The 57,671-nt window shown below is 38.5% G+C and carries 57 protein-coding genes, 3 pseudogenes, 1 riboswitch and 1 other annotated feature (1 of these 62 running past the window's edge); of the genes and pseudogenes, 29 read left to right on the plus strand and 31 right to left on the minus strand.

The window, feature by feature from the left end:
* Positions 1-346: 346 nt before the first annotated feature.
* The 4 genes from HMPREF2802_RS09350 to HMPREF2802_RS09365 all read right to left on the minus strand — a co-directional run bounded on the left by HMPREF2802_RS09350 (position 347) and on the right by HMPREF2802_RS09365 (position 5,003).
* Positions 347-1,675: a sodium-dependent transporter gene (locus HMPREF2802_RS09350; protein WP_070503955.1), complete on the minus strand. Its 1,329-nt coding sequence runs from the start codon at positions 1,673-1,675 to the stop codon at positions 347-349.
* A gap of 353 nt (positions 1,676-2,028) precedes the next feature.
* A complete protein-coding gene (locus HMPREF2802_RS09355) occupies positions 2,029-2,775 on the minus strand; it encodes an alpha/beta hydrolase (RefSeq protein WP_176744799.1) in 747 nt (248 codons plus the stop codon).
* A gap of 197 nt (positions 2,776-2,972) precedes the next feature.
* On the minus strand, positions 2,973-3,554 hold the full coding sequence (locus HMPREF2802_RS09360; RefSeq protein WP_002472340.1) for a PepSY domain-containing protein: 582 nt from the start codon (positions 3,552-3,554) through the stop codon (positions 2,973-2,975).
* Between the two features lie 222 nt (positions 3,555-3,776).
* Positions 3,777-5,003: a CynX/NimT family MFS transporter gene (locus HMPREF2802_RS09365; RefSeq protein ID WP_070503960.1), complete on the minus strand. Its 1,227-nt coding sequence runs from the start codon at positions 5,001-5,003 to the stop codon at positions 3,777-3,779.
* 280 nt (positions 5,004-5,283) lie between these two features.
* Between HMPREF2802_RS09365 and HMPREF2802_RS09370 the strand changes: the two genes are divergently transcribed.
* Together HMPREF2802_RS09370 and HMPREF2802_RS09375 are read left to right on the plus strand one after the other, a co-directional pair.
* Complete coding sequence (locus HMPREF2802_RS09370) at positions 5,284-6,717, plus strand: MDR family MFS transporter (RefSeq protein ID WP_070503963.1); 1,434 nt, start codon at positions 5,284-5,286, stop codon at positions 6,715-6,717.
* A 320-nt stretch (positions 6,718-7,037) separates the two neighbouring features.
* The gene (locus HMPREF2802_RS09375) at positions 7,038-7,526 is read left to right on the plus strand and encodes a DUF805 domain-containing protein (protein ID WP_070503966.1); all 489 of its coding nucleotides are present in this window, start codon (positions 7,038-7,040) and stop codon (positions 7,524-7,526) included.
* A gap of 139 nt (positions 7,527-7,665) precedes the next feature.
* On the opposite strand, the gene HMPREF2802_RS09380 is transcribed toward HMPREF2802_RS09375, so the two are convergent.
* The 8 genes and pseudogenes from HMPREF2802_RS09380 to HMPREF2802_RS09420 all read right to left on the minus strand — a co-directional run bounded on the left by HMPREF2802_RS09380 (position 7,666) and on the right by HMPREF2802_RS09420 (position 13,629).
* Positions 7,666-7,857: a CsbD family protein gene (locus HMPREF2802_RS09380; RefSeq protein WP_002472386.1), complete on the minus strand. Its 192-nt coding sequence runs from the start codon at positions 7,855-7,857 to the stop codon at positions 7,666-7,668.
* Positions 7,858-8,119: 262 nt separating this feature from the next.
* A complete protein-coding gene (locus tag HMPREF2802_RS09385) occupies positions 8,120-8,602 on the minus strand; it encodes a TspO/MBR family protein (protein ID WP_002472359.1) in 483 nt (160 codons plus the stop codon).
* A gap of 37 nt (positions 8,603-8,639) precedes the next feature.
* Positions 8,640-9,116, minus strand: a complete 477-nt coding sequence (locus HMPREF2802_RS09390; RefSeq protein ID WP_070503968.1) for a pyrimidine dimer DNA glycosylase/endonuclease V — start codon at positions 9,114-9,116, stop codon at positions 8,640-8,642.
* Between the two features lie 119 nt (positions 9,117-9,235).
* A complete protein-coding gene (panD, locus tag HMPREF2802_RS09395) occupies positions 9,236-9,619 on the minus strand; it encodes an aspartate 1-decarboxylase (protein ID WP_002472341.1) in 384 nt (127 codons plus the stop codon).
* 139 nt (positions 9,620-9,758) lie between these two features.
* Complete coding sequence (locus HMPREF2802_RS09400; RefSeq protein ID WP_070503971.1) at positions 9,759-10,502, minus strand: HAD-IIB family hydrolase; 744 nt, start codon at positions 10,500-10,502, stop codon at positions 9,759-9,761.
* A gap of 97 nt (positions 10,503-10,599) precedes the next feature.
* Positions 10,600-11,034, minus strand: a complete 435-nt coding sequence (locus tag HMPREF2802_RS09405) for a GNAT family N-acetyltransferase (RefSeq protein ID WP_070503974.1) — start codon at positions 11,032-11,034, stop codon at positions 10,600-10,602.
* Positions 11,035-12,046: 1,012 nt separating this feature from the next.
* Positions 12,047-12,217 (minus strand): VraH family peptide resistance protein, encoded by a 171-nt coding sequence (locus tag HMPREF2802_RS12030; RefSeq protein ID WP_141746391.1) that lies wholly within the window; start codon positions 12,215-12,217, stop codon positions 12,047-12,049.
* 38 nt (positions 12,218-12,255) lie between these two features.
* Positions 12,256-13,629 (minus strand): annotated as a pseudogene (locus HMPREF2802_RS09420) (MFS transporter).
* 108 nt (positions 13,630-13,737) lie between these two features.
* On the opposite strand from HMPREF2802_RS09420, the gene HMPREF2802_RS09425 reads away from it, so the two are divergent.
* Positions 13,738-14,418 (plus strand): ArsR/SmtB family transcription factor, encoded by a 681-nt coding sequence (locus HMPREF2802_RS09425; RefSeq protein ID WP_070503981.1) that lies wholly within the window; start codon positions 13,738-13,740, stop codon positions 14,416-14,418.
* Between the two features lie 300 nt (positions 14,419-14,718).
* Here HMPREF2802_RS09425 and HMPREF2802_RS11885 read toward each other — a convergent pair whose 3' ends face one another.
* The gene (locus tag HMPREF2802_RS11885; protein WP_141746392.1) at positions 14,719-14,916 is read right to left on the minus strand and encodes a helix-turn-helix domain-containing protein; all 198 of its coding nucleotides are present in this window, start codon (positions 14,914-14,916) and stop codon (positions 14,719-14,721) included.
* Between the two features lie 222 nt (positions 14,917-15,138).
* Here HMPREF2802_RS11885 and HMPREF2802_RS09430 point away from each other — a divergent pair.
* Positions 15,139-15,972, plus strand: a pseudogene (locus HMPREF2802_RS09430) (KilA-N domain-containing protein).
* A gap of 137 nt (positions 15,973-16,109) precedes the next feature.
* A pseudogene (locus HMPREF2802_RS09435) lies at positions 16,110-17,047 on the plus strand (IS30 family transposase).
* A gap of 83 nt (positions 17,048-17,130) precedes the next feature.
* On the opposite strand, the gene fosB reads toward HMPREF2802_RS09435, so the two are convergent.
* From fosB to xpt, 5 genes are all read right to left on the minus strand, one after another.
* Positions 17,131-17,550: a FosB/FosD family fosfomycin resistance bacillithiol transferase gene (gene fosB / locus HMPREF2802_RS09440; RefSeq protein WP_070503984.1), complete on the minus strand. Its 420-nt coding sequence runs from the start codon at positions 17,548-17,550 to the stop codon at positions 17,131-17,133.
* Between the two features lie 331 nt (positions 17,551-17,881).
* Entirely contained in the window at positions 17,882-19,423 is a 1,542-nt protein-coding gene (gene guaA / locus HMPREF2802_RS09445; protein ID WP_002472357.1) for a glutamine-hydrolyzing GMP synthase, read from the minus strand.
* A gap of 29 nt (positions 19,424-19,452) precedes the next feature.
* On the minus strand, positions 19,453-20,919 hold the full coding sequence (guaB, locus tag HMPREF2802_RS09450) for an IMP dehydrogenase (RefSeq protein WP_002472346.1): 1,467 nt from the start codon (positions 20,917-20,919) through the stop codon (positions 19,453-19,455).
* 34 nt (positions 20,920-20,953) lie between these two features.
* Positions 20,954-22,222, minus strand: a complete 1,269-nt coding sequence (gene pbuX, locus HMPREF2802_RS09455; RefSeq protein ID WP_002472374.1) for a xanthine permease PbuX — start codon at positions 22,220-22,222, stop codon at positions 20,954-20,956.
* Between the two features lie 3 nt (positions 22,223-22,225).
* The gene (xpt, locus tag HMPREF2802_RS09460) at positions 22,226-22,804 is read right to left on the minus strand and encodes a xanthine phosphoribosyltransferase (RefSeq protein ID WP_070503987.1); all 579 of its coding nucleotides are present in this window, start codon (positions 22,802-22,804) and stop codon (positions 22,226-22,228) included.
* Between the two features lie 216 nt (positions 22,805-23,020).
* Positions 23,021-23,123, minus strand: a riboswitch (purine riboswitch).
* A 545-nt stretch (positions 23,124-23,668) separates the two neighbouring features.
* Between xpt and HMPREF2802_RS09465 the strand changes: the two genes are divergently transcribed.
* The 6 genes from HMPREF2802_RS09465 (at position 23,669) to HMPREF2802_RS09490 (ending at position 29,347) form a co-directional block, all read left to right on the plus strand.
* Positions 23,669-24,094: a general stress protein gene (locus tag HMPREF2802_RS09465; protein WP_049410202.1), complete on the plus strand. Its 426-nt coding sequence runs from the start codon at positions 23,669-23,671 to the stop codon at positions 24,092-24,094.
* A 237-nt stretch (positions 24,095-24,331) separates the two neighbouring features.
* Positions 24,332-25,009: a hypothetical protein gene (locus HMPREF2802_RS09470; RefSeq protein WP_070503991.1), complete on the plus strand. Its 678-nt coding sequence runs from the start codon at positions 24,332-24,334 to the stop codon at positions 25,007-25,009.
* A gap of 133 nt (positions 25,010-25,142) precedes the next feature.
* On the plus strand, positions 25,143-25,751 hold the full coding sequence (locus HMPREF2802_RS09475) for a coiled-coil domain-containing protein (protein WP_049405354.1): 609 nt from the start codon (positions 25,143-25,145) through the stop codon (positions 25,749-25,751).
* A gap of 277 nt (positions 25,752-26,028) precedes the next feature.
* The gene (gene scdA / locus HMPREF2802_RS09480; protein ID WP_070503994.1) at positions 26,029-26,718 is read left to right on the plus strand and encodes an iron-sulfur cluster repair di-iron protein ScdA; all 690 of its coding nucleotides are present in this window, start codon (positions 26,029-26,031) and stop codon (positions 26,716-26,718) included.
* 16 nt (positions 26,719-26,734) lie between these two features.
* Complete coding sequence (locus tag HMPREF2802_RS09485; protein ID WP_070503997.1) at positions 26,735-27,490, plus strand: class I SAM-dependent methyltransferase; 756 nt, start codon at positions 26,735-26,737, stop codon at positions 27,488-27,490.
* Between the two features lie 462 nt (positions 27,491-27,952).
* Positions 27,953-29,347: an L-cystine transporter gene (locus HMPREF2802_RS09490; RefSeq protein ID WP_049405358.1), complete on the plus strand. Its 1,395-nt coding sequence runs from the start codon at positions 27,953-27,955 to the stop codon at positions 29,345-29,347.
* 73 nt (positions 29,348-29,420) lie between these two features.
* Here the strand turns inward: HMPREF2802_RS09490 and HMPREF2802_RS09495 are convergent, their stop codons facing one another.
* Entirely contained in the window at positions 29,421-30,005 is a 585-nt protein-coding gene (locus HMPREF2802_RS09495) for a hypothetical protein (RefSeq protein ID WP_070503999.1), read from the minus strand.
* Positions 30,006-30,189: 184 nt separating this feature from the next.
* Positions 30,190-30,930 (minus strand): NADPH-dependent oxidoreductase, encoded by a 741-nt coding sequence (locus HMPREF2802_RS09500; protein ID WP_070504002.1) that lies wholly within the window; start codon positions 30,928-30,930, stop codon positions 30,190-30,192.
* A gap of 223 nt (positions 30,931-31,153) precedes the next feature.
* On the opposite strand from HMPREF2802_RS09500, the gene HMPREF2802_RS09505 reads away from it, so the two are divergent.
* The 11 genes from HMPREF2802_RS09505 to HMPREF2802_RS09555 all read left to right on the plus strand — a co-directional run bounded on the left by HMPREF2802_RS09505 (position 31,154) and on the right by HMPREF2802_RS09555 (position 43,360).
* Entirely contained in the window at positions 31,154-31,930 is a 777-nt protein-coding gene (locus tag HMPREF2802_RS09505; RefSeq protein ID WP_070504005.1) for a 2-keto-4-pentenoate hydratase, read from the plus strand.
* Between the two features lie 218 nt (positions 31,931-32,148).
* Complete coding sequence (locus HMPREF2802_RS09510; protein ID WP_070504009.1) at positions 32,149-34,146, plus strand: catalase; 1,998 nt, start codon at positions 32,149-32,151, stop codon at positions 34,144-34,146.
* 114 nt (positions 34,147-34,260) lie between these two features.
* On the plus strand, positions 34,261-35,181 hold the full coding sequence (locus HMPREF2802_RS09515) for a LytR/AlgR family response regulator transcription factor (RefSeq protein WP_070504012.1): 921 nt from the start codon (positions 34,261-34,263) through the stop codon (positions 35,179-35,181).
* A gap of 97 nt (positions 35,182-35,278) precedes the next feature.
* Entirely contained in the window at positions 35,279-36,127 is an 849-nt protein-coding gene (locus HMPREF2802_RS09520; RefSeq protein ID WP_070504014.1) for an ABC transporter ATP-binding protein, read from the plus strand.
* Between the two features lie 16 nt (positions 36,128-36,143).
* The gene (locus tag HMPREF2802_RS09525) at positions 36,144-36,833 is read left to right on the plus strand and encodes an ABC transporter permease (protein WP_176744794.1); all 690 of its coding nucleotides are present in this window, start codon (positions 36,144-36,146) and stop codon (positions 36,831-36,833) included.
* Positions 36,834-37,367: 534 nt separating this feature from the next.
* The gene (ahpC, locus tag HMPREF2802_RS09530) at positions 37,368-37,937 is read left to right on the plus strand and encodes an alkyl hydroperoxide reductase subunit C (RefSeq protein WP_002472723.1); all 570 of its coding nucleotides are present in this window, start codon (positions 37,368-37,370) and stop codon (positions 37,935-37,937) included.
* 16 nt (positions 37,938-37,953) lie between these two features.
* A complete protein-coding gene (ahpF, locus tag HMPREF2802_RS09535) occupies positions 37,954-39,477 on the plus strand; it encodes an alkyl hydroperoxide reductase subunit F (RefSeq protein ID WP_070504020.1) in 1,524 nt (507 codons plus the stop codon).
* A 225-nt stretch (positions 39,478-39,702) separates the two neighbouring features.
* Entirely contained in the window at positions 39,703-41,364 is a 1,662-nt protein-coding gene (locus HMPREF2802_RS09540; RefSeq protein ID WP_070504023.1) for a hypothetical protein, read from the plus strand.
* 223 nt (positions 41,365-41,587) lie between these two features.
* Complete coding sequence (locus tag HMPREF2802_RS09545) at positions 41,588-42,205, plus strand: NDxxF motif lipoprotein (RefSeq protein WP_049410176.1); 618 nt, start codon at positions 41,588-41,590, stop codon at positions 42,203-42,205.
* A 258-nt stretch (positions 42,206-42,463) separates the two neighbouring features.
* Positions 42,464-42,646: a hypothetical protein gene (locus tag HMPREF2802_RS09550; RefSeq protein WP_002472733.1), complete on the plus strand. Its 183-nt coding sequence runs from the start codon at positions 42,464-42,466 to the stop codon at positions 42,644-42,646.
* A 354-nt stretch (positions 42,647-43,000) separates the two neighbouring features.
* Entirely contained in the window at positions 43,001-43,360 is a 360-nt protein-coding gene (locus tag HMPREF2802_RS09555; RefSeq protein ID WP_070504026.1) for a hypothetical protein, read from the plus strand.
* 214 nt (positions 43,361-43,574) lie between these two features.
* Here the strand turns inward: HMPREF2802_RS09555 and HMPREF2802_RS09560 are convergent, their stop codons facing one another.
* On the minus strand, positions 43,575-44,192 hold the full coding sequence (locus HMPREF2802_RS09560; RefSeq protein ID WP_002472774.1) for a LysE family translocator: 618 nt from the start codon (positions 44,190-44,192) through the stop codon (positions 43,575-43,577).
* A gap of 495 nt (positions 44,193-44,687) precedes the next feature.
* Between HMPREF2802_RS09560 and HMPREF2802_RS09565 the strand changes: the two genes are divergently transcribed.
* Positions 44,688-44,912 (plus strand): hypothetical protein, encoded by a 225-nt coding sequence (locus HMPREF2802_RS09565; protein WP_002472778.1) that lies wholly within the window; start codon positions 44,688-44,690, stop codon positions 44,910-44,912.
* An 83-nt stretch (positions 44,913-44,995) separates the two neighbouring features.
* Here HMPREF2802_RS09565 and HMPREF2802_RS09570 read toward each other — a convergent pair whose 3' ends face one another.
* The 5 genes from HMPREF2802_RS09570 to rpsF form a co-directional block, all read right to left on the minus strand.
* Positions 44,996-45,394 carry a hypothetical protein gene (locus HMPREF2802_RS09570; RefSeq protein ID WP_070504029.1) on the minus strand — a complete coding sequence of 133 codons (399 nt, stop codon included), beginning with the start codon at positions 45,392-45,394 and terminating at the stop codon, positions 44,996-44,998.
* Positions 45,395-45,490: 96 nt separating this feature from the next.
* Complete coding sequence (locus HMPREF2802_RS09575) at positions 45,491-46,471, minus strand: ketoacyl-ACP synthase III (protein WP_070504031.1); 981 nt, start codon at positions 46,469-46,471, stop codon at positions 45,491-45,493.
* A gap of 384 nt (positions 46,472-46,855) precedes the next feature.
* Positions 46,856-47,095, minus strand: coding sequence for a 30S ribosomal protein S18 (rpsR, locus tag HMPREF2802_RS09580; RefSeq protein WP_049405376.1), 240 nt, complete (start codon positions 47,093-47,095; stop codon positions 46,856-46,858).
* A gap of 52 nt (positions 47,096-47,147) precedes the next feature.
* A complete protein-coding gene (gene ssb / locus HMPREF2802_RS09585) occupies positions 47,148-47,657 on the minus strand; it encodes a single-stranded DNA-binding protein (RefSeq protein WP_070504033.1) in 510 nt (169 codons plus the stop codon).
* 15 nt (positions 47,658-47,672) lie between these two features.
* A complete protein-coding gene (gene rpsF / locus HMPREF2802_RS09590; RefSeq protein ID WP_002472759.1) occupies positions 47,673-47,981 on the minus strand; it encodes a 30S ribosomal protein S6 in 309 nt (102 codons plus the stop codon).
* 365 nt (positions 47,982-48,346) lie between these two features.
* Between rpsF and HMPREF2802_RS09595 the strand changes: the two genes are divergently transcribed.
* Positions 48,347-49,153: a GH25 family lysozyme gene (locus HMPREF2802_RS09595; protein ID WP_002472751.1), complete on the plus strand. Its 807-nt coding sequence runs from the start codon at positions 48,347-48,349 to the stop codon at positions 49,151-49,153.
* Positions 49,154-49,373: 220 nt separating this feature from the next.
* Here the strand turns inward: HMPREF2802_RS09595 and HMPREF2802_RS12385 are convergent, their stop codons facing one another.
* From HMPREF2802_RS12385 to HMPREF2802_RS09610, 4 genes are all read right to left on the minus strand, one after another.
* On the minus strand, positions 49,374-49,505 hold the full coding sequence (locus HMPREF2802_RS12385) for a hypothetical protein (protein ID WP_256277937.1): 132 nt from the start codon (positions 49,503-49,505) through the stop codon (positions 49,374-49,376).
* A gap of 231 nt (positions 49,506-49,736) precedes the next feature.
* Positions 49,737-50,834: a redox-regulated ATPase YchF gene (gene ychF / locus HMPREF2802_RS09600; protein ID WP_049405377.1), complete on the minus strand. Its 1,098-nt coding sequence runs from the start codon at positions 50,832-50,834 to the stop codon at positions 49,737-49,739.
* 12 nt (positions 50,835-50,846) lie between these two features.
* On the minus strand, positions 50,847-51,047 hold the full coding sequence (locus HMPREF2802_RS09605; protein ID WP_002472788.1) for a DUF951 domain-containing protein: 201 nt from the start codon (positions 51,045-51,047) through the stop codon (positions 50,847-50,849).
* Positions 51,048-51,080: 33 nt separating this feature from the next.
* A complete protein-coding gene (locus HMPREF2802_RS09610; protein WP_002472793.1) occupies positions 51,081-51,956 on the minus strand; it encodes a mechanosensitive ion channel family protein in 876 nt (291 codons plus the stop codon).
* A 359-nt stretch (positions 51,957-52,315) separates the two neighbouring features.
* On the opposite strand from HMPREF2802_RS09610, the gene HMPREF2802_RS09615 reads away from it, so the two are divergent.
* Entirely contained in the window at positions 52,316-52,756 is a 441-nt protein-coding gene (locus tag HMPREF2802_RS09615; RefSeq protein ID WP_070504035.1) for a LytTR family DNA-binding domain-containing protein, read from the plus strand.
* Entirely contained in the window at positions 52,753-53,208 is a 456-nt protein-coding gene (locus HMPREF2802_RS09620; protein ID WP_070504038.1) for a DUF3021 domain-containing protein, read from the plus strand. The genes HMPREF2802_RS09615 and HMPREF2802_RS09620 overlap by 4 nt, the downstream gene beginning before the upstream one ends.
* A 109-nt stretch (positions 53,209-53,317) precedes the next feature.
* Here the strand turns inward: HMPREF2802_RS09620 and HMPREF2802_RS09625 are convergent, their stop codons facing one another.
* On the minus strand, positions 53,318-54,142 hold the full coding sequence (locus tag HMPREF2802_RS09625; RefSeq protein WP_070504041.1) for a ParB/RepB/Spo0J family partition protein: 825 nt from the start codon (positions 54,140-54,142) through the stop codon (positions 53,318-53,320).
* 195 nt (positions 54,143-54,337) lie between these two features.
* Positions 54,338-54,707: a binding site (T-box leader), on the plus strand.
* A gap of 68 nt (positions 54,708-54,775) precedes the next feature.
* On the opposite strand from HMPREF2802_RS09625, the gene HMPREF2802_RS09630 reads away from it, so the two are divergent.
* The 3 genes in view from HMPREF2802_RS09630 to HMPREF2802_RS09640 are tightly spaced (each overlapping or abutting the next) and all read left to right on the plus strand, a layout consistent with a single transcriptional unit that may run on beyond the window.
* Positions 54,776-55,879 carry a PLP-dependent transferase gene (locus HMPREF2802_RS09630; RefSeq protein ID WP_070504044.1) on the plus strand — a complete coding sequence of 368 codons (1,104 nt, stop codon included), beginning with the start codon at positions 54,776-54,778 and terminating at the stop codon, positions 55,877-55,879.
* On the plus strand, positions 55,876-57,012 hold the full coding sequence (gene metC, locus HMPREF2802_RS09635) for a cystathionine beta-lyase MetC (RefSeq protein WP_070504047.1): 1,137 nt from the start codon (positions 55,876-55,878) through the stop codon (positions 57,010-57,012). The genes HMPREF2802_RS09630 and metC overlap by 4 nt, the downstream gene beginning before the upstream one ends.
* Positions 57,005-57,671 carry the 5' portion of a bifunctional homocysteine S-methyltransferase/methylenetetrahydrofolate reductase gene (locus HMPREF2802_RS09640; protein ID WP_070504050.1) on the plus strand. The gene runs 1,175 nt beyond the window's last position, so the window shows 667 of its 1,842 coding nt (coding positions 1-667); it begins with the start codon at positions 57,005-57,007; its stop codon lies beyond the right edge, outside the window. Before metC ends, HMPREF2802_RS09640 begins: the two co-directional genes overlap by 8 nt.

The raw sequence follows: 57,671 nt of genomic DNA on the forward strand, positions 1-57,671 counted from the left end.
TTCCTTACTACCTATCTTAATATGTTTGCTTAGGGGCCACGCTCAACTAATTAATGACACCTCAACGCTATCATTAATGGATTTTCACTGTGGCCGTAATCCCTCAAACGTCTCGAGTACACATTGAAAATTGAATCACAATTAATTAAATCTATAATTCTCATTTTGCGTCGTACATTCATTTCTTTTAATACCTCAGATTCAGTAATCACCCACTCCCAGTCACATATTTTGCACCTACAAAAACCCTCCCATACTGGCTTCTATGGAAGGGTCTGAGAAATTAACATATAATCATTTTTCTAAAGAGGGAATCAACAGAATTTCAAATTCTGCTCTGCTTTCACTAAATCAACTGCATGATAAATACCAAGATAATCACAAGTGGAAGCACAAGCTTCACAAGGTAGTACCATGGGCTAAAGAGTTTGAAACGATCACGCCCGAAACTCTCTTTTAAAGCATTTTTATCCAACAACTGACCTACCACAAGCGTCGTACCTAGTGCACCTAATGGCATCAGTATGTTCGACACGAGGAAGTCCATCGCATCAAAGATCGTTAATCCGAAGATGCGAATATCGTTTAAGCTACCGAATGATAAAGTCGCTGGCACACTAATGATGAAGACGAGCACACTTGCGATGAACGCAACACGAGCACGATGCTCATTGTTATTCTTCGTAAAGTTTGAAACGTTCAATTCCAATAGTGAAATTGAAGACGTCAACGCCGCAAACAAGAATAGGATGAGGAAGATAAAGTAGAATAAACTTCCTGCAGCCATTTGATCAAACACTTGCGGCAACACTTTAAATAACAACCCTGGCCCATCTGCTGGTTTGAAACCGAAAGCTTCTGTCGCTGGAAAGATTGCTAATCCAGCAAGTAAAGACACCACAATGTTCATGATTACGATACTTAATGTAGACGTCTTAATCGTCATCTCTTTAGAGGCGTAGCTCGCGTACGTAATCATACCTGTCGTACCGAGTGACAACGTAAAGAATGACTGACCTAACGCAAACAACGTTCCTTTCACAGATAAGTCTTCTATACGTGGTTGTAAAATGTAACGGAGGCCAGACTGCGCGCCTTCTAAAGATAAAGATCTTACCACAATAACAATCAAAAAGATAAATAATAGTGGCATCATGATCTTAGAAGCTTTCTCTAAGCCCTTCTCCACACCCATCATTACAATCAACATGGTGATGAGAATAAAGATACCTTGTCCCATAATGGTTAACCACGGATTCGTAATGATGGACTCAAATTGAATACTGCTCAGATTGCCTGAACTCAAACCAATGAGTTGGCCGAGTACTTTCAGAATGTAAATGATAATCCATCCACCGATGACACTGTAGAAACCAAAGAGAATGAAGACAGCTAAGTTACCATTCCAACCGATAATATTTAACCATTTCTTCTGCGTTAACTTTTCATAAATCTTCGTCGTATAAGTTTGTCCCATCTTTCCGACCGCAAATTCCATAATTAATAACGGTAATCCTACGATAATCGTAAATAAGAGGAACATGAGTAAGAAAGCTCCGCCTCCATAAATGCCTGCCATATATGGGAATTTCCACATTGCACCTAAGCCGATTGCGGAACCTGCACTTGCGAGTATAAAGCCTGTCGATGATTTCCATTGTGATTGTTTCTTCATATATAACATCCTCGTGATTTTTACTTAATTGCTTTGACGCGTTAAAGCGTTTAATTATTATAGTATTTACTATAACATGTTTAGTGCATAAACACAATAAAGTAATTTTTCATAGAAGTGAGACAGATATCTACTTAATTTCGTAAGCCCCGACTAAATTTCGAAATACGGAGACGGTGCATTTCGTAGTCATTCAGCTACTGCAAGAAGCTATAGTTAATCTCTTTATCAGCTTGAAAACACCTTATACACGGGACATCGTCATGACTATATTTATTTCTATAGCCCTTTACGATTTATATCCTAGACTCGCTGGCCAAATAAAAAAAGAAAGGCTCGCTTGCCTTTCTTTTTTAAAATTCCGCTTCAATTCGCGACAAGAAATCGATGATATCTTGCTCAACCGCTTGATGGTCTTTACCTTGCGTCATCAAGTGACCTGCGTTGCTATAACTTTGTATTTCTTTCTGAGAATGCGTGATGTGTTCATAAATATAATTCGCGCTCTGCTCGTAAGCCGCTTCATCTTGCTCACCATATTTAATCGCAATCGGTGCTTGAATCCGATCTAAGTGCGCCATAATATCATTCACCATGACTTGGAAAAGTTCCAAACTCTCATCGTAGTCTTCGATTTGAGCTAAGTGCGCTTGAATTGTTTCTTCATCTAAACCAATTAAATCACCCATACGTTGACCGTAATGTTTCAAACGACCTTGTAAACCTGCATCTCCTTTCTTGTGAGGCGTAGACATAACTACTAGTGATGTGACATCAAAGTGTTCTGCAAGTTTCAATGAGTATAATCCACCAAGTGAGACGCCCATCACGTGGATGTGTTGATAACCTTTATCTCGTAATTGTTGATAGGCTGCTTGAACGTCTTCCCACCAGTCATCTGTGTCATATGACATGAGCTCAGGTAGTAATAAACCATGTCCGCGGTAAGGTGGCACAAGACACGTATAACCTGCTTTATGTAATTTATTCGCTAAGAGCTTTACATCTCTCACCGTTCCTGTAAACGAATGGAGGAGTAATACTGCAGAAGTTGCTTCTTCGTTCTCTAAAAATATAGGATTTGGTGATTTCACATTAATCATCTTGGTCACTCCAATAATTATATTTCTCTTCATATTGTAACGGATTTCAGACATATTGCGAGTGCTCCAACTCAAAAAGAGTGGCACCCAGGTCATCACCGATATATTGTCACATCGGATCATTCACTGAGTGTCCACTCTCTTTATTACTATTTTAGATTTTTAAGTGTGCGCGCATACTTATTTTCTAAACTTTAGTCGTCTCTTTCATCACTAAGAACTTTACCTGTCTTCGCATCTACAGTAATTTCGTGTTTCTCTTTACCTTTTTTCAAGTCCATATCGTACACGAATTTACCTTTATCGTCAGAACGATGAAGTGACCATTCGCCAATTTCGCCATCAAATTTCTTCTGACCTGCTTTAATCGCATCTTTATAGCTCTTCATGTCGTTGTAATCAAATTCTTTCTTCGTGCTATTAGACTCATCTGTTTCTTTTTCTTTAGAAGCGACTTTTTGATCTTTGTCATTAATTACGACTTCAGATTCTTCACGCTTTTGAGCATTTTGTTGTTCAACTTTGTAAGCCCAATCTCCGTGTTCTTTTTCAAATGAAATCTTCTTCAATTTTTCATCTTTATAGATGTTTTGCGCTTTTTTAATCGCATCTTTAGGGTCTGTGCTGACATCTTTTAATGCAATAGATGATTTGTGTGCGTTATCTGTATTGTTACTTTTACTATTATCGTCACTGCTATCTGCTGAACCGTTACCACCGCATGCACCTAATAATACTGCTGAAGACAGTAGTAGTGCGGACATTTTAAATTTCATATAGCCACTCTCCTCGATAGTATATAAACTATCTGGTATTTAAGTTAACCAAGCAAATATTTGTATCACAACTTACCTGTATTAACTTAGTAATAGTGTTAACACATAATAATTGTAAAGTAAAATAATTTCACCCTTTTCTCACATTTTATCCAAAAAAAGACATGCCGCAGTCTGACCTCTGTTACTAAAAGTCACAAACAACGACATGTCTCGCAATGCTTAAGTATCTTCAACAACATCGTTTGACGCAGCTTTAATACCGGCAAGCAACACCCCGATAGCCATCAAGACGAACGCAATGATGGCAGCTAGCCAAGTATGCGTCACATCGTGCAATAGACCTATGAGGAACGGTCCAACCGCAGCGATAATGTAGCCGACAGATTGACCGAATCCCGATAAAGTCACACTGCCTTCGTGAGTGCGCGCACGGAAGGAGAAGAGCGCCATACACATGCTAAAGCATGCACCGGTAGCTGCTCCGACGAGAATAATACCGATAATCAGTAATGTATAGACGTGAGAGAAGAACAACACGAAACCAACTAAATAGAATAAACTAATCACATAAATCAAGATACGTTGGTTGTTAATCTTTCCAGCTAATATAGGAAAGATGAGCGTTAACGGCACCTGACAGAACTGATTGAGCATCAATAGGTAACCTGATGTTGACGGAGAAATACCTCTCGCAATCAGAATCGTTGGCAACCAAGTTACAATCGTATAGAAAATCATGGATTGGAGCCCCATCAGAAGTGCCACTGCCCAAGCTAACTTCGATTTCATAATATTAAATGAAGGTGCAGGACGATCTGTGGCTTGTTCCTGTTGTGTACTCGTTTCATCCGCTTGAGTTTCACGACGCGTCGGTTTGATGTTCGTCACCCATAAGATCACAGCAATCATCGCAAAGATGACCCAGAATAATAGCGCAAAGCGATAACCGAAGTGGGTCATTTGTGATAGTGGATAACTGAACCCTGCGCCAAGGCCAGCTGTAAGGTTCATCGTCGCTGTATATAAACCTGTCACTAAACCGATTTGGAGCGGAAACATCCATTTTACGAAACTCGGCATCAACACGTTACCGAAAGCGATCGCCACCCCCATCAATATCGTTCCTATAATGAAGAGTGACGTCCCACCTAGCACGCGGATGAAGAGTGCCACAATGAGTAAGATCATCGCCCAAAGTACCGTACGTGGCACTGTGAGACGTTTCGCAATACGCGACACGAAAGGTGAAACCACCGCAAAGATTAATAGCGGAATCGTCGTTAACGAGCCGGCTAAACTGTTATTGAGCGTTAAAGCAGATTTAATCTGTTCAATCACCGGTCCTACAGAGGTTAACGGCGACCGTAATGTTGAGGCCACAAAGATGATGGCGAAGAGGATGCCCCACCGCCCTGTGAGTTTACGACTATACAAATCTTCTTGCATCTTTCCAAACACTCCCTTCTCTACTATTTCAGAGGTTTAAATCTATAAACGTTACGATTTCTTTCTATTTATGTATGCAGTCTATTCTATCACAAATGATGCGAGTAGACAGGAGACAAATTTTCAATTATAGACTGACAAACCTTGCTCTCTGACCCATTCTTTATGAGTGGATAATAAACACTTTTATAAAATTAAAATCATAAACCGAATGATTTGCTTTGCTAACTATCTCTCACTAAAATTTGTTATTGGGATGTTAGAAAAGAGAGGTAATCGTATGAAGGATATATCACTAAGAAAGAGAAATGCTATTATCATAGTGATGTTGAGTAGTGCCTTTGTCGCGTTACTCAATCAAACGTTATTAAACACAGCCTTACCTGCGATTATCACAGGTTTAGAAATAACAGAAACGACTGCACAGTGGCTCATCACCGGATTTATGCTCGTCAACGGGATTATGATTCCACTCACTGCATTCTTAATGGATCGTTATCACACACGACCCTTATACATCTTCTCGATGAGTGCGTTCTTAATTGGTTCCATCATCGCAGCACTTTCACCGTCGTTCACCATACTGATGGTTGCACGCGTGATTCAAGCGATTGGTGCCGGTATACTTATGCCACTCATGCAATTCACTGTATTCACACTCTTCCCATCAGAAAAACGTGGCTTTGCGATGGGGCTTACAGGAATTGTAGCTCAAGCAGCTCCAGCCATAGGTCCTACACTCACAGGACTCTTGATTGATACGTTTGGCTGGCGTGCGCCGTTCCTCGTAGTGGCAATCATCGCGATTATCGCCTTTATCGTCGGCATTATCTTTGTCGATAGTCACAATGCGACGAAACCGAACAAGCTCGATAAGACTTCAGTCGTCTATTCTACATTAGGTTTCGGCTTGATGCTTTACGGCTTCAGTAGTGCCGGTAACCTTGGCTTCGGTTCACCGATCGTCATAGGTTCTCTTATCATCGGTATCATTATTGTGGCGATCTTCGTGACACGTCAAATCAAACTCGATACGCCGTTATTGAACATGCGTGTCTTCGCTAACCGCACATTTGCCTTATCCGCATTTGGCTCTATGTTACTTTTCATCGGAATCGTAGGCCCTGCATTGCTCATTCCGATGTATATCCAAACCGGATTGGGTCTGTCAGCGATACTCTCAGGTCTCGTCATCTTACCAGGGGCTGTAGTCAACGCGATTATGTCTGTTTATACAGGTAAAATTTATGACAAATATGGGTTAAAAGTATTGGCAATTCCAGGATTTATCTTACTCATCATCATGACGATACTGCACTGCTTCTTAACTGCCGATACACCATACTGGTATGTCGTAATCATTTACGCAGTTCGTATGTTTGCGGTAGCGCTCATCATCATGCCACTCAATACGATTGGTATTAATGCTTTAGAGCCTAAAAATATCTCTCATGGTACAGCGATTATCAACTCTTTACGTATTATCGCTGGTGCGATGGGTACAGCGATTATGATTACGATTATGGCGATTGTGCGTACATCTTATCACGGAGCGCATGGCGAATCTCAAGCTGCTACATTGAAACATGCGACGATCGTAGGTGTTGATGCGGCGTTTGCTTTCACAACCATTCTAATTGTGATTGGCTTTATCCTTACTTTATTAATTAGAACGAAGCAGACGCATGAACACGAGAACGCACGCGAGATTTAATTGGATAGATTGATGAATGGCGCACCCTCAGGCTTGGGGGTGCGTTTTTTTGTGTGTTTGAGGATGAAAGTCGGTGAGCGTTTCATGTTTTTCGAGTAGCTTTTCATAGATTAATCAGATGAAGTGGGGTCTATGAGCATTTTATAAAAATACGAAGAAGAGAAAGTGAGTCATTTTACCTAAATGCGTTAAGTATTTCACGACAAGATTGTCCACTAAACAAGATTGAAATGCCGTAGCGTTTCGTATAAGCTTAAAGAGATTCGAAGTAAGAGGAATAACCTAGATCCGCTAACAACTAGAGAAAGGACGACTATTTCATGCATCAAAGTTATATCCGTTTTTGGCGTCACGCGTTTGATTATAAAGGGCGAGCAAGTCGACAAGACTTCTGGGTTCCGACCTTGATACACTTTGCCCTATACATACTTCTTTCCGCAATCTTGAGTCTGCTTCTAGGCGATTTGTCTAGAACTGGCGTGATTGTGCTGTCCGTGTTTAAGTGGATACTCTTTATCCCTCAACTCACTCTGATGGCGCGTCGCTATCACGATGTCGATAAGAGTTTAGCTTTCCCACTTATTCTATTTATCTTTTTCTTATTTTTAGATATCAATGACTTTATCGATAATCTGTTCTATCGCAACGATCCGATTGTTGATTACACAGATATTCTCGCTTATATTTTGACTGCAATTTATTATTTATTGCTCATCTATTCGTTGATTGTTTGTCTGCGGAGAGGCAATGTTTCTGCCAATCGTTATGGAGAACCACCTGTCACTCAAAGTGGTAAAATTAAAGAATGATGTTAAAGCGGTAGCTAAAATGTGGAAAATTGCGGGATTTCAGTGCATTCGCTAATGAAACTTAGGTGTCGGTCTACGATGCGATCTTATAGGCATAAGTAAAGGCTTGAGTCGAGAGACCCAAGCCTTTTAATATATCTTATTTACTGAATTTGTCTTTTACTTTATCGATAGCATCTGTAGCTTTATCTTTTGCTTTTTCTACAGTTTCTTTAGCTTTACCTTCGCCTTTGTCAGCGTCACCTTTGTCTTTTAAGTTTTGGTCGTCTGCTACTTCTCCTGCTTTTTTCTTAACGTCGCCTTTAACTTGATCAAATTTACCTTCAGCCATGTTAAATACCTCCATTTGAGTATTGTCTGAGACACGAATTAAATTAGCTCATGGAATTGTGTCACAGTTCATCTTATTTTAAAAAGACACATCGTCTTCTTAATTTATTTATATCCGTCCGTTGATGGATTAAACATTTAAACTCATATTTTATTCATTTCAGCGTTACATTTGTTGCGTTAACGCATAGAATTATGTTCTTGATAAGCATGAATGCCTAGGGAATGGTGAGTTATTTTAAAAAATAGCAAGAAAAAAAGATTTAATCCATATAATTTGGATTATCCTTATTTAACACGTAATTTCCTGTCGTTAAATAGCTCGCATACGCGGACCAAATCACATACGGTAGCATGAGGAAACCAGCGAGTGGACGTTTCTTCAGGTAAATCACCGTCGTCACAATTACTGCACCTAGCAATAGAAAGCTATCAACAAGTGCAAGTCGACGCGCTTTCTCTTTGAAATACAGTAATGACCATGCGAAATTGAGTCCTAGTTGTACGTAATGAGCAATTGTTTCCACCATATGTTTGCCTCTTCTCACTTTCACAAGCACATACGCTACACCCATCATTAAATAAAGAATCGGCCAAACAATAGGAAAGGCTTTTTTGGGCGGTGAAAATGGTGGTTTTTTAAACTTCTTGAAGTCTTTCGGCGCTTCTTTAGCAGTCATCTTACCGATTAAACTACCCCCTGCTAGTGGAGTAAATAGCTCTACAATTCGTCGTATGATATTCATTTCTACACTTCCTTACTTTTTTAGTAGTCGGGCACACTTAAATTTGTGTTTTATGAACATTGCATCGTGGAGGAATGCGATCTGTCGACCACTTTTCATACAATAATCTCTGATACTGTATGTAAGCCGCTTCGCCATAGTCTTTCTCATCACCATAAACGAAAATGGGTGGTAAAGACTCGGCAGAAAATCGAGATTGATGTTGCGTTATGATGCGTTCTAAATGATTTAAATCTTCTCGGAAATCTGATGACCGTTTCCCACCACGTTGTTGATGCTCCTCGTCCATCGCTCGCAACAATGCATACGCATCTAGTAGATATGGCTTACCATCATGATAGACATGCTTCACAATCGGGTGAGACAAATATCGCGTGTTGCCCTCAATAATGTTCATTTCAGCAAGACACACTCTAATAATTTGATAAAGCTCGAGAACCTGCTTCGATAACCGTCGATTATCAAGAAATTGCGCACTTTGATGGTGGTCCGAACTTATCCTAAAGATTTGCATACACATTCCTCACTTTGCATTACTACTGTGTGTATACCACTTTATCGACTTCTTCAAGCAAAGTAATGTTTTATCTTACAACTAAAAAACCCCCACCTATACAGATGGGAGTCTTACATTTAATTCAAGGTCATATTTTCTTTTTCTAATATCATTTCTTCGATTTCGTTATTTTCGTTCAACACGGCTACTTTAGGAGCGTGACCTTGAAGCTCTGACTCTTCTAATTGCACATAAGTCATGATAATTACAACATCGCCTACTTGAACAAGACGTGCCGCTGCACCGTTTAAGCAAATTTTACCACTGCCTCGCTCACCAGCAATGACGTAAGTCGCAAAGCGTTCGCCATTATTGTTATTTACAATCTCAACTTTCTCATTGGGTAAGATGTCCACTGCATCCAGAATATCAGAATCTATCGTAATACTACCTACATAATTCAAATCTGACTCTGTAACACGTGCACGATGAATCTTTGAATGCATCATTGTTCTATACATGTTTAACCGATCTCCTATTTCTATATTTCTTCGAGATAACATAGTTATTAAATCACAATTTGAGGCTTCGAACAATGTGCAGGTGTTTCGCGATAATTACTATTAAATGATACGTGTAACGAACTAGTGCTGTGCTAAGCTAATAGTTTTTTAACGACGTCATTACTGCTTGCGCATGACTCTCTAAATATCCTGCATTAGTCAATGGCATCTCCTCATTACCTTCACCAACAAAGTATGATTTCTCCGCGTGTGTGAGTAACTCATAATCATTCGCATCGTTTCCGTAAGCTACGTATGGCTTTTCTCCAATTACCTTTCTTAATGTCGTATATTTATTGACATTTTGCGCTGTGATATCGATATCATTCTCACGACGATGATAATGAATTGAGAGAGTTGACTCAAATTTTTTCAATTCTTGTTGAACTAACTCAAACAACTGCTCGTCGAGGTCGATAAGTATCACTTTAATTGGCTTTTCAATATTTTCTATAGAAAGACGATTGGCTAAATGTGATGGATCGAGTTGTTTAAATATCGCGTTGTCAGGACTAACATTAGCCGCATAGTCAAATGAATCATCAACAATATATTGTAAATTGTACTTATGGATCAGTGCTTTAATATGGTTAAAAGGGTCCTCAGAAATACTTTTCACAACTGAAATTTGATTATCTTGAGAAATAATCGAACCATTTCCTCCAATTAATGTATGATTTTCAAAACCTTGTACAACTGGAAGTAAATCACGAATAGGTCTCACAGAAGCAAAGATTACTTGATGTTTTATAGCTATATTTTTAATTTCTTTCCGTAAGGGTTCCTCTATATACATACCGTTGAAACAAATTGTTCCATCCACATCCATCACAAATATCATAAGTTTTCTCCTCTTTCTTTCATAAGCCGCTTCTAAGGTAAGTCTGCCCGACGTCTTACATATAATATTTTTAACAGCTGTTCATCGAATTTATCATTTACTTAAGTTGAAGATGACAAATAGGATAATCCCTGCCCTGACCATCTTGTGGAGATTCACTATATTTTTCAAAGCCATTTTTTAGATAAAACTGCATCGCTGGAACATTATCTTTATTAACGTCAACATAGCGAATGTTTTCTTCATTTACGAGATACTGTAGTATTTCTGTTCCACACCCTTTATTAAAATACTGCGGATCGAGAAATAACATTTCTAAGTTTTCATCGTTTATACCTGAGAAACCAACTAATTCATTCTCTTTATACCATAGATACGCATTGACATATTTCAAATAAGTTGGAATTTCTGTTTCTAATTCTTTTCTATCTTTTTCAACTAAAAAATCATGCGTTGCAAGCACAGATCTTCCCCATATATCTAATACTTTATGATAGTCTTTAGCTTCTAGTTTTTCTTTAGTTAGTCGCATATTTACCTCCTAGTAATAAATGGTTAAGCCCACCCTCATATATGTCACTTTCTTGGATTTTTTACGAATTATTTATTAGTTGTGAGAATTTTGCTATATTAAATATATACACTATTTTTTTATTAAAATCTTCGTTGCATTATATATTCTAGCATTAAGCAGGTGATGAATATGAGAGAACTATTAGATAAATACTATTTTACCATTACATTTGCGACCATTTTAATTCTATTCGCTTTTCCAAAGACTGATATCTTTACCACTAATTTATTATTCTACTTAATTCTCTTTTTAGAAGTTTTGTTTAGCACATTCATAGTGGAGACAATTTTAAATAATAGAAACACCTTGCAACAGAAAGCTAAAAAGTTCTGTGTATCTCTACTACCAATTAATATTATCATTATAACAATATTTTTTGTGTTTATTATGTAAGTTAAGTAGTACAATAAGTTATTATATAGATAGAAAAAATCTTTCTATTATTTATATCAGTAAATGGAATTAATCATTTCCTATAAATAATTTTGCGACCAATATCAATGTCGGTCGCAAAGTGACAAATCTAAGTGAATTAATGTTTCTCACATTATTAATTAAATTTGGTAATGCTATTAGCAAATAGTAAAGTATATGCGCTGAGAAATGATTGATATTAATATGGATAAAATCGCTAGAAAACCGGTAAACATCGAAAAAAGGTATGATTCAATGAGTTTTGTTATGTATCCTTTATTATTTGGTTTAACTTTTGCTTTGATTAAAGCATTAGATATTTGGTACACAAAGAAAATAACTAAGACATATTCAAATGATTGGAGATTTAATCCCCATTTAATATGGATTATGTTTATAATAGGTGTAATAATGGGAATTATATTCATTTTATTTTTGAAATAGTATTTTATGATAAGGGGGTAATCACAGTCGGATTATCCCTATTTAATAAGCTTTCAATAAAGGCGTGCATTCACAATAGTTTATGAAGTTTTATATAACTCTTTTTCAAAAATTATTCAAATTCGTCATCGCTCAAGTACAAATAAGCAATGACCCCAATAGGTATGCCAAGTAAAGGTGTAGTAAGTATACTAGCTATTATCACGTATAGTGTTAGCCTCAAGAGTTCATTAGAATCCCACTTCTTGTTTAATAAATAATTCCAGATCTCCTTTATACTCATATATTTAACCTCCTCCGCATTTTATACTAATCAGTATTTTAATATTTTTCTTTTAAAGATCTTACTATAAACAGCATAAAGATCAATAGAATTGTTAGAGATGCGAACAACCACACTTCACTTGCCCCCAATATCAATGTAGCCTTGGACGAAGAATGATTGATAAATAGTGAAGTGATGGCTGTATATAACGCAATGCCTATATTTTGAACCATTCTCTGCGAAGACCCGACTGTTCCTTGCATACTTCGAGATACAGAGTTCATTATTACCGAAGTATTAGACGGGAGAAACAAACCTCCTCCTACCCCATAAATGAATAAAAATATAAAGAAAAATAATGGTGTTAAACTACTTTGAAACAGCCCTAAACTACCATACGCTATAGCCATAAAGCCTAATCCAACATACATTAATACGAGGTTATTAATCCAATTCATTAATTTACCTGCCGTTTTCGAAATAAGAACTAATCCTAAAGGAGAAGCTAAATTAACTATCCCTATTTGCCATGACGAGAGATGACTTATTTTTCCTAAAATATAGGGAGGTACAATAAACCCTAAAGATGTAGCACCACCAAATACAAGTATAGCCAACATCGAAACTGAAAATGAGAAGTCTTTAAATAACCGTAAGTTCAGAATAGGATGCTGAACTTTTAGCTCCCATTTAATAAATACACAAAAAGCTATAATACAAGTGAGTATAAATCCATACACCGAAAAATTCGTTATAGATTGATGAGCCCACGAAGTCAAACCTTGTAACAAACAACAAACCGATACAAATAATAATGTGTTGCCGCGTAAATCTAAATTGAGAGAAGTATTCTGTTCTTGTTTTATACGCTTTTTCAGTAACCATCAACCTACTAATCCTGCGCACACAAATGGGATATTGATCCAAAATATCCACCGCCAACTCGCAATCGATAGTAATAATCCTCGTAGACTTGGCCCTAGTACAGGTCCTACACCCAATATGATACTTAAAGTTCCAAGTGCAGACCCTTGTCGCTCTTCTGAAACATTAGTAGTAATTATAGCAGTGGCCGTCCCTTGTAACATTGCTGCTCCTATACCTTGTAGACCACGAAACATGATTAATTGTAAAATATGATTAGAAATTCCGCATAAAACGGAAACTAGCAAAAATACGAGTAGTCCAATGCTATAGATATTAAGCTGATTATATCGATCACTTAGTCTTCCAAACACAATAATTGTGCCTGTTAATAGCAAAGTATACAACGTAACAGTCCAAGTTATAGTCGTTGTATCCACGTGAAACCTTTTAACTAAAGTAGGTAATACAACATTAATGATGCCGGTATCTAAAGTTGATAAAAACATACCCATTCCAGCGGTAAAAACAACGATTCGTTCAAAATACTTAGAAACAACGTTCATCTATCAACCCTCCCTATTCACTACTTTAAGCATATCGTTATAACATTTCGGTTAGCGTCGAAATAATAATCAGTTATGATAAAGAGTGAAAGCAGAGAGGATGAGTCGATGTATTCAGATTTTGCAGAGAACATTTTACTAATAGGTCATAAGACACGACTTACTATGTTGATAGAGCTTTCAAGCGGGAAAGCACTTCCTGCTGGAGAATTAGCGAGATTAGCACACGTGAAACCGCAGACAGCAAGCGAACATCTCTCAAAATTAGTGAAAGCAAATTTAATTTCAGTAGAATCATGGGGTCGCCACAGATATTACAAAATTACTAACGATAAGATTATAAACGCGATAAATGCTTTAGCAGTGATTTCTCCTTCAATAAATAATAACTCCTTAAGAGAAACGACAAAAAAAGAAAAGTTATCCTATATGCGTTCATGCTATGGACATCTTGCGGGAAAGATGGGCGTATGGTTCACTGAATCTTTACTAGAAAATGGCTATCTTAAAGAATTCGAAGAATATTATATATTAACTCAAGAAGGCAAAGATTGGTTTAAGTTAATAGGACTCGAAATTGAAAAAAGTATGTATACAAAACCTATTCCAAAGCACATTGATTGGACCGAACGAAAATATCATATCGCTGGTCCTGTAGCTTTAAGGATTACTAGGCAATTATTTAAACTATCTTGGATTTATGAAACGGATACAAATCGCTGTCTTGAGATAACTCGAAAAGGAAAGGAAGCCTTTGAGAAGTATTTAGGTATGGACGTGTGTGAGTGAAAAGAAAGTAGAATATTAGGAAAATATAGTTTTTTGGTGGTTAACTTAATTATCAAATCTATCATAATTCACTTGCTTTATATGAAATAAAGAGGGATAATAAAATACAAACAGCGGTACATATCTGCGGCGTGTATTTGAGGTTAACTGTTGCGACGGTTGCCTCTTTTTTCTAATGAATTGTTAATTTACGCTCAACACTTCTGTGTTTAAAATTTCATAAGCCACTCATTATGACTCTTTCTAGTCTATGATTAATTGAACTGAAAACATAGTTTACTTCTTTCTAAGTTACTTTTGCTAAGTCGCCCCCTCAGTCATATTACGCTTAAATATATGAGAAATCGTGGAGACCGAACGTTTTAAATGCTTATCGATTACTCTCATAGAATAGTCTTCTTTTCTTAGTATCTCTATACTTGAACATTCATATATAGTAAGAGGTAAGTAGCCCATATTGGCACACCTTTGTAAGTGGTTTTGTTGGTTACTTAACATATTACAACAAAGTGCCAATTATGGGTATTTTTTATGAAATTTTTGGATGTTGCTCTTTATATTACAATCCGTCACTCGAAAAAATAAGCATACAGATCGATTTTCACACAAAATTAAAAAAGTATTAAAAGATAAATATAATGAAAATTTTGTGATAATACATTTAGCTAGAACCTATGTGAGAAAGATCCCTTAATAAAAGGTAGTAAAGAGAGGTTTCAAATGGAAAAAATAGAAGCAAATGGTTTACAAATATCCTTATTTAAAGGAAAAAATGATGATTATATCAGTTTGACTGATATAGCAAGATATAAAAGTGATACACCAGCAGACGTGATTAAAACTTGGTTACGTTCTAAAGATACAATACAATATTTAGGAGTATAGGAATCATTAAACAATCCAAATTTTAAAGTGGGCGAATTCGACCACTTTAAAAATGCTGCTGGTACAAATGCTTTTACTTTATCAGCTTCAAAATGGATTGAGGCAACTAATGCTATTGGTATAATTTCTAAAGCTGGACGGTATGGGGGGGGGACATATGCACACATCGATATTGCTTTTGAATTTGCATCATGGGTATCTCCCGAATTTAAATTATATATTATTCAAGACTACCAACGATTAAAAGAACAAGAAAATGATACCGAAAATATAGAATGGCAATTACAAAGATTAATAAGCAAAACAAATTATACTATCCATACTGATGCTATAAAAGAAAACCTAATAAACTCAAACTTATCAAAACAGAAGGTCGGGTACACATATGCCAACGAAGCTGATATTTTAAATGTTGCTATATTTGGTTTTACTGCAAAAGAATGGAAGAGCCTAAATCCTTATAAAAAAGGAAATCAAAGAGATAATGCATCGATAGAAGAATTAATAGTTATAAGTAACCTTGAGTCTAGAAATGCAGAATTAATAAAAGAAGGGTTTTCTCCGAAAGAAAGACTAGTAAAACTAAATGAATTAGCAAGATCACAGATGAAATCACTACTAAATTCTAAATCATTACCAAAATCTGAAAATGATCATTTACTTGAATAAAATTTTATTGGATTTAAATTTGGATCCTTTTATATATCGCGCATTGTAAAATTAGACTAGACACTTAAACACTAAAAAAGGTCGTCTGTGTTAAACTCAATTTATAATCGCCACAAAACAAAAGAAGTTTAACCAGTATGACCTATTCCTATCTTACCATGGACGAAATTTCAATGCTTGAGACTTATTTTAAACAGGGATTAAAAGTATCCGATATGTGCTAGCGCCTCAAGCGCGCGAAACAAACCGTATACAACGTTATTAATGCGTTTAAAGAAGGTCTCACAGCGATTGACTTTTATCAACGTTATAAGTGAAATAAGTCACGTTGTGGTCATAAGAAGATTAGCATTCCTAAAGATCAAGCTTCCTACATCCAACATAAGATTAATAAAGGCTGGTCTCCCGATGCTATTCTTGGGCGTGAAGAAAAGCGCGTTAACTTTCAGTAAAAACGCTATATCGCATGTTTCATCGAGGCACATTCCCTATAAAGAAACTTGCTATGAAAGGCAAACGTAAACCTAACCACCATAAGGAACGTAGAGGACGCCATCGTTTTCTACGTAACATTTCAACACGTGAAGATGAGTTTGAACACTTCGATAAAGAATTTGGTCACTTTGAAGGTGATAAGATTGTTGGACGTCATCATCAAAGTGCCATTATTACTCTCGTCGAACGTCAAACGAAGTTTGCAATCACGCTGAAACCCCAGGGTAGAACAGCACGTGATATTCAACAATCACTTGATGAAATGTTAGAAGCTTCTCCTAGAAATCTCATCAAATCGATTACTTTTGACTGGGGGAAAGAATTTTCTAACTGGAAAGCCTTTAGTAACAAGCATGATGTATCTATTTTCTTTGCTGATCCTGGAACCCCGTCTCAGCGTGGCCTTAACGAACATACGAATGTTCTTCTAAGACGTCATGGTCTACATAATGAGATGGACTTCAATCAAATCAATGACGGAGAAATGATTAAAATAACCCATAAGTTAAATCACATTCCTCGTAAATCACTTAATTATCTTACACCTGAAGAAAGATTTTTGAGTTTAATTAAAGATTAAAAACTGTCTAGCTTTTTTGACGAATGATATTAGATAATTTATGAAGCTGTTTACCCCTAGTGTACTTAATCGTTAAGAAAGTGTTAATAATAAAATTTCATATGTTTCTTTTCTTCCTTATAATATTTTAATCTATCCTCCAAAGTACCTGTATGCAATTCTAATTTATGGCCGTCTGGATCAGTAAAATATATTGATTTTTTATCTCTAACATCCCTTTGGCGTCCGTCAAGTATATTTACATTATTTTCTTTCAACCATTTATACCAACCATCAAACTCTCTTTCGTCTATTGAAAAGGCTATATGAGTATAAGAATACTGAATTTCATTTCGAGGTATATCACTTTCTTCATTAAGGGCTAACCATACGCCGCCAACAGTAAAATAAGCCGTATTTTTACCTTCTAATAAAATTTTAGCTTTTAATATATTTTTATAGAAATCCACAGAATTTTTTAAATCGGAAACAGAATAAGTTACATGATTTATTGATTTTATCATTTAAATCCTCCTAATTATTACGGAGTATTTACACATAATATTAATTAGTTTTTATTATAATATCAAGTTTATTTTCACTACTAGTTTGAATTCCTATTTTGCATTTCAAATTATTTTTCAGTACTTTTCTTTATACTTATATTAAATCTTAGTGATAAATTTCTAAGTAGTAGTGTAAAGAACTTCAATTACGAGTTTATATTTTATCTTCTACACGCCGCACACTTCCCACACCAACCCGCACACTCTCTACATCCCAAACCTCCTCCCCCACACAAACAACCCCTCAGGCATAGTAGCCCAAGGGGTCGCAACATTCATATCAATTCTATTATTCCCACTCAATTGTACTTGGTGGCTTAGATGTTACATCGTAAACAACGCGGTTCACGTGATCGACTTCGTTAACGATTCGACTGGAAATCTTCTGTAGTACTTCCCAATCAATACGTGCGAAGTCACTTGTCATACCGTCGATAGATGTCACGGCACGGATACCTACTGTGTGATCGTACGTACGATAGTCGCCCATTACACCTACAGACTGGATACCTGGAAGCACTGTGAAGTATTGCCAGATATCACGTTCTAGACCTTCTTCGCGGATAACTTCACGAAGGATGGCATCTGATTCACGTACGATTTCTAGTTTGTCTTCTGTGATTTCACCGAGTACGCGGATTCCTAGTCCTGGACCAGGGAATGGTTGTCTCCAAACGAGATGTTCAGGGATGCCCAATTCGATACCGAGTTCACGTACTTCGTCTTTAAATAGTGTGTTGATCGGTTCAATGAGTTCGAATTCCATATCTTCAGGTAAACCGCCCACATTATGGTGAGACTTGATTGTTTGTGCAGTCTTCGTACCAGATTCGATGACGTCTGTGTAAAGTGTACCTTGTGCGAGGAAGTCGACATCTTTCAATTTCGCCGCTTCATCATCAAACACGTACACGAATTCGTTACCGATAATCTTACGTTTCTTCTCTGGATCTGAAACGCCTTCTAATTTGCTCATGAAACGTTCTTGCGCATTGACGCGAATGATGTTCATGTTGAATCCTTCACCGAACTGTTCCATTACCATGTCGCCTTCTCCTTTTCGTAAAAGGCCATGGTCCACAAAGATACATGTCAATTGGTCGCCAATCGCTTTGTGTAGTAGAACAGCCACAACTGAAGAGTCTACCCCTCCGCTCATCGCACATAAGACTTTGCGGTCACCAACTTGTTCGCGAATCTTCTCGATTTCAAGCTCGATGAAGTTCTCCATCGTCCACTCGCCTGTACATTCACAGACACGACGGACGAAGTTGCGAAGTAAATCGTTACCGAATTCAGTGTGACGGACTTCAGGGTGGAATTGAACGCCGTAAATACGACGTTCTTTGTCTTCAATCGCTGCGTAATTCGTACTTGGACTATCTGCAATCACTTCAAAGCCTTCTGGTATTTCGATGACTTTGTCAGAGTGACTCATCCAAACTGTTTGTTCTTCAGGTAAACCGAAGAAGAGTTCGTCGGATTTCGCGTTAATCGTCGCTTTACCGTATTCACGTTGATTTGCACGTTCCACCTTGCCGCCGAGTAATTTCGTCGTCAATTGCATACCATAGCAAATACCGAGGATAGGTACGCCCAAGTCATAAATTGCTGGGTCAATAGTGAACGAATCTTCTGCGTATACAGAGTTTGGTCCACCAGATAGAATGATACCCTTTGGATTCATCGCTTTAATCTCTTCAATAGAAAGTTCGTGATCGTGAAGCTCACTGTAGACACCCATCTCACGGATACGACGTGTGATGAGTTGGTTGTATTGACTACCAAAGTCAAGGACAAGTATGAGCTCTTGCTCGTTCGCCATTTCCATAACTCTTAAATCTCCTTTTAGTGTCTAACTTAGAATGAATAGTTTGGTGATTCTTTCGTAATTTGCACGTCGTGTGGGTGACTTTCTGCAAGACCTGCAGGACCCATGCGTGTGAATCGAGATTCTTCTCTCAATTCTTCTAGATTTTTTGAGCCAGTGTAACCCATACCAGATCTTACACCGCCCATGAGTTGATAAACTGTGTCTTGTAAAGGTCCTTTGTATGCGATACGACCTTCGATACCTTCTGGAACGAATTTCTTAGGCGCTTTGTCTTCTTGGAAGTAACGGTCGTTTGAACCTCTTTCCATAGCGCCGAGTGAGCCCATGCCGCGATATACTTTGTATTGTCTACCTTGGAAGACTTCAGTTGCGCCAGGACTTTCTTCAGTACCTGCTAAGAGGCTACCTAACATGACTGCGTGGCCACCTGCTGCCAATGCTTTGATGATATCGCCTGAGAATTTGATACCACCGTCAGCGATGATGGCTTTACCATGTTTGCGCGCTTCTGTTGCACAGTCGTATACTGCTGTAATTTGAGGTACGCCGACACCTGCAACGACACGAGTTGTACAGATTGAACCAGGTCCGATACCTACTTTAACTACGTCCGCACCTGCTTCGTAAAGTGCTTTCGTTGCTTCTGCTGTCGCTACGTTACCTGCGATGAGTGTAACTTGTGGGAATTTCTCTTTAATATGTGATACTTGTTCGAGCACACCTTTAGAGTGACCATGTGCTGTGTCGATAACGAGTGCGTCTACACCTGCTTCAACGAGTTTTTCAGCACGGATGTCTGTATCTTTCGCGATACCGATGGCTGCAGCTACGAGCAAGCGACCACTTTCATCTTTAGCTGAATGAGGGAATTCTAATACTTTCTCAATGTCTTTGATTGTGATTAAGCCTTCTAGACGGCCATCTTCAACCAATGGTAATTTCTCAATCTTGTGTTTTTGTAAAAGTTCTTCCGCTTCAGAAAGCGTAGTACCTACAGGTGCAGTTACTAAATCTTCTTTCGTCATCACATCAGAAATTTTAATAGAGAAGTCTTCGATAAAGCGTAAGTCACGGTTCGTGATAATACCTGCGAATTTGCGTGTTTCTGCATCTTCAACGATAGGTACACCAGAAATTCTGTATTTACTCATTAACGCTTCAGCTTCAAATACTTTCTCGTCTGGAGTTAAGAAGAATGGATTTGTGATAACCCCATTCTCTGAACGTTTAACTTTTTGTACTTCGTCTGCTTGATCTTCGATGTTCATGTTCTTGTGGATGACACCTAGTCCACCTTGACGCGCCATAGCGATCGCCATCTTAGATTCAGTTACTGTATCCATTCCTGCAGAGATGAGTGGAATGTTTAATTTAATGCGTTCTGAAAGTTGAACGCTTAAATCTACTTGATGCGGTAAGACATCAGATTCTGCTGGCATGAGTAGCACGTCGTCGAACGTCAAAGATTCTTTTTCAAATTTATTTTCCCACATAATTACAGCCTCCTATTGTTAATTGTTAGTTACATTATTTCATATCTTCTTGCTTTTGTTGATACTTTATACCATTAAAAAAGAAATTCAAGAGAATTGCTGAGATTGTGCCGATTACAATTCCGTTTTGAGTAAGCCAAGAGAAGTGGTCTCCAAGCGACTTAAACGCATCTGGCACAGCACTAATACCTGCACCAAGTCCGACTGAAATGGCTATGACGAGTAAGTTGTTTTGATTTTTAAAATCACTTGTCCCTAAAATACTCACACCATAAGCCATCACCATACCGAACATGGCAATCATCGCACCACCGAGGACAGGTAACGGAATCATGTTTGCTAAAGCACCCAGTTTCGGAATACAGCCACAAATGATGAGTAAGATGACCATACCGTAGATCACTTTATTCTTCTTCGCGCCGGAAAGTGAGACTAAGCCGACGTTCTGAGAATATGCCGTGTAAGGAAAGGCGTTAAAGATCGCCCCGAGGATAATCGCTAGACCTTCCGCAGTGTAACCTTTACGGAAATCCTTTCGCTCTAGCTGCTTGCCAGTAATCTCACTCAACGCATGGTATACACCTGTCGATTCAATCAAGCTGACCAAGGCCACGATAAAGAAGACGAGCGTTGCGCCAAAGTCGAAACTAAAGTGTGCAAATCTAAATGGATGCGGTAAAGAGAACCAATGCGCGGTTCCTACTTGCTTCACGTCTACGATGCCAAACCAAGCCGCGATAACTGTTCCGAGTACGAGCCCAATGAGAATTGCGATAGATTTCAAGAAACCTGTCGTAAAACGCTGAATGACTAAGATGATGACTAAAGTGATTAAACCGAGAAGAATATTTTTACCATCACCATAATCTTTCGCGCCTTCACCTCCTGCGAGATAATTCATCGCAACAGGCATGAGGTTAATTCCAATAATCGTGACAACACTTCCTGTAACGACTGGTGGAAAGAGTTTCACTAAGTATGAGAAGAACGGCGCGATGAGCACGACGAGAATCCCTGATAGGAAGAGTGAACCGTACAGGTCTGAAATGCCTTTCGTCTGTCCGATCAAGATCATCGGCGCCACTGCGGTAAAGGTACAACCGAGCACGATAGGCAAGCCTGTTCCTGTGCCTTTCCAAACTTGTAGGAATGTCGCCACCCCACACATAAAGATGTCGACTGTGACTAAGAAAGCAATCTCTTCTGCAGAGAATTTCAAGCTTGTGCCCACGATGATTGGAACGAGAATTGCTCCAGCATACATCGCTAAGAGGTGTTGAACGCTAAGGATAAATGTTCTCATCAGTTATTCTTCCCCTACTAAAGTGACCTTGTTGCCAGCGAGTGACGCCACTTCACATAATGATGAAACTTTGAGTCCTGCTTCGTTCAATTTCTGACGTCCAGGTTGGAATGATTTCTCAACCAAGATACCGATGCCGACAGTCTGTGCTTTCGCCTGCTCTACGAGATTGTTCAAGCCTAGAGAAGCATCTCCATTCGCTAAGAAATCATCGATGATTAAGATACGGTCATTCTCATCTAAGAATTCTTTAGAAATCATGACATGAGATGTTTTGTTCTTAGTAAATGAGTGTATATCTGTCGTATAAGCATCTTGGTTCAACGTGTTCGGTTTCGCTTTCTTTGCGAAGAGACAAGGTATGCCGAATCGTTTCGCCACCATAATTGCCGGAGCAATCCCTGACGCTTCAATCGTCAGAATCTTAGTGATGCTTTCGTCCTTGAATTGATCGTAGAATGTTTCTCCTACTTCCCACATCAATTCGGCATCGATTTGGTGGTTCAAGAACCCATCGACTTTGAGTATGCGCTCGTCGATAACGACACCATCTTCTTTAACTTTTTGCTTTAACAAATCCACTTCTAGCCCTCCTATTTTTGATACAAAAAAATTCCTAAACTTTCGCAAGTTAGGAACTATGAGTAAACATGCAATACAATTAAGCATCCGTCTTAGCACGGTACACCTCTCTACTCATGCGACGACGGTAAGTCCTGTACACACGTTGGGATAGGTATGATGCGGTAAGTGTGCGCGTCGTCTAAGTAGGCTTGTTTAAAGCGAATTGCTTTGTTTATGTATTGAATTGCTACTCATAGTCATGTTGTTTATGGCAACATGGTAGAAACTTCTAAAGCCCTATTCTTTAGATTATATGAGTTAAATAAAATTATTTACTGATGATAGCAAATTTAGACGGATTTTTCAATATGTTCAGCGTGCTAAATATAGATTCTCTCCTACAATTTAAGGAGTTTGGGATGTAAATGGGAATTGACTTCTGAGATAAATAAAAAGCAATCTTAAAATAAATTCTTGAGTAAATTTTCAATGTGTACTCGAGACGCTTGATGGAACTAGACCACAACGAAAATCCATTCTTCGAACTCTTTGAGTGAGAAGAATTAGTTGAGTGTGGTCCTACGCAGTAGTTGACTGAATTCGAGATGGCTAACGCTTTCTCGAACTCTAGTCAGCTTTGCGGGGGAACTACTACGAAATCATAGATTTCTGTACTTCTCCCAAGCAAGCGAGAGTTGTAACATTGAAAATTAATAAGTTTAATTTTTGTCCTGACCTCGAGCACTCTATAAAGACGATGACTGAGCGTGTTTGTCAGAAATTTGGAAAAGTAATATAATTAAATTGAATCGTTTCTAAACTCTTTACATAGGGTATAGGAATAATAATATACGTGGCTCAAATAGATGGAGGGAAAACACAATGACACAATTTACAATCGTTAATAACACAGATGAATTATTTAATGAAATCGACAAAAAACGTTCTGAAGGCTACGAGAATTACGAATTGACAGTGTTAAGCCGTACAAAGTTAAAAGATGAGCGCATTCACGATTCTGAAATCAGCTTAATCGTCACAAGTGGTACGTTCAGTGACGCTATGGCTAAAATGTTAACTGGTGAAGACTCTGAAGGTGCAGTGCTTGCGAATTACGACTTAAGTGAAGAAGAGCAAGAACGCTATAAAAAAGAAATCCTTAATGACAAATTAATCTTAGTTGCTTCTAAAGATGAATCTAATCACAAAGAAGTAGAAGATAACAATGCAGCTTACACTGACGAAGAAGTGAATGATCAAAACAGAGATGAACATTACGCTGAAGAATCAGATGGCCCCAAGTCTTAATTGAACTCAACACACATCCATATTGATACATGCGTAGCAAGATAATCAATATGAGATATGAGTCTACTTTAAAGTTTGTCCCAACACCTCTTACATACGATGATGAGTGTGTTGGGACTTTTTTTTACAAAAAATCTGGTTGGCGAGCGAGTTAAAATAGATTATCATTTATTTTAAGTATCACTATTGAATTTACGGATTATTGAATGCCGCACTGTTAATACTAGGGGGAATATTATGGAATTTACGGTTGTGAAATCGAGCCAGGAGCCATTATATCGAGAAGCTTTATCTTTATATGATGAGAAGTTGGATATCTCACTTTATGAAGATGAACACATCTTTAGACAATCGTTGGAGAATCAATATACGAAAGATGACTATATCTTTCTCGTTGGACTAGAGGAAGGCGAAGTTGTCAGCTTAGCAACTGCGCATTATGAAGCGACGACGAACTCTTCATTTCTCATCTACTTGATCGCTCGTAACACGGACAATCATGATACGTTGATGGATCTCACTTTAGAAGAAGTGAAGTCAGAAATTAATAAATTAGCCAATCGCGTACATGAACGTGATGTGAACTTTATTATGTTCGAAGTGCCGAAAGAGCCAGAAGAACTAGATGATGCAACGGATCAGATTATTCGCGATCGTCAAACTTTCTTAAACCGTCATGGTTTTGAAAAGCAACATGAAATCCCTTATCTTCGACCTGACTTCGATGGCACGTCACCAGGAATCCCTAAAGACTTATATATCAAACCGAATCTTGAACTCACGAAAGATATTTATGGGACAAGCGTGAAGTCTAACTATATTCTTAAATATGTCTTTGCGAACAAGTTATCACGCTCATATATTTATTCATTGTTAGAAGCAATGAACTTGCGCAAAGCACCCCACTCCTCTTAAGTTGCCTAACACACTTGAAATACGGCGCTAAACGGTTTAAACTAACATAGAGGTTAGACTGACGTATCACTGACCGCAGACAGACGCCAGTCTTAATAATTCATCATCTTATCTAATGAAAGGAATTGTATCTATGTTAACGAAAGAATTCGCTCAACGCGTCGATCTCAGTGAAAAACAAGTCCGTAAAATTGTACAACATTTAGAAGAACGTGGTTACCATCTTAATAAGACGGAATATCGTGGTAGAGAAGCTACTGATTTTACCGAAGAAGATATTGAATTATTCAATGAAATTGCTGAGAAAGTAAAGCAAACGAATAGCTATGAGCTCGCATTTGATGAATTAGAACAGGAGAAAGACTTCCTCCAAGTCCTCGTTAAAGATGAAGACGAACAGTTACCGGCTGACCCTAACGTTTCTAATTTAATGAGCGAACTCCGTACTGAAATCCAACAAATGCGTGAGGAACGTCACATGCTTGGACAAATGATTAATCAAGTCCATCAACAACAAAATGAATTGAAAGAGCTTCAAGATCAAATGACGTCTAAATTGGATGAAAATACGAAATCATTAAAAGAATTACAAACATCTGCATCGGACATTCAATCTACACAATCTGACATGCAGAAACTTCAAAAAGAACAAGGCGAATTAGCTAAAAATACGTCTAAATTGCTTGAAGAACAACCTAAACAAGAGAATAAAGGATTCTTCGCACGCTTATTCGGTTTATAATCCTTATTTCGAAGTAGTAACGAGTCTCGGACATTGATTGACGTCCGTGGCTCGTTTTATTTTTACCTTTTACTCAAACTTTCTTCCCTGACCACACCGCCCCCATCACCTTAAGTGCGCTTTTACCCTTACTCATTTGTATAAAAATAGCATTAACTCTTAACTGTTAAGGTCATTCCCCCACTATAATTATGGTTTTCCCTAATATTGATAATCATTCTCATGTAATATACTTAAGTTATAGAAAGAACCCATAATCTAGTGAGGAGGACATAACATGATACAACAAACACAGCACGTTGCAGATGTCGTTACAGAAGTTCCTAAGAGCGCTGACATCTTTCGTCGTTATGGTATCGATTTCTGTTGTGGTGGCGACATTCGTATCGAAGACGCTGCACGCAATAACAAGAGAGTCGATTTAGACACGTTGCTACAAGAGTTAAACAGTATTGATCAAACTGAAGAGCCGGGTACGATTAATGTGAAATATTTAGACGGCCCATCTCTCATTCAATATATTCAAGCCCGCTTCCACCAACCGCTTAGAGAGGAATTTAAGAATTTAACCCCTTACGTTACGAAATTAGCGAAAGTACATGGGCCAAATCACCCATATCTCGTGGAGTTAAAATCACTCTATACACAACTCAAAGAAGCGCTTTTGGGCCATATTGAGGAGGAAGATCAAGAATCATTCCCTCAACTACGCGCTTTATCCGCCGGTGAAGAGGTAGCTGATCCTTCAAAAATTATCAACGAATTAGTAGATGAGCATCAAGAAGTAGGTCAATTATTACAAGATATTCGTTCAATCACTAACGATTATCAACCCCCTGCTGAAGCGTGTGGTACATGGCGACTCGTCTATCACCGCTTAGAGCATTTAGAACACGAAACGCACGAACATGTTCACTTAGAAAACCACGTCTTGTTTAAGAAATATCAACCATTAGCGAATGAATAACGAGGAATGATGCGCAATGAAGAAAGAAGCTGGCCATACATTTTTAGCCAAATTAGGTAAAAAACGTCTTAGACCTGGTGGTCGCAAAGCTACCGATTGGCTCATTAAGAAGGGGCATTTTACAAAAGATAAACGTGTCTTAGAAGTGGGATGCAACATGTGTACAACGGCAATCCAACTAGCTAAGACATTTGGTTGTAACATCGAAGGCGTCGACCTCAATGCGAAAGCGTTACAACAAGGTCAGAAAAACGTAGAGGCAGCGAACTTATCGCATCTGATACACGTACAGAAAGCGAATGCGATGAATCTACCTTTCGAAGACGAGCAGTTCGACATTATTCTTAATGAAGCTATGTTGACGATGTTACCTCTAAAGGCGAAAGTTCAAGCACTGCGAGAATACTATCGTGTGTTGAAACCAGGTGGTATTCTCTTAACACATGATATCGCTATTATAAATCTCGCTCAGAAAGAAGAAATTGTCGAGAATTTGAGTTCTGCGATCAATGTGAAAGTTACACCGCTCCCTACCGCAGAGTGGTATCAACTCTTTAAAGATAGCCGCTTCAGTCAAATTGAATCCCACATTGGTGAACTTACACTCATGACACCTGCTGGGATGTTGTATGACGAGGGTCTCTTTGGCACGATGAAGATTGTTAAAAATGCACTGAAGAAAGAGAATCGCAATATGTTCTTTACGATGTTTAGAACGATGAAACGATATAAGAAAGATATGAACTATATCGTGCATGCGGTGAAGAAGTAAATTAGTTCCAATATGTTGAGGAGATACATTTATTAACTGACTAAGCCTTAATTTCAATTTCTGTTTCACAATGAAATGTATCCTCTCAAATTTACAATAAGCCATTCTGCATTGTTTTGCGCTCCATCCGATATTCTTACGCGAAACATTCCACAGAATGGCTTTTGTATCGTGTTTCAATATATGTACAAATGTATGTTCATTTAGTAAGCGGCATGAATTGTAGTTTATACAAGACAAAAATTGACCAAGAGAAATGTGGTATTTGGATAGATTAAAAAAGAACGCACCCTTTCCTGTATTTAAGGCAACCTCACGAAAGCCATGAATATGAAATCACAGGCTTAGGCTCTCTTACAAAATTTCTTCTTGATTTACGATATGCAAAGTATTATCCTTAGTATGTATATCGGAATTACCCCTTTAACCATAATATAAATAGAAAGCGTGGGTTGATTAATAATGAATACGTTATTAATTATTATTAACATTATTATACTCGTGGCTTTCCTTATCGGTTTAAATGTAATGGCAAGAAAGCACGTTTCATTCCCTAAACGTGTTTTTTCTGCGTTAGCAATTGGTATCATCTTTGGTATCATTCTACATTTAATTTACGGTGCGGATTCTCACGTTACTAAACAAACTTCAGATTGGTTTAGCATCATTGGTGACGGCTATGTAGCGTTACTTCAAATGATCGTTATGCCACTCATCTTTGTTTCTATCGTCTCTGCCTTTACGAAGATCAAGATTGGCGAAAAATTCGCGAAGATCGGTACATTTATCTTTATCTTCTTAATTGGTACCGTAGCCATCGCTGCAATTATTGGAATCTTATCAGCACTCATCTTCCATCTCGATGCATCTACTATCGATCTCGGTAGTGCTGAAAATTCTCGTGGTAGCGAAATCGCTAAACAAGCGAAAGATATGACGGCAAATACGTTACCTCAACAAATATTAGAGTTACTGCCATCTAATCCATTCTTAGACTTCACAGGTCAACGTACTACGTCTACGATTGCGGTTGTAATCTTTGCGGCATTTATCGGCTTTGCGTTCTTACGTGTGATGCGTAAACAACCTGAGCACGGTAACTTACTCAAACGTGGTATCGACGCAGTTTATTCTATCGTGATGTCTATCGTAACTTTCGTATTGCGCCTTACACCATATGGTATCTTGGCAATTATTGCGAATACGATTATGACGAGTGACTTTGGTGCGATTTGGACATTAGGTAAATTCGTCATCGCATCTTATGCAGCGTTGATAGTGATGTACCTCATTCACTTACTCATCGTGTCACTTCTTGGATTAAACCCTGCCACATTTGTTAAAAAGACTGCAGAAGTGCTCTTGTTCGCGTTTACTTCTCGTTCAAGTGCCGGCGCTTTACCACTTAACATCCAAACTCAGAAAGCACGTTTAGGTGTGCCTGATGGTATTGCCAACTTCTCTGCATCATTCGGCTTATCTATCGGTCAAAATGGTTGTGCAGGTATTTATCCAGCAATGCTCGCAGTTATGGTAGCACCAGCAGCAAACGTCGATATCACACCTCAATTTATCTTGAGTGTCATCGGTATCGTTATCATTAGTTCATTTGGTGTTGCAGGTGTCGGCGGTGGTGCGACATTCGCATCTATCATCGTCCTATCTGCTTTAAACTTACCAGTCGCGCTCGCTGGGGTACTCATCTCAGTTGAACCACTCATCGACATGGGTCGTACTGCATTAAACGTTAACGACTCTATGCTTGCAGGTGCAGGTACAGCGAAATTAACAAATCACTTAGACAAAGAGACATACAATAGTCGTCACTACGACGAATTGTCTTCTCAGAACTCATAATCTTATAGATTAAATTAAAGCACTCTAACTTAGGTGATCGTCACATGACAATGCCCCTTTGTTAGAGTGCTTGTTATTTATAATGAGATTGGAATGGTCCCCACGTCATTTCCTTCTGACTATCTAAGGTTAAACGTCTAGATTCTTCCTCTACATCGTCAAACCATTGTAGAAACGCAGGTGTGCGATCAAGCTGACTTTCGACACACTTTGACGTAACATCACGTGAGTAAATTGTTCCTGACTCAAATTCATATTGGATTTGGGTATAAGTGAGCGGTGTCGCATGAGAACGTCGATAGGCTTTCTGAACTAACCCTACTAACTTTGGCGCTTGCGAAATCACTTGATCATACAAACGTTGTTTATATGTAGGATCATCTAGGTCATTCCACATCATCAGTCGCCCATTCATTTGAAAAAAGATATCCATATTCGGTTGGTGCTTTTTAAAGGAAATGAGGATAAAGATACGCTCAACCGTGTTATCCACGCAAGTACTGACACTAATCGCGACCTTACGTGTATACTTCTTCCACCCTTCTTCTAAATCTTCCGTGCTAATCTTAGGTTCTGTATAATCCGCAAACGGATTGCGTGTCACAGAGCCATTCAGGGCGTCGTGTAGCTTTCGATAGAGTTGTTGTAATAGCGACATAAGGCTCAACTCCTTGCGTTGAATATAGCTTAAGTAGTGATGACGATTGAATAGTATTTACTGTAGAGGCACAGTTTCAATCATTCTGAGGCTTATATGTTTAAAAAGGACTCAGCGTATCCGTTTCTATTTCACTTTATCAAACGTCTACACAGAGCCCTCTATCTCCTTACTTCTTCACAAATCAGGATTTGTTTAACTCATCTAACATATCAAGACGTTGTTTCGTACTCATAAAGTTAATCACTTGGTTAGACCAAGTTTCCGTTCTTTCTCCATTCGTACGTTGACGGTAATAATCACTCACCGTTTGATCGTAACGTCTCAATAACTGACGATGTTGTGTTTTATCATGAATATATTTGTTTTTATGAAAGACAGCTTCGAAAGGAAGTCTCGGTTTAGGTGAACCATTCTCGTTATCTGCTGGCACACCTACTGCCATACCAAATAGTGGGAAGGTATAGTCAGGGAGGTCTAAGATTTCTTTCACACGCGCAACATCATTACGCAATGAGCCAAGATAGACGATGCCATAGCCCATATCTTCAGCAGTTACTGCCATATTCTGAGCCAGTAGCGCGACATCGATAGACCCTACGAGTAGGTTCTCAGTAGAGCCAAACGCTTCTTCCAAGTCTTCTTGACGTTCATCGTCCATAACTGAATGTCTATAATAGTCCATGACGAAGACGAATAAATAGCCATTCTCTTCTACGTACGGCTGTCCAGAAACTTCTTTCAAGCTCTCTTTGACTTGAAGGTCGTCAATACCGATGACAGAGTACGTTTGTAAGTAGCTAGACGTTGAAGCTGCTTGGCCTGCTTCCACGATGTGTTGAACATCAGATTCAGGGAGCGGTTGGTCTTTAAACCGTCTGACTGAGTGATGTTGTGTTAATAAGTTGTAAATATAGTCTCCCATGCTTTCACTCCTTTATGCATCCAATTTCTATCGGGTGATGATTGATATTATTTTACCCTATTTAGCCGCTAAACAAACTGCGAAAGCGAATTCTTATCTTAGTAAAATGTGAGCTCAATTCAATATTGCACGGTTGATTTCGGCTCTTCCGTTGCATAATTGTGTATTTATCGTTAAGATATTAGTAACAATTTTCAGAATTCTAAATCGGGAGAGATGTTATATGACACAAGGCAATCAAACAGTTGCACAACAATTATTCAAAGCTTTTCAGGATCACGAACCGATCCCTTTTATCAGTAAAAGTGTAGAACTGTCTGAACCTGAAGCTTACGCAACACAAGACTTACTCATCGAGCAACTTAAAGATGCACAGAACGTAGAGGTGGCCGACTACAAAGTTAGCATGACAAGTGCCGCTACACAAAGTATCGCCAACACACATGAACCTGCATATGGCACAATACTATCAAATAAGGTCTTTAAGCATGAGAGTGAAATTGCAGTTTCTGATTTATTTGACCCACTCATTGAACCAGAAATCATGTTTATACTGACGGCAGACTTACCTCAAGACCCAAGTGCCGAAGAAGTATTAGATAGCGTACGCATCGCGCCTGGCATCGAAGTACCAGACGCACGCTATCAAGACTGGTTCCCTAACTTCACACTCGGAGACTTACTTGCGGATAACACGGCTACGGGGTTAATTGTCGTTGGAGAAGAAGTCGCGCCACTCTCTTACGACAAATTCGCTGATATTCAGTTATCTCTATCATTCAACGGCGAAGAAATCGAAACTGGAGACTCAACTGAAGTCCTTGGTAATCCAGTGAAATCTGTACAGTGGTTAGCAAAGAAACTTGCGGATCATGGTAAACAATTGAAAGCCGGACAAGTGATTTCTTCTGGTACCTTTATCTCTCCAATTCCGGTTAAAAAAGGCACGTACGAAGCATCTTATTCAGATGTCGGTAGTGTAAAAGTAACGTTTAAATAAGTTTGATAAATGAGGACAAGACATACTTCCCAGTTATCCCAGCTCATATAGAGGATAGCTGGGATTTTCTTCTGCATTAACGAACCTCTTCTATTTCTCGCAAACAACACTTTTAAATACGCAATGAATAACACGCCATTTCAATTCACTGTCGCTTTGAATAACGTTTTGTTTTTAATAATCGTGGAATAAAAACAGTAAGAAAGTGGGGGAATAGTATGTCTAATAAAAAGCAAGAACAATTGCAACAATTTCGTAAAAATAATGATCAACAAGCCATGACGACGAACAATGGCGTGAAAATCAGTGAAGATGAAAACACATTAACAGTCGGCGATCGTGGTCCAAGTCTACTTGAAGACTTCCATTTCAGAGAAAAAATCATGCATTTCGACCACGAACGTATTCCTGAACGTATCGTGCACGCGCGTGGTTTCGGTGCACACGGTGAGTTCCAAGTATATGAAGACTTATCTGAATACACATCAGCTGATTTCTTAACTCATCCTGAAAAAACAACACCTGTCTTTGTAAGATTCTCAACTGTTCAAGGTTCTAAAGGTTCACCTGATACAGTGCGTGACGTACGCGGTTTCGCGACGAAATTCTACACAGACGAAGGTATCTTTGACCTCGTAGGTAACAACATACCAGTCTTCTTTATCCAAGATGCAATTAAATTCCCTGATTTAATTCATGCGGTTAAACCTGAACCTCATAACGAAGTACCTCAAGGTGGTTCAGCACACGATACATTCTGGGATTTCTTCGCTCAGAACCCTGAGTCTACTCATACTGCAGTGTGGGCAATGAGTGACCGTGGTATTCCGAAGAACTTTAGACAAATGGAAGGTTTCGGTATTCACACATTCCGCTTAGTGAATAAAGAAGGCCAATCTTACTTCGTGAAATTCCATTGGAAACCGAAACAAGGTCTTGAATCTCTAGTTTGGGACGAAGCGCAAATCCTTCACGGTAAAGATGTCGACTTCCACCGTAAAGATTTATACGAATCTATCGAGAAAGGCGACTACCCTGAATGGGAATTAGGCTTACAAATCATCCGTCCAGAACAAGAATTTGATTTCGACTTTGATATCTTAGACCCAACTAAGATTTGGCCAGAAGATCAAGTTCCTGTGAAGATTGTAGGTAAAATGACGTTAAATCAAAACGTTACAAACGTTTTTGATGAAACAGAACAAGCTGCATTCCACCCTGGTCATATCGTTCCTGGTATCGACTTCTCAAATGACCCATTATTACAAGGTCGTTTATTCTCATATACAGATACTCAAATTTCAAGACTTGGCGGACCTAATTTTAACCAAATTCCTATCAACCGCCCAGTAAACGAAGTGCATAACAACCAACGTGACGGTATGCATCAAATGAACAAACATGAAGGTCAAACGGCTTATCATAAAAACTATCTTAACAACAACGATCCTCATACAACGCCACGTGAAGAAGGCGGTTATGAGCACTATCAAGAAAAAGTGGAAGGTCGCAAGATTCGCAAACGTAGTGAAAGCTTTAAAGATTACTACACTCAAGCGAAACTGTATCTCAACAGTTTAACGCAACCTGAATTCGACCACACTGTCGATGGTTTCTCATTCGAAATCGGTAAATGTAAAGACATTGGCGTTAAGCAAAATGCGGTAAATCAATTGAATAAAGTTGATCGTGAACTCGCAGAACGCGTTGCAGAGAATGTCGGCGTTGAGCTTCCTGAAGAAAATGAAGAAGTTCAAACAGATGCGAAAGACAGTCAACTTACAATGACGAAATATAACATCCCACTCGAAGGTCACTCTGTAGCAGTAGCGACAAACGGTGATATCAGTGAAGAAACATTGAAATCTTATGCACAAGTCTTCGCAGACAAACATCTTAACTATGCCTTTGTCGGTGCACACCCTAAAGCAATTTCTGAAGACTTCGGTATCACTGAAACATACGATACTGCACATCCAACACTCTTCGATAGCTTAATCGTCATCTCAGATGGCTCAGATATGCATCCTGCAGCTGAAGAGTTTGCGGAACTCGCTTACAAACACAACAAACCTATCGTTGTAAATGAGAAAGCGAAAGAACAAATGGCAAACAGTAAAGTGAACTTTGACGCGCCAGGTGTCATCACTTCAGATGATCCAACAGCTATCGTTCAAGCATTTGAACGCGTACGTTATTGGGATCGAGAAAGATAAGTGAGATGATAATGAAACGCGGCAGCCCATAGATGAGGGTTGTCGTGTTTTTTATGTTAAAATTAAAAGTAATTTCACATGGTACAATGATTAATATTATTGGAGAGAATTGAAATGACTGAACAGACACTCTATATTAACCCAAATAAAAAATTCAATATACCACCAAATCTCACAACAATTGTTACTGAGCGTCAATATCAAGAGGATTTATTAAATTATAATCAAGATAATTCTTCGATTTCATTTATAGATTTTGAACACCCCCTACCTGAACGACTTAGCGTTAGAGAGATTATTAAATTCTGGATAAAATGGTTTAATTCCTCCTACTCAGTTGAAGAAATTTTAAAACTATTTCATTTAAATGAACAAAGTCGACACTGGGTTAAAAATATTAATCATGATGTATATAAACGTTTAGTTCTCACCCAAGTTCTAATACATCCACATCCTACGTTTATCATTAAAGAGCCTCTTCAAAATTTGAGTATAAATGGAACTCAATTAGTAATCAGCTTATTGAAAAAGTACGGTGAGTCATCCTCTATATTGGTCTTAACAAACAATGCAAAAGAAGCTTTACTCATTACAGATTGTTGTTATAGATTGAATAGAGATATAATAAAACCAATATCTACCTTTGAAGATAATCATTCAAGAGTACAAGAAGATGATTACGCTGTAAAAAATCTAAAATTGAGAAGACTAGTGGTTAAAACACGAGAAAAAACTTTATTCATTGATCCAATAGATATAGATTTTATAGAGAGCCAGAATGGAAAGGTTATTATTTATATTAATAATGAAGAATACATTTATGATGATACACTTCAATCTATATCTGACAAAGTAGAGCCATATGGATTTTATAGATGTCATCGTTCATATATTGTTAACTTGCAAAAAGTAAGTGAAGTTATTTCTTGGTCTAAAAATAATTACTCTATACGTCTCAATCATGATAAAGATACTCTTGTTCCTTTATCACGTCAGAAATCTAAGGATATAGAACGATTCTTCGATATCCCATAGTTACAATTTATAATTATAGCAGTACATTTCGCCTCCCTTTTATAGACTTCTTAGAGTTCATAAACTACTTTGAAGTTAGAAAAAGGAGGCGACTTTTATGGACAATATTATACATATGTCAGATATAAGTAAGAAATTCGGTAGTAAGGTTGCTATAGAGCATATTGATTTTACAGTTAAACGTGGAGAGATTTTTGGATTTCTAGGTCCAAGTGGAGCTGGAAAAACTACTACAATTAACATGCTTACAGGAAACACCGTTCCGTCTAAGGGCAGTCTAAATGTGATGGGATTTACGGGAAGTAGAATTGGAAATAAAGCTTTTTTATCTAAAATCGGTATACTTTCTGATGAAAGCACAGCCTACCAACGACTAAGCGTGTGGGACAATTTAAAAATGTTTGCTAAATTGTATAATCAATCAATAAAAAAAGCTGAAGAAATTCTCGACTTTATTAATTTAAACAAAGAAAAGAAAACACTCTTCAAAAACCTTTCTAAAGGAATGAAACAACGTGTACTTTTAGGAAGATCTTTACTACACAATCCAGAACTTCTCTTTTTAGATGAGCCCACAGCTTCTCTAGACCCTACAACAATTGAATATATTCATAAAGGATTAGTTCAATTAAATAAACAAGGTACGACTATCTTTCTAACTACTCACAATATGAATGAAGCAACTAAACTTTGTCACCGTGTAGCTCTACTTAATGAGGGTAGAATACAGCTATTAGATACACCCGAAAATTTAAGATATCGCTTTAGTAACCAACAAATTAAAATCATCAAATGTAATAATGAGATTAAATATTTACCCCTCACAGAAGAAACCGGAGAATATATTAAAACTTTAATACACGATAATAATCTAAAATATATATCTACAGATTTACCACATCTTGATGAAATCTTTATTAAAGTTACTGGAAAGGAGTTAGTTTAGTATGAGTGCTCGGAGAATGTCTGCTTTACTTGAAAAAGATTTCAAAGAGGCAATCAGAAACCCTTCTATTATATTAATGCCTATAGTCATAATTGGACTATCTTATATGTGGCGTGTTGCCTTCGGTAAAGATATACCCGAAAATATAGTTCAAATGTTTCAACTGATGCTTATCAATCTTACTCTTGTAATGATTAGTTTATCGACATTAATGAATTTATTCGCTGAAGAGAATGATAAAGGAACGCTTAAAGGATTAATTAAAACACCGGCTTCTTTAATTGAAATTATTATCTCAAAAATATTTATTATATTAATCATTACATTATTATCAATAATAATTAGTCTTTTTATATTTAACCATCCTCTTCACTTGAGATGGTCCACATATATAGGAATTGTATTAATTTATTTTATTTATTCTTGCATTGGAGTAGGATTTGGATTCCTAGCCCAAACTATAGGAAAGGCTACTTTTTTCAATTTAATATCTTTATTTTTATTTGGAATGATGTCATTATTTACGGCGATGCCAGAAATGAAATCTTTAAGTTCTTTAAAACAATTTAGTAAGTACCTACCTGGAAATCTTACATTAGAAATTGAACTTCAACATTATTTTAATTTTATATATTTAATAATATGGTTGCTTGTTAGCTTGATTTTTATGTTAGGTTGTCATCGGTATAGATTTCGTAAGAATTAAATCTAAAATTTCTTTAATTAACCTGAGACTAAGATATTAGATGCCTTATTATATATAATGTGAAAGGATTCGTAATTTAGACGAGTTAAAAAACGTAGTAGCTATCTGACTTCTTAATGGCTTACACTCTTATGAATCTTAGCTCTTCTTACGGGGGAAGTATTACGAAATCACAGATTTCTGTCCTGCTCCCAAGTAAACGAGGGTTTTAACATTAAAAATTAGATATTTACAATTTGTCTCAGATACATCCTCAGTTGAGAATAACTATCTCTAATTGAAATTCCGTCTCAATCATCACGATTTCTCTTAGAATTTATGATAATTTTGTTAAACGAGGTTAAATTCTGTTAAGATGCATTTAAAATTCCTATCATTTCAGCACTTTTACTCAAAAGCGCTTATATTGACGAATTGATAATGCCATGTGATAATTAGACTTAAGAGATTAGAATTATTATAAACAAGCGTTAATAACAAAGCTTGATAATTCTAATTCAAAAAACAGATTACGAAACAGGAGGATGTTTATCTATGTCTTTAATCAATAAAGAAATCTTACCATTCACTGCAAACGCTTATGATCCTAAGAAAGACGAATTCTTCGAAGTATCAGATGAAGATTTAAAAGGTTCTTGGAGTATCCTTTGCTTCTACCCAGCTGACTTCTCATTCGTATGTCCTACAGAATTAGAAGACTTACAAAATCAATACGACAAATTACAAGAACTTGGCGTAAATGTTTACTCTGTATCAACAGATACTCATTTCGTACACAAAGCTTGGCACGATCATTCAGAAGCAATTAACAAAGTACAATACCCAATGATTGGTGACCCTTCTCAAACTATCACTCGTAACTTCGACGTGTTAGACGAAGAAGGCGGCGTTGCTAACCGTGGTACATTCATCATCGACCCAGACGGCGTTGTACAAGCTGCTGAAATCAATGCTGAAGGTATCGGCCGTGACGCAAGCACATTAGTACGTAAGATCAAAGCTGCTCAATACGTACGTAAGAACCCAGGCGAAGTTTGCCCAGCTAAATGGGAAGAAGGTTCTGAAACATTACAACCAGGCCTTGATTTAGTTGGTAAAATCTAAGGAGGCATTGATTTAAATGCTTAATGATGAGTTAAAGTCACAATTACAACAATTACTTCAACTCATGGAAGGTGACGTTGTCTTACGCGCAAGTTTAGGTTCTGATGATAAGTCTGAAGAACTTAAAGCGCTCTTAGACGAAGTATCAGCGATGTCATCTCAAATCCAAGTTGAAGAGGCATCCCTTAAACGTACACCAAGTTTCACTGTCAATCGCCCTGACGAGGATACTGGCATCACTTTCGCCGGTATCCCAATGGGTCATGAATTTAACTCTTTCGTGCTCGCACTACTTCAAGTAAGTGGTCGTCCACCTAAAGAAGAGCAAAGTGTGCTCAACCAAATCAAATCTTTAGAAGGCCCACTTCACTTTGAGACATTCGTCAGTTTAACTTGTCAGAAATGTCCAGATGTCGTTCAAGCACTCAACTTGATGAGTGTTGTGAACCCTAACATCACACACACTATGATTGACGGTGCAGTCTTCAAAGACGAATCCGAAGATATCATGGCTGTACCTGCTGTCTTTTTAAACGGTGAAGAATTCGGCAACGGACGTATGTCTGTTCAAGATATTCTTAACCAACTCGGCAGTAAAGCTGACCCTTCTGAATTCAATGACAAAGACCCTTACGACGTACTTATCGTAGGCGGTGGCCCTGCAAGCGGTACTGCAGCGATTTACACAGCACGTAAAGGTTTACGTACAGGTATCGTTGCTGACCGTATCGGTGGTCAAGTTAATGATACAGCTACGATCGAGAACTTTGTCACTGTGAAAGAAACAGAAGGACCTCAGTTCTCATCTGCACTTGAAGATCACATCAACCAATATGACGTCGATGTGATGAAAGGCATTCAAGCTAAAGGTATCGAGAAGACAGACGATGGCATCGAAGTGACATTAGACAACGATGCGAAGTTAATGAGTAAGACAGTGATTATCGCAACAGGTGCACGTTGGCGTAAATTACAAATTCCTGGCGAAGATCGTTTGCTTAACAAAGGTGTTGCATTCTGTCCACACTGTGACGGTCCTTTATTCGAAGGTAAAGATGTCGCAGTTGTCGGCGGAGGTAACTCAGGTGTTGAAGCCGCAATCGATTTAGCAGGTATTGTTAAAAATGTAACCTTACTCGAACGTAATCCTGAATTGAAAGCGGATAACGTATTACAAGAACGTTTAAGAGAATTACCAAACGTAACAATTGTTAAAAATGCCCAAACTACTGAAGTATTAGGTGAAGATAGCGTGAGAGGCATTCAATATCAAGACAAAGAAACAGGTGAAGAACACGAGATTCAACTCGACGGAATCTTTGTTCAAATCGGTTTACTCCCTAATACAGAATGGCTCGACAACTATGTTGAGTTAAACCAAGGTAACGAAGTAATGATCGATCGTAAGAATGCCACAAGCGTACCAGGTATCTTTGCAGCTGGTGACGTGACAGACGATCGCAACAAACAAATCATTATTTCTATGGGCGCAGGCGCAAACGCTGCACTCAATGCATTCGATTATATTATTCGTAATTAATGCATATTCCACCTATCATTTATTAAAACGAATTTGCGCGATTGATAAAGAGAGTCTCACAGCGAATGAGGCTCTCTTTTTATTTTTTCGAATTTAATTTATAATAATATTAAATATAGTAATAAGAATTCTGTGAACGAGATGCCTATCGAAAAATGAAACGCCCAATACTAAGTAAATTTCACGTTATATTAGGGATAAAGAAATAAAATGATGAGATGTGCTATGCTTGATTTTACAAAAATGACGGAAAAAGAAGCACTTGATTTATACGATTACTTTGATATTCAAGAGAGAGACAAATTTCCAATGGAATTAGCTAAATATATGCATGAGGAAGGCTTTAAAACACTCTATAACGAGTTGAATGAAGCTGGACAGAAAAAAATTGAAGATTTAGTTAAAGAAGGAAATCAACTTACGATTATACCTATACAGGAAGGTAATAACATACGCCTTCTTATAGGTTTTAATATCTTACAACATTACAGTGTAGATGAATATTATATCTCTCCTTCTGATTTAAATTTATTTAATGAACAGGTATTTGATAACAAGTATCCTGAAATTAATGATCTTTCATATGAACAAGATATCCAAGTAAGAAAGCATCAAATGATCTATGAAACACGTGTTGAGCTCGAACAAATGTTATTCTATGAACATTTAGTAGAACATTTTACAGTGGATGACTTGAAAGACATTTGTAGAACTTACGCTATTAAGGGCTTTTCTCAAAAAAATAAAAAACAACTAGCGGAAATGATTCATAAACGTATCATGACAGATAATGAGTTTCTATATAATATCTTGGTGGAGCTCGATTCTAAGAATGACAACTATAAGGATACGATGATTGGCCAAATGAGAAATAGTCTTCAAGATGTTGTAAACCCTTATCCACTTGAGGAAATCATCTTCTATCATCATCCTTTCATGAATATTCTAGTTATTCCGTTTGATTTATACGAACGTATCATTCAGTTTGAAGATGAATGGTTTGAGACTATGGCTGATGAGTTCTTTGATGAAATGGATGAAGATGATGAAGACGAAATGACAGACGAGGATTATTTTATAGAAAATCAAGCCCTCATAAAATCGCTTAAAGCTGATCCTGAAATGGCTAATTCTAAAAAAGGGCAAGAATTACTTCAGATGTTCGACGCACTCAATAATGGTGATGAGGAAGCACTCAAACAACTTCTAGAATCAGATGATTCGTTATTTGAAGATGAACCATCTATGGAAGATGATATAGCTCACTACTTCTGCCACTTAGCAGTTTGGTTCTACGGTATAGTGAGTACGCAACATCTAGCGAAACTCTGGAAGAAATACTTCAACGATAAGATGAGTGCGAAAGAAATCGAACTTGAGTGTCGTAGAGTACTTGATAACAGATATATCATTAAGAATCACTACGTTATTCATCCTCTATATCGCAATAATGTGGGAGAAGAAATGCTGGAGATTTCAAATCTGGTCAAAGACTACTATGTACCTGAATCTCTAGATGCGATGTATGACGAGATAGTGTACGAAAGCGACGCAGAAGAAAATCCCCATGTTAAGAACTTAAAGAACACATTAAAACGTTACTATAAGGGTAGTGCTGTTTTAGATACTGATGATTTATTACAAGAAATGGTGGCCATGCTTAAACTTATACCAGATGAAAAATCCATTGACTACATGGTTAAAGATATTACCGAGAATCCAGAATTAAAGTTCAAAAACGGTGCATCTCAAGCATTTATTAAAGCACTTCAACAAGTTAGCCCACACGTTCATGTTTGGTTATTCAAGGGTCATACACGTCGAGAGCTTGAAGAAGCCGCTAAACATAAAAGTAACGTAATTCAATTTGATAAATTTAGAAAATAAGACGTCCGGCAGTCTTATTTTGAAATAAATGTGCAAAGACGTATAGGAGAATGTGAAATTCTTCTATGCGTCTTAATTTTATGAAGACCGAGAATCCTCATCGTTCGTTCAAGAAGATGTCATGAATCTATGGTTAAAATTAATGTTCTTCCCCTCTAAATCATGGTACCCTTAAAGATGCGAACCTTATGTAATTACGGACACTAAAGGAGATTCTTGTACAATGAAGAAAAGTCTGATTCTCGGATTAATAATGATACTTACACTCACTCTCGCAGCTTGTAACAACAAAGATGAAGATCACCAAGACCATAGTTCTAAAAATGCGCCTAAGAACGTAAAAGAACTATCAGAAAAGGACATCTTCCAAGACCAGACGAAAGGTAAAAAGTTATCAGAGAAAGAAGCTAATCAAGCAATTCAAAAATATGTGGATGTAAACTCCGATATTCTTGATAATAAATACTTGATGCAATATAAATTAGATAGACAATATGGTTCTGATAAGAAGATTACAGATAAACAAGCAGACCGTCTTACTAACCTATCTCATCTTTCTATCAAAAACGATGTACGTTTCGAGAAATATATGAAAAACAACACCCTTCCAGCTGGATATAAAGATAACGTAGACCGTATCATTAAATATTTCACTGCTCTTAACAGCACAATTAAGGATGCAGATAAAGATATTGAAGAACTTGATTACCAGCCTCAAAACGAGCTCAATGTTGTCGATGTTTCTACGAAATATGCAGGCGATGTAAATGGTAAACAACAGAAGAAAATCAAGAAATTCTTAAAATCTAAAGATATTAAAACAGATGCAGTAGATAAATAAGTTTAATGCTGCAAAATTTCGCTCACAAAAATTCAACCAGTTACCATCAAATATTACAAATATGACAGACTATAATATCGTATGAAACCTTGTGATGAAAGAATTATCATTTTTAGGTCTGTCACCATTGTTAAATATGTGTAAAAAACCTTACATGATTGTAAGGTTTTTTGCGTCAAATTCGCTTTATTCCTATAGATCTGCTTTGATACAATAACTAACAACAAGGGCTTACGTTAGTACTGAGGAGGCAGATTTATGGTCTTAACGATTCTCATTGGAGCAATTACTGCTGTCTTCATCGCTTTTGTACTATTCGACAAACAAGAGAAGAATGAAATGCGACCACTACATGTGTTCCTAAGCGTAACTACAGTGATTCTAGCAGTACTATTAGGAAGTTTCTTAGATAATCTCAATTATCTCTTTCATCTTTCCTAAGATGCTCTAATGCATTCACTTGTTGATTTAAATATTGCACTTATAGGGATTAACGATAGTAATGAGGAGCAGGATAGAAATCAGTTGGATTTCTGTCCTGCTTTTTTGGGGAAGAAATTCAGAAATCTGTTTGACTTCGTTGTTTTTCCATCACAGACATAGTCGGATTTCGTAATAGTGACATCACTTATATACTACCCTACCAAATACAAACCTATAATGTGACTAGCGCTCTATTTAACAAACAAATTTCAGCTTTATATATTTATTAATTTCAACTCTATTTTGACAAAATAATCTAATTTCGTAAGAATAAGGTTAGGATTTTATTTTAATGTCTTAGGAGGTTCTTTAATGATTTCTCGCATATCTTGGGCACTATTAGCTCTCGTACTTATTGTAGTTACACAAATTGTTACAGCCGCTTCTAACCCACCTGGTGCGAATGCCGTAAACTTAGATCAACCCAAAGAGCTCGTCGCAAATGTGGTTACGTTTATTATCTTTTTCTTACCTGCTGTGGTTTTAGCTTATTTTAAAAATTTACCTTGCCGTATTATTTCGGCGATTTGGCATTTTCTATGTGCAATATTGCTCGTCTTGCTACCAATCATAATGATCTTCACTGGAAACTATATTCCTGCACTTGTCGCAGCTTTAACCACTATCGTCATGATTATCAGTGGGGTTGTTCAATTAATTAATAATAAATAACTATAAAACGCTCCGTTTCAAGTATTGTATCTCGAAACGGAGCATTTTTAATAAATAATATGTATCAATGAATTCATCTTACAAAAGCGACTAAAACGGCGAGCTTTGAGATTCTAAAAAGCATCTAGCGCTTTCTAGAATCCTTGCTTAAAGTTGCCTTATCCTCGATTTCTTGAGTCTACTTCAACGACTTTTACAACAAGCAAAATACTTATTAGCCAATCAATAACTTGATAGATAAGCCGATTAAGATAAAGCCGACTGCATAGTCAAAGATCGCTTTAAATACGCGGTTGGCGAAGAAGCGTTTGATGTACTGAAATACATAAACACAGAAGATAAACCATACCCAAATCGAAATAATTAAACTACCTAATAATATTAGAATATGCAGACTCAAGCCCTCACCTGTGTTAATAAATTGAGGTAAGATACTGAGATAATAAAGTAACGCTTTCGGATTCAAGGTCGTACTAAGAAAGCCTTGACGGAAAGAAGTGAAATACTTCGTCTCATGTTGTTCAATGCCGCGTGTTGAGAAGTTCATGCTTTGACGCGCACTAATAATACTGCGTACGCCTAAATAAACTAAATAAGCCACACCAAATAATTTGACGGTCACAAAGAGCCAGTGAAATTTACTTACAATCACGATGAGACCACACACTGCGAGTAGTGAATATGCGAGATGTCCTGTCGCAATTCCTGTTGCTGCTGTTAAGCCATTACGCTTCCCTGCTGAAATTGAGTTTTTCATGACGATAAAAAAGTCAGGACCAGGAACAATAATAATTAATAAACTGATAATAATAAATGAACCTAATTCTTCCATATTATTTCACCTCCACACGAATAACATTCTATCAATAATAAACTCTATAACCAATATAATAAGTCTAAAATTACACTTATACCTTTAAGTTCTAATTTTGGTAATATTACAATTTGAATTTTATTAAATACAAGAAGTTATAGAATCAAACGTGGTGTCGATATCAATTTTATGCTAGAATGAAGGTGTAGTTAGTTTAACTACTAGTCTTTTATATTCATGAACATATTACTCTTAGGGTGGCTCTCTTAGCCACCTTTTTTTATTATCTCCTATTGTCCCTATTATCTCTCTAAAGTTCGACTTCACCCTTCTCTATAACGGCGAAAACGTTTTAACTGATAACCACTCTCACTAGATTAGAATTATTTTAAATTAATCCCTAAAATTCATGCATAACCCTTTAAATTCGTGGTATAGTACAGTACAATAGCTTATAGATTATAATAATTCTAATCTGAAAGTACATATTATATTTCAACAGGAGGGTTATGTATGAAATTGTTAGACTATAACATGGAAGGCCAAGAGCTCGTTGCTACAGTCATGTCTACACAAGGCCATTTGTTCCAATACACATTCGACATTACGACGCCAGAATACGAAATCTTAGACGTACTTGAAGACATCAATATGCATGTGGACCAAGGTCAACATCCACTAGGCTGTACGTTACTTAAGAAATACGACTTTGAGGATGTGGTCCAATATTCTATGTAATCATTCCGTCCTCAATCCAAATTAAAAGCGCGTGGATACTTGATTTCACTCATTACCAAGTAAACACGCGCTTTTTACTATACTTATGAAATACTTCCGAGACCTTGAACATCTCGATTGCTCTCTTGTGTCAGCTCTCGACAGGATACCAATTTCCCATCTTCATTAAACTTAAAGATCGCATACACTTCGACGACACCTTCTGAGCCGTCCTTTTTTAACACTTCTACATCATATCTCAGAAATACACTGCGCTGGCTTTCATCAACCAACTCATCTTTAAATAACTCAACCGTTAACTTCTCCACAACTTCTTTCAACTTACTCAAATGCGCTTTAAATCCAGCTAAATCTACTTTATCGTGATCCGTTACTTGCGTGTAATCCGTCGCAAAGTAGTCATCGATACATTCCACTTTCAAGTCGATGAGTATATCTTGATATATCGCTCTGATACGTTGTTGAATTTCATCTTTTGACATCCCATTTTCCCCTTTCATTTTATAAAAATACGCGCTTTAAGCAGTGAGTTCATCACACTCAAACTTACTTAAAACGCGCACTATACAACGCTTCGCTTATAAATCCCACTTAATCAACGTTGAAGAATAAGCGAGACCGCCACCAAAGCCTACGAGTAACGTCAAGTCACCTTTCTTCATTTGGCCACGTTGCATCGCTAAATCAATCGCGAGTGGAATCGTAGCTGAAGACGTGTTACCGAAGTACTCTAAACTCATCAATAACTTCTCTTTATCGAGACCTGCACGTTCACAAATAGATTCGTCCATACGTGCGTTGGCACTATGAGGTACGAACCACGCTAAATCGTCTGTTGTATAATCTGTCTTCGCCAATGTTTCTTCAATAATCTTAGGCACTTTACCTACTGCCCATTTGTAAACGCCTCGGCCGTTCTGAACAATCTTACCTGGGTTCTCTAGATCTTCACCGAACATCGTCTGATTGTGTTCAGTGCAATATAAATTTGGCGCTTTCGCACCGTCTGAACCGAATGTGCTTGCGATGAAGCTTGGGTCATCTTCAGTGTATTCTACGAGGAATGCGCCCGCACCATCACCGAAGAGAATACACGTTGTTCGGTCAGTATAATCTGTAATCTTAGACAACACTTCTGAAGAAATTACGAGAATCTTCTTGTTCTGACCTGAGGAAATCAAACCGTTCGCTAAGTTCAAAGCGTAAGTAAAGCCGGCACATGCCGCATTGACATCGAAAGCCCCTGCATGCTCTAAACCAAGCCTTGCCTGAACGTAAGAGGCCACACTCGGTGTCTTGTAGTCCGGTGTGAGCGTCGCATTAATGACCATATCCACGTCAGATAGATCGACGTCATATTTCTTCTGTAAGTCTAATACAGCTTGATAGCTCATATCGCTAGAGTATTCGTCCTCCGCAGCAATACGTCGTTCTTTCATCCCTGTACGTTGCTGAATCCACTCATCGGAGGTCTCTACGATTTCTTCAAAATCTTCGTTCGTCATCACTTTTTCAGGTACGTAAGCCCCTTGTGCAGTGATTTTCGCATAAGATTTCATTCTTTCACCTTCTTTATCTTTCTCACTCTCAATATAACATTAATTTCATGTTACGTGCTTAGGTTTAACATAGCACAACTCGAGGTTCGTCGTGAATAGCAAGCGTGATATTCCTTATTCTGTATGTATTAGTGAGACTTTTTCTAGTAATGGTAAAATGGTTTCACACTTCGCGGAGAGCTCATTCTGCACACGAGTATGAATGCAGCGCTCGTCTATGCCATGCTTCGACTCCACTAACTCACCTACTCCACACGCTAACTTATTTCAGCGTGTTCCCTCATTGCACTACTTAGCTCGCACTCAAACTTAAGCCACCTTATTGCACGATAATAAGCGAAGAACCCCGCAAGCACATGCCTACGAGGTTCATCTATCTCAGTATTAGTTTTCTTCTTTAACGTAAGGTAATAACGCCATTTGACGTGCACGTTTAATTGCTGTAGTCAACATACGTTGATATTTAGCAGAAGTGCCTGTCACACGACGTGGTAAGATCTTACCACGTTCTGAAATGAAGCGTTTTAATAATTCAGTGTCTTTGTAGTCGATGTGAGTAATGCCATTCGCTGTGAAGTAGCATACTTTTTTACGACGACGTCCGCCTCTTCTTGGACCTGCCATGGTTAACTGCCTCCCTTATTTTATATTTGTTATTTATATCCGTTCGTTTACTTTAGAATGGTAAATCATCATCACTAATATCAATCGGACCATTCGCATTCGCAAATGGATTGTCAGATTGATTATTGTTTGATGAGTTATTGTTGTACGACGTATTTTGACCTGACTGTTGGCCACCAAATCCTTGTCCTTGACCGAAGTCTTGGAAATTGTTGTTAGATTGTTGATGACGTTGGTTCTGACCTTTAGGTTCAAGGAATTGAACGCTGTCACAAACCACTTCAGTCACAAAGATACGTCGACCTTCTTGGTTTTCATAGCTACTTGATTGAATACGACCGTCAACGCCAGCTAAACTACCTTTAAAGAGATAGTTGCTTACATTCTCTGCTTGTTTACGGAAGACAACGCAGTTAATGAAATCAGCTTCGCGTTCACCTTGCGCATTGGTAAAAGTACGATTGACGGCAAGAGTGAATGTCGCTACACTCACGCCTGAGGGTGTTGTTCTATAATCTGGATCTTTCGTTAAGCGACCTACTAAAACAACTCTATTGATCATTTAAGCGCCCCCATATTATTTTCTTGTCTTGTCATCGTCTTCGTTGATAACAATGTAACGGATGATGTCATCGCTGATTTTAGCTAAACGTTGGAATTCGTCAGTAGCTTCGTTGTTATCAGTCTTGATACGTACGATGTTGTAGTATCCTTCTTTAAAGTCATTGATTTCGTAAGCTAAACGACGTTTGCCCCAATCTTTAGTTTCTAAAACCTCTGATCCGTGTGAAGCTAAGATGCCGTTGAAACGTTCTACAACTGATTTCTTCGCATCTTCTTCAATGTTAGGACGAACGATGTACATTACTTCGTATGTTGCTGCCATGTGTATTGCACCTCCTTATGGTCTATGCGGGGAATCTCGTGACTCAATTCAGACACCGAAGTGCCTTACTTCAGTCATTTCATCCCAAGGAATAATTTTCATTAGTTCCAATCTAGAATTATATCAGACACTTTCACTTTTTACAATCCTATTCACCTTGATTTGAGACGATTTTTCTACTTCAACTATTTACAATGTGATTACAGGTATTACGAGTTGTTATAAAATTGGGGCGGACGGTTGTCAAACGTTATTTAATCTTTTACGATTACTATTATATTTGGAATTTAAATATGTTCTCACTTATATATAAGACTAGCTTTACTTTAATTTTATCCAAAAATAAGTATAAAGGAGTATCATACATGGTTTCATCACTCAAAAAAGGACTTGTTACAGCAGGAATCCTCGGCGTATCGACACTCGCAATCACTTCAACTTCACACGCAGCAGAACAACACAAAGGGACAATGGGGTCTGGTTATCAAGAATACTTACAAAAACACCCTGAAAAAGCTCAAAAACCTGACTCAAACGATCAAAACGGTTCACCATTCCGCTCAGCTGAAAGTGGTCAAACCGCTTCAGGTGAACGCGTATTAGACATCTCTGAATGGCAAGGACAGCTCACTCAAGCTCAAGTCAATCAATTGAAGAAAAACTATGACTTCATCATCATCCGTGGCCAATATGGCTCTGAATATGTCGATAAGACGTTAGAACACAACTCTGCACTCCTCGACCAAGCAGGAATGAAATTCGGCGTGTACTCATACAGCATGTACGAGAATGCGCAAGATGCACGCTACGAAGCGCAAACACTTTACAACCGCGCACCTAAAGCAAGCTTCTACGTGAATGACTTCGAACAGAATTCAGTGACTTCAGGTACGACAGACGAAGCGACTTCTGCTTGGTACGACGAAATGAAGAGCCTGGCTGGTAACAAGAAAGTCCTCTTCTACTCTTATGAGAACTTCATGTTACAGAACGCAGCGAACTCAGTAGGTGACTATGACGGCTACTGGATGGCGTCTTATACGAACCAAGAACCGTCACGCGAGAAAGTGTTATGGCAATACACAGATAGCTACTATTCACCTGAATTACAACAGAATGTAGATGCCAACTATCTCGATTCTAACGTGAATGCACAATGGTTCACTTCATAAGTGTGTGTGCTAAAGATGCAGGAGTCTGGGACATAATTAAAAAATTAAAATAAGAACAAGCAACAAATAACAAGTAATCTCACTTAAAGAGAACTTAATAATTGATGAAGATACTAACTAGTGCTTGTCGCAGTAGCTGTCTGTATTTGAGATAACTAACGTTGTCTCAAATACTAGTCAGCCTTGCGGGGGTGAGACTACGAAATCAGAGATTTCTGTCTCACTCCCTATTTTTATTATCTTTGGTTATCTTGTCTGATTTGAACTTTTGATATAACTTTTTTACTCCAATAATAATTTCTGGCAACATCATTCCAATAATTAATATGTACATCAACCAATCGCTCATCATGTTACCCTCTCCTTATTTTCTGATTATTTCGTCATTTAATAAACTTATTATATCCTAAAGTGCGTCTACACACTGCTCATAAACCTTTCAAATACTCGTGAAATTCTCAAATTTTTAGACGCCCGACCGTCTTCTTTTCCATAAAATCTACTAGCACACACAAAAAAAGCCCACTTTCCCTATACGGAAAGTGAGCTTCTGGAGCAAGCGACTTACACCACTCAGCAAGACTTACACGTTAAATCTGAAGTGGACAACGTCGCCATCTTGCATAATATAGTCTTTACCTTCTAAACGTTGCTTACCTGCTTCTTTCGCACCATTCTCGCCATTGTATTCTACGTAATCTTCATAGCTTGTCACTTCAGCACGGATAAAGCCACGTTCGAAATCTGTATGGATGACACCGGCACATTGTGGTGCGGTCATACCTTTTCTAAATGTCCAAGCGCGTACCTCTTGCACACCTGCAGTAAAGTACGTCGCTAAACCGAGCAAGTCATATGTTGTGCGGATTAAGCGGTTGAGTCCTGGCTCTTCTAAACCTAAGTCCTCTAAGAACATGTCGCGGTCTTCATCGTCTAATGTTGCGATTTCTTCTTCGACTTTCGCGCTGATTACGATGACTGTAGAGCCTTCGTTTTCGGCATATTCACGAATCGCTTTGACTTTCTCGTTATCGTCGTCGCCAATTTCGTCTTCGCCAACGTTTGCGATGTAAAGCATTTGTTTAGACGTGAGTAATTGTGCTTGGTTCACAAATTTTTGATCTTCTGCATCAAATTCTAAGCTACGTACGGGTTGGCCCGCTTCAAGTGTCTCTTTAATGCGTGTTAAAATGCGCACTTCATTTTCAGCATTTTTATCTTTTTGACGTGCCATCTTCTCAAGTTTAGGTAAACGTTTTTCAACAGACTCTAAATCTGCGAGCACGAGCTCCATATTGATTACTTCGATGTCATCAATTGGATCGACTTTACCTGAAACGTGCGTCACATTATCATCATCAAACGCACGCACGACTTGGCAAATTGCATCTACTTCACGGATATGAGATAAGAATTTGTTTCCGAGACCTTCACCTTTAGAAGCCCCTTTCACAATACCTGCAATATCAGTGAATTCGAAAGTAGTTGGAACAGTCTTCTTAGGTTCTACCATGTCCGTTAAGACGCCTAAGCGACTGTCAGGCACTTCAACGATACCCACGTTTGGGTCGATCGTTGCGAAAGGATAGTTCGCTGCTAGCGCCCCTGCTTTAGTTATTGCATTGAAAAGGGTAGACTTCCCGACGTTAGGTAAGCCTACGATACCTGCTGTTAAAGCCATGTTTCATTCTCCTTATTCTTCAGTATCTTGATGAGATTCAAGTACTTTTTTGATTTTTTTATTAAAAGTCTGACGTGGAAGCATAATACTTCTATGACAATGTTCACATTTGATTCGGATATCTGCGCCCATTCTAATAATCTTAAAACGGTTTGTTCCACATGCATGTTGCTTCTTCATTTCTATAATATCATTTAAACCGTAGTTATTCATTAAGCTGTCACTCCTCCGAATTCGCGAGCGGAATTATTCTTTATCCGGGTCATATTGTACCATAAGCGGTTTAGGCATTTTAATCCCTTTTACTTTAAAGAAATTATAAATCTCTTTACGAAGAATGCGACCACCTGCTGCGCCTTCTCCTGGAATCGTTTCAGCTGTAATACCGAGCACGATTTCATCACGATTGAGTGAGTTGATACCGATGACAGTTGGATCAGAAACGAATAAATAGTATTTTGAACGAATCGTAACTAAATATTCGCTGAGTTGTTTTTCCACTTTATCGATATTCTCTTCTGGAGAAACCGGAATATCTATAATAGATGTGCCGTTCGTCACTGAATAGTTGGTAATTTCACCCATACTACCGTTTGGCAAGACCGTGAGTTCACCACTAATTGTATTGATACGTGTAGAGCGTAAGCCGATAGACTTCACAGTACCTTCTGCGACAGTCGTACCGCCACTATTAATCTTCACGTAATCACCGACATCGAATTGATTTTCAAAGATAATGAAGAAACCTGTGATGATGTCTTTCACGACTGTCTGAGCACCGAAACCAACGGCCAGACCTACAACACCTGCGCTGGCGATGATACCTTCAACACTAATACCAAATTTCTTCAGGATTGTCGTAATGACGATAAACCATACGACGTAACTGACGATGTTCTGCACGAGCGAAATAAGCGTCTTCGAACGTTTCTTATTTCCTTTATTACCTCTGTTCTGCAATTTAAAGAACTGCTGAATAATCTTATTTAAGATTCTGATGACAATCCATGCGACGATAAGATAGACGATAACCATAATCGCTTTAGAGGCGAAGTGTTGGTACGTCTCAGGTTTCGTTAACGGTTCAGCGATGGACTTTAAGATGCTTAATACCTGATTCAAAGAAAGACCTCCTCTAATATCTACTCATCAGTATAAACCTTCACTCAAACTTTGCCCTACACCTTGAGGTCGAAATGAGCGGAGATCTTGCTAACTCAATGAGTCTGACGTACGTTAGAATGTTCAAATTGGGCTTAACCCTTACTCTTAGCGTAACTTATCAAGAATTCAATATAAAATAACTCACCTGTATAGTCAATAAGTGAGTCCTATCGTACATTTTACTACCCACCATATGTAAAATAAGTTATCTTAAGCCACCACTTATCCCATCTTTCCTACCAGTTGTCTGAAAAGCCGCTATCAGCACTAAAAATGTGTTTTACTATACTTAACTCTTTCATAAAGGAGAGGTGAATGTGAAACTTAGACTTAATATCGGAAGTGCCCATCCCGAAGAACAGATCTCAATTGAAGGCCCTGAGATGACAGAAGAGATTCAACAACTTGTCTCGTATGTGGATAACTTAGAGAAGTTACAAGAAATTAAAGGAAGCATTGGTGACGAGATTTACTTTCTCGACATCAAGGACATTCGCTCATTTATGTCACTGAATAAAAAAGTTTATGCTTGCACACGTGATACAGAGTATAGGATTACTTATCGATTATACGAACTTGAATCTGCGCTTCCTACACAGTTCGTACGTATTTCAAAATCTGAAATTGTGAACATCGATGCGATTTATAAGTTACAGCTTCAAGCCAACGGGTTAATTCGCATTTATTTCAATAATGTAGATTATACGCATTCATCGCGTCGTTATCTTAAATTAATTAAGGAGAGGTTGTCACTATGAGAGGAATCTTTAGAAGTAGTATGTTAGGTATCATAATCGGTCTTGCCTTGTCGCTTGCCTTTAGCTTTATCTTTGGGCACGGACACTATTATCCTCAATCATCTGTCTCAACGATGGGGCAGCTTTACTATGCACACCTTAATGAACCTACAATTATGTTGGTTTCCATCATTATCTGGGCGCTTATCGGTATCCTATTCTTTGTAGGTGGACTGTTGTATGAACGAGCAGAGTGGTCATTATGGAAGATCACAATCGCCCATTTCATATTGATGCTTGGTGGATTCTTCCCTCTAGCTATTTTAGCAGGATGGTTCCCGCTCAAAGTCGCTCCCATTGTTAGCTTTGTCATCGTTTACGTTATTATTTATAGCGTTATTTGGATCATTCAATATCATCGAAATAAAAAATATGTTGCAGAAATCAATCGTGCTTTAAATCAAAGAAGATAACATCAAAATCGCTTGTCTATGAAGTTAAGAGCAGTCTCAGAAGACTCACTCCACTCTCACTTAGACAAGCGATTCTTCTTGTGCGCACAGCTGCAACAAGAATGCCTCATCATTCTCGATTGAGTTGACGAATAAGACGCTTAAATTCCTCCTCTGAGGTGAATTCGAAAGTAATCTGCCCTTTCTGTTTTCGTGTCGAAATCGTCACATCCGTGCCGTAATGTTCTTTGAGTTGGCGTTCTTGTTTTTGAATAAAGCGCGGTTTCGTTTGCTTAGTGGCTTTCTGAGAGGTTTGCTTTTTAGGTTCATTGTCAGCTAAATAACTTTCTAAATACCGGACGCTCCAATGTTCTTTAGACACCCGGTTGGCTAACCGCTTCATCGCTTGTACGTCCTTAACCGCAAGTAATGTACGACCATGACCACCAGAAATCTCACCTTTTCTCACCATATCTGCCACTGATTTAGGCAAGTTCAACAAACGCAACATATTCGCGACATATGGCCGAGACTTACTCAAACGTTTCGCGACATCTTGTTGCGTAATATGTAAATCATCCATTAGCTTCTGATAACTTTCCGCTTCTTCCATCGCATTCAAATCTTCACGCTGCAAATTCTCAATAATCGCCAGTTCCATCATATCTGTCTCAGTCAGAGCTTTCACAATCGCTGGCATTTCAGTCAAACCAGCAAGTTGCGAAGCACGATAACGTCGCTCACCCACGACGATATAATAGCCCTGAACGCTTTCGCTTAGCACGATAGGTTGCAAGATGCCATGTTGACGAATCGAATCAGCGAGATCATTTAACTTCGCTTCATCGAACGTTTTGCGTGGTTGATAAGGGTTCGGTTTAATTTGCTGAATAGGTATAGATTGAACTTTCTCGTCTGCTTGTTGCGCGATACGTTGGTCGTTGGATAACGCCATGCTTTGCACTCCCTCATGTGTGATTCATTACTCTTTATTGTAAAAAATTTCTCTCTTACTAAACAAGTATTTATCCTAGATACAGCAAGACTTCTCCATCATTTTCGAATTACACCAAATCACAATTTTCAGAAAAAGTAGTTGACAAATAAAACCCCGCTCTATAAACTTAATGATAACAAGTTCACAACGCATTGAAACACAGCAATAAGGAAAGTAGAACTTACACTGCTGGCACAGAGAGTCTTCGTTTGCTGAAAGAAGATCCAGAAAGAAAGTTTGAAAATGGCCTTTGAGTGTTGATGCCAATATGAGGTGTCAACGGGTTCGCCCGTTATAGCGAGACAGTATTAACATTTGTTAAATGGCGTACTGGATTTCCACGTCCTCAACCGTGTTGATACTCATTTTGTATAGACGAAATGGGTTTTTATTTTGCACTCGGTGAGAGGTTACTTCGTTCAACCATTCGCGACTTTAACTGATGGCGTACTGGTTGAGGTTGCTTTAGCGATGAAGCAACAAATATAGGTGGTACCACGAAACCGAAGCTTTCGTCCTTTACATCCGATTCGAATCGGGTTTAAAGGACGGAAGCTTTTTTTATTTTACTCACAAGGAGGTTGTTCACGCATGAAAGATACTGAATTCGCTCAAATCGCGCTTACTCAAGATGCGACCGGTGCAATTGCAAACCCTATTCACCTATCTACCGCCTATCAACATCCACATCTAGGTGAATCAACAGGCTACGATTATACGCGAACTAAGAATCCGACACGTTCAGCGTTTGAAGAAGCGTTTGCCCGCCTTGAACAGGGTACAGCTTCTTTCGCGACATCAAGTGGCATGGCTGCGATCCAACTCATTTGTCACCTCTTTCAACCTGGTGACGAAGTGCTCGTATCCTTTGATTTATATGGCGGGACCTTTCGACTTTTCGCACATTACGAAACGCACTACGACATTCATTTTACCTATGTAGATTTCACGAACTATGACGAAGTGCAACGAGCAATCGGACCACAAACACGTGCATTGTTTATCGAACCGATTTCCAATCCACAGATGATTGCGATTGACGCTCAACCGTATTACAAACTCGCACAACAACATAACTTGCTCACGATTATCGACAACACATTCTTAACGCCGTATCTCTCTACACCTTTAGCAGACGGAGCAGATATCGTGCTTCACTCGGCGACGAAGTATATTGGTGGTCATAACGATGTCCTCGCAGGAGTAGTTACGGTGAAAGATGACAGCTTAGCAGAAACACTGGGGAGTTATCACAACATGATAGGCCCGACGCTTTCGCCCTTTGATAGTTACCTCTTACAACGTGGCTTGAAGACCCTTCACCTACGCATGGAACGTGCAGCGTCGAACGCGCGTCGTTTAGCAGAGCGTTGCGAGGAGTTGGAAGCGATTAGCGAGGTGCTCTATAGCGGACAGACAGGCATGCTGAGTTTGCGACTGAATCCTCAATACGACGTTGGGCTATTGTTAAAAAATCTCAAAACCTGTATCTTCGCAGAAAGTTTGGGAGGCACGGAAACCTTTATTACCTTCCCTTATACACAAACGCACGTCGATATGCCTGATGAGGAAAAGGCCAAGCGAGGTATTGACGCATATTTAATTCGACTCTCGGTCGGCATTGAACATTACGACGACATTGAACGCGACATTATTCAAGCATTAAATCAATCACAGAAAGGAGTGGTCACATGACATTATCGCCAGAAACAGAAGTCCTCTTCGATCAACAGAGAGGTCACACCTACAATTCAGCTAACCCACCGCTCTATGATTCTTCGACGTTTCACCAATCGCAATTAGGTGGGCACACAGCATTTGATTATGCGCGCAGTGGCAACCCTAACCGCCAACTGTTGGAAGAGAAACTCGCGCGACTTGAAGATGGCACACACGCCTTTGCTTTCGCTTCCGGTATCGCCGCAATTACAGCCGTCTTCTTATCGCTGAAGTCTGGAGACCACGTGATCTTGCCTGACGATGTCTATGGCGGCACCTTTCGACTGACACGTCAAATTCTGAATCGTTTTAATCTTCATTTTACAACCGTTGATACGACAGATATTAAAAATATTCAACGTGCGATTCGACCAGAGACACGCCTAATCTATTTGGAAACACCGTCCAATCCGAAATTTAAAATTACGGACATTCGTCGTGCGACAGAACTCGCACATCAGCATCACATCGATGTCGCTGTAGATAACACGTTTATGACACCTTTAGGTCAATCCCCGCTTCAGTTAGGCGCGGATATCGTTATTCACAGCGCGACGAAATTTCTCAGCGGACACAGTGATTTAATCGCAGGTGCCGTCATCGTTAAGCGCAACGATTTAGCGGAGCAGCTTTATCTTTTACAAAATGGGACAGGAACGGCATTATCTGCTCAAGATAGCTGGACTTTGGCTAAACATTTAAAAACGTTGCCCGTCCGCTACAACCAATCTGTGGCTAACGCGCATAAGGTCGTCCAATTTCTCGAACAACATCCTGCAGTGAGTGAAGTGTACTATCCAGGGTATAGCGACCTACATCTTTCACAAGCACGCCATGGTGGTGCAGTACTCGGATTTCGACTTCAAGACGAAACACGTGCACAAGCCTTCGTCAATGCGCTCACACTTCCACTCGTCTCGGTCAGTTTGGGTGGCGTAGAAACGATCTTGTCTCACCCAGCTACGATGTCACATGCCGCGATTCCACAGGACATTCGAGAGGCTAGGCAAATTACATGGGGACTCTTTCGACTTAGCGTTGGTCTTGAAGATCCAACTGAGTTGATTGCCGACCTCAATCATGCATTAAAGGAGGGATGTGATGGATAAACTTTTACACAAACTACAGACACAAGTCCTCGTCGGTGATGGCGCAATGGGCACGATTCTCTTCACAGAAGGATTGGATACTTGCCCAGAAGCATACAACCTCACTCATCCTGAGAAGATCGAGGCGATTCACCGCTCGTATATTGAAGCTGGGGCGGACGTCATCCAAACCAACACGTACGGCGCAAACTTTGAGAAGTTGAAAGCATTTGGCTTAGAGCACAAAGTGAAACACATCCATCAAGCTGCAGTAGCGATTGCTCAACGCGCAGCTCAACCTGAGACGATTATTCTCGGCACTGTCGGAGGCTTTCGCAGCGTAACACAGGAAGATTTGAGTTTGTCGACGATTCTCTATCATACCGAGCTACAAATCGAGACTTTAATCCAATCTGGTGTCGACGCGCTACTCTTTGAAACGTACTACGACTTAGAGGAACTCACCGCCGTCGTCAAGCTCGCCCGAGAGATGACCGACCGTCCGATTATCGCGCAACTCACCGCTTCCAACACGCACTATCTGAAAGACAGCACAGAGATTAACCGAGCGATTCAACACGTCGTCAAATGTGGTGCCAATATCGTGGGGCTCAACTGTCACCACGGCCCGCATCACATGCAGCAGTCTTTCTCACATATCGACCTGCCGCAAGACGCTT

It is taken from the genome of Staphylococcus sp. HMSC071G07 (assembly GCF_001811435.1).
Classification (GTDB): domain Bacteria; phylum Bacillota; class Bacilli; order Staphylococcales; family Staphylococcaceae; genus Staphylococcus; species Staphylococcus pettenkoferi.

Coding starts and splice junctions, on each gene's coding strand:
- HMPREF2802_RS09350 (WP_070503955.1), bottom strand. CDS start 1,675: ATGAAGAAACAATCACAATGGAAATCATCGACAGGCTTTATACTCGCA.
- HMPREF2802_RS09360 (WP_002472340.1), bottom strand. CDS start 3,554: ATGAAATTTAAAATGTCCGCACTACTACTGTCTTCAGCAGTATTATTA.
- HMPREF2802_RS09365 (WP_070503960.1), bottom strand. CDS start 5,003: ATGCAAGAAGATTTGTATAGTCGTAAACTCACAGGGCGGTGGGGCATC.
- HMPREF2802_RS09370 (WP_070503963.1), top strand. CDS start 5,284: ATGAAGGATATATCACTAAGAAAGAGAAATGCTATTATCATAGTGATG.
- HMPREF2802_RS09375 (WP_070503966.1), top strand. CDS start 7,038: ATGCATCAAAGTTATATCCGTTTTTGGCGTCACGCGTTTGATTATAAA.
- HMPREF2802_RS09380 (WP_002472386.1), bottom strand. CDS start 7,857: ATGGCTGAAGGTAAATTTGATCAAGTTAAAGGCGACGTTAAGAAAAAA.
- HMPREF2802_RS09385 (WP_002472359.1), bottom strand. CDS start 8,602: ATGAATATCATACGACGAATTGTAGAGCTATTTACTCCACTAGCAGGG.
- HMPREF2802_RS09390 (WP_070503968.1), bottom strand. CDS start 9,116: ATGCAAATCTTTAGGATAAGTTCGGACCACCATCAAAGTGCGCAATTT.
- panD (WP_002472341.1), bottom strand. CDS start 9,619: ATGTATAGAACAATGATGCATTCAAAGATTCATCGTGCACGTGTTACA.
- HMPREF2802_RS09400 (WP_070503971.1), bottom strand. CDS start 10,502: ATGATATTTGTGATGGATGTGGATGGAACAATTTGTTTCAACGGTATG.
- HMPREF2802_RS09405 (WP_070503974.1), bottom strand. CDS start 11,034: ATGCGACTAACTAAAGAAAAACTAGAAGCTAAAGACTATCATAAAGTA.
- HMPREF2802_RS12030 (WP_141746391.1), bottom strand. CDS start 12,217: ATGAGTATAAAGGAGATCTGGAATTATTTATTAAACAAGAAGTGGGAT.
- HMPREF2802_RS09425 (WP_070503981.1), top strand. CDS start 13,738: ATGTATTCAGATTTTGCAGAGAACATTTTACTAATAGGTCATAAGACA.
- HMPREF2802_RS11885 (WP_141746392.1), bottom strand. CDS start 14,916: ATGTTAAGTAACCAACAAAACCACTTACAAAGGTGTGCCAATATGGGC.
- fosB (WP_070503984.1), bottom strand. CDS start 17,550: ATGATAAAATCAATAAATCATGTAACTTATTCTGTTTCCGATTTAAAA.
- guaA (WP_002472357.1), bottom strand. CDS start 19,423: ATGGAAATGGCGAACGAGCAAGAGCTCATACTTGTCCTTGACTTTGGT.
- guaB (WP_002472346.1), bottom strand. CDS start 20,919: ATGTGGGAAAATAAATTTGAAAAAGAATCTTTGACGTTCGACGACGTG.
- pbuX (WP_002472374.1), bottom strand. CDS start 22,222: ATGAGAACATTTATCCTTAGCGTTCAACACCTCTTAGCGATGTATGCT.
- HMPREF2802_RS09465 (WP_049410202.1), top strand. CDS start 23,669: ATGACACAATTTACAATCGTTAATAACACAGATGAATTATTTAATGAA.
- HMPREF2802_RS09470 (WP_070503991.1), top strand. CDS start 24,332: ATGGAATTTACGGTTGTGAAATCGAGCCAGGAGCCATTATATCGAGAA.
- HMPREF2802_RS09475 (WP_049405354.1), top strand. CDS start 25,143: ATGTTAACGAAAGAATTCGCTCAACGCGTCGATCTCAGTGAAAAACAA.
- scdA (WP_070503994.1), top strand. CDS start 26,029: ATGATACAACAAACACAGCACGTTGCAGATGTCGTTACAGAAGTTCCT.
- HMPREF2802_RS09485 (WP_070503997.1), top strand. CDS start 26,735: ATGAAGAAAGAAGCTGGCCATACATTTTTAGCCAAATTAGGTAAAAAA.
- HMPREF2802_RS09490 (WP_049405358.1), top strand. CDS start 27,953: ATGAATACGTTATTAATTATTATTAACATTATTATACTCGTGGCTTTC.
- HMPREF2802_RS09495 (WP_070503999.1), bottom strand. CDS start 30,005: ATGTCGCTATTACAACAACTCTATCGAAAGCTACACGACGCCCTGAAT.
- HMPREF2802_RS09500 (WP_070504002.1), bottom strand. CDS start 30,930: ATGGGAGACTATATTTACAACTTATTAACACAACATCACTCAGTCAGA.
- HMPREF2802_RS09505 (WP_070504005.1), top strand. CDS start 31,154: ATGACACAAGGCAATCAAACAGTTGCACAACAATTATTCAAAGCTTTT.
- HMPREF2802_RS09510 (WP_070504009.1), top strand. CDS start 32,149: ATGTCTAATAAAAAGCAAGAACAATTGCAACAATTTCGTAAAAATAAT.
- HMPREF2802_RS09515 (WP_070504012.1), top strand. CDS start 34,261: ATGACTGAACAGACACTCTATATTAACCCAAATAAAAAATTCAATATA.
- HMPREF2802_RS09520 (WP_070504014.1), top strand. CDS start 35,279: ATGGACAATATTATACATATGTCAGATATAAGTAAGAAATTCGGTAGT.
- HMPREF2802_RS09525 (WP_176744794.1), top strand. CDS start 36,144: ATGTCTGCTTTACTTGAAAAAGATTTCAAAGAGGCAATCAGAAACCCT.
- ahpC (WP_002472723.1), top strand. CDS start 37,368: ATGTCTTTAATCAATAAAGAAATCTTACCATTCACTGCAAACGCTTAT.
- ahpF (WP_070504020.1), top strand. CDS start 37,954: ATGCTTAATGATGAGTTAAAGTCACAATTACAACAATTACTTCAACTC.
- HMPREF2802_RS09540 (WP_070504023.1), top strand. CDS start 39,703: ATGCTTGATTTTACAAAAATGACGGAAAAAGAAGCACTTGATTTATAC.
- HMPREF2802_RS09545 (WP_049410176.1), top strand. CDS start 41,588: ATGAAGAAAAGTCTGATTCTCGGATTAATAATGATACTTACACTCACT.
- HMPREF2802_RS09550 (WP_002472733.1), top strand. CDS start 42,464: ATGGTCTTAACGATTCTCATTGGAGCAATTACTGCTGTCTTCATCGCT.
- HMPREF2802_RS09555 (WP_070504026.1), top strand. CDS start 43,001: ATGATTTCTCGCATATCTTGGGCACTATTAGCTCTCGTACTTATTGTA.
- HMPREF2802_RS09560 (WP_002472774.1), bottom strand. CDS start 44,192: ATGGAAGAATTAGGTTCATTTATTATTATCAGTTTATTAATTATTATT.
- HMPREF2802_RS09565 (WP_002472778.1), top strand. CDS start 44,688: ATGAAATTGTTAGACTATAACATGGAAGGCCAAGAGCTCGTTGCTACA.
- HMPREF2802_RS09570 (WP_070504029.1), bottom strand. CDS start 45,394: ATGTCAAAAGATGAAATTCAACAACGTATCAGAGCGATATATCAAGAT.
- HMPREF2802_RS09575 (WP_070504031.1), bottom strand. CDS start 46,471: ATGAAATCTTATGCGAAAATCACTGCACAAGGGGCTTACGTACCTGAA.
- rpsR (WP_049405376.1), bottom strand. CDS start 47,095: ATGGCAGGTCCAAGAAGAGGCGGACGTCGTCGTAAAAAAGTATGCTAC.
- ssb (WP_070504033.1), bottom strand. CDS start 47,657: ATGATCAATAGAGTTGTTTTAGTAGGTCGCTTAACGAAAGATCCAGAT.
- rpsF (WP_002472759.1), bottom strand. CDS start 47,981: ATGGCAGCAACATACGAAGTAATGTACATCGTTCGTCCTAACATTGAA.
- HMPREF2802_RS09595 (WP_002472751.1), top strand. CDS start 48,347: ATGGTTTCATCACTCAAAAAAGGACTTGTTACAGCAGGAATCCTCGGC.
- HMPREF2802_RS12385 (WP_256277937.1), bottom strand. CDS start 49,505: ATGATGAGCGATTGGTTGATGTACATATTAATTATTGGAATGATGTTG.
- ychF (WP_049405377.1), bottom strand. CDS start 50,834: ATGGCTTTAACAGCAGGTATCGTAGGCTTACCTAACGTCGGGAAGTCT.
- HMPREF2802_RS09605 (WP_002472788.1), bottom strand. CDS start 51,047: ATGAATAACTACGGTTTAAATGATATTATAGAAATGAAGAAGCAACAT.
- HMPREF2802_RS09620 (WP_070504038.1), top strand. CDS start 52,753: ATGAGAGGAATCTTTAGAAGTAGTATGTTAGGTATCATAATCGGTCTT.
- HMPREF2802_RS09625 (WP_070504041.1), bottom strand. CDS start 54,142: ATGGCGTTATCCAACGACCAACGTATCGCGCAACAAGCAGACGAGAAA.
- HMPREF2802_RS09630 (WP_070504044.1), top strand. CDS start 54,776: ATGAAAGATACTGAATTCGCTCAAATCGCGCTTACTCAAGATGCGACC.
- metC (WP_070504047.1), top strand. CDS start 55,876: ATGACATTATCGCCAGAAACAGAAGTCCTCTTCGATCAACAGAGAGGT.